This window comes from Mycobacterium sp. IDUB_19 (assembly GCF_055419445.1).
In genome coordinates this window covers 1-57,051 of sequence record NZ_JBVAXR010000019.1, presented here as the reverse complement: position 1 = coordinate 57,051, position 57,051 = coordinate 1, and the positions used below count along the sequence as shown (strand labels likewise).

Sequence of the window (57,051 nt, the reverse complement as noted above, 5' to 3'; positions counted from 1 at the left end):
ACAGCCTGGCCAACGAGCTGATCCTGCGGCGGCTGCGGGCCGAGCGCCCGGACGATGCGGTGCTCAGCGAGGAAGCCTACGACGACCTGGCGCGGCTCAAGCACGACCGGGTGTGGATCATCGACCCGGTGGACGGCACCCGCGAGTTCTCGACGCCGGGGCGTGACGACTGGGCGGTTCACATCGCGCTGTGGCAGCGTCCCGCCGATGGCGAGCGTGAAATCACCGATGCGGCAGTATCTTTGCCCGCTCGGAACAACATCGTGTACCGCAGTGACACCGTGACGGACGGTCAGGCGCGGGTCGGTATTCCGCAGACATTGCGGATCGCCGTCAGTGCCACCCGGCCGCCGGCCGTGTTGCACCGGATACGGCAGACGCTGGCGATCCAGCCGGTGGGAATCGGCTCGGCGGGCGCCAAGGCGATGGCCATCATCGACGGCGACGTCGACGCGTATCTGCATGCCGGCGGCCAATGGGAATGGGATTCGGCGGCGCCGGCCGGAGTGGTGATGGCCGCGGGCATGCACGCGTCGCGGCTGGACGGTTCGCCGATGCGCTACAACCAGCCCGACCCGTACCTGCCCGACTTTGTGATGTGTCGTGCCGAGGTCGCGCCGATCCTGCTCGGCGCCATCCGCGACGCGTGGCGCTAACCGGCCCAGCCTAAAGTCGACAGCATGCAGTCGTGGTCATCCGCACAGGTTCCGGTGGTGTCCGGACGCGGCCCGGACCTACGGCTCTACGACACCTCTGATCGCCAGGTCCGCCCGGTGGCGCCGTCGTCGACCGCCACCATGTACGTCTGCGGGATCACTCCGTACGACGCCACTCATTTGGGCCACGCGGCTACCTATCTGGCGTTCGACCTGATTCACCGGCTGTGGCTGGATCTGGGGTACGACGTGCATTACGTGCAGAACGTCACCGACGTCGACGACCCGCTGTTCGAGCGAGCCGCGCGCGACGGTATCGATTGGCGTGAGCTCGGCGATCGCGAGGTCGCCCTGTTCCGCGAGGACATGACCGCACTGCGGGTATTGCCGCCGCGTGAGTATGTCGGGGCGACCGAGGCCATTGCCGAGGTGATCGAGCTCGTCGAAAAGATGCTGGCGTCGGGGGCGGCCTACGTCGTCGATGACGAATACCCGGACGTCTACTACCGCGCGGATGCCACGCTGCAGTTCGGCTACGAATCGGGTTATGACCGGGAGACCATGCTGCGCTTGTTCGCCGAGCGCGGCGGCGACCCGGACCGCCCGGGCAAGACCGACGAACTCGACGCGCTATTGTGGCGGGCCTCGCGGCCCGGGGAGCCCAGCTGGCCTTCACCGTTCGGCGCCGGCCGTCCCGGCTGGCACGTCGAATGCGCAGCGATCGCGCTCAGCCGCATCGGCAGCGGCCTCGACATTCAGGGTGGGGGACGCGACCTCATCTTCCCGCATCACGAGTTCACCGCCGCGCACGCCGAATGTGTAAGGGGCGAAAGGCGATTCGCCCGACACTACGTGCACGCCGGGATGATCGGCTGGGAGGGGCACAAGATGTCGAAGAGCCGTGGCAACCTGGTGCTGGTGTCGGGGCTGCGCGCGCAAGGCACCCCGCCAGCGGCCATTCGGCTTGGTCTGCTGGCCGGGCACTACCGCGCGGACCGGTCCTGGAGCCAGCAGCTGCTCGACGAGTCGACCGCGCGGCTGCAGCGCTGGCGCACCGCGACGGCGCTGCCCGCCGGCCCGGATGCGGCCGACGTCATCGCGCGGGTGCGCAAGTATCTGGCCGACGATCTCGACACTCCTAAAGCGATTGCCGCACTTGATGGTTGGACCACCGACGCGCTCGAGTACGGCGGACACGACCCGGACGCGCCACGGTTGGTGGCAACCGCGATCGATGCGCTGCTCGGGGTGAACCTGTAGTCGCTGCTCTCACCGAATGCACGGGTGTCGCAGCCATTAAGTCACCAAATGGCAACTGCTGGGTATCGATAGGCTCAACAATCTGGGTTGACGGCGTGTCATAGGTCACCATCGACGGAGCAACGCGTGCCGCGCGTTAATCACAGAGGTGAATTGCCCGATGTCGAGTCGTTTTCGCCGCGTTAGCTGCGCGTTGGGCGCTGCCGCCATGCTCGTGATCTCGATGAACACCGTGACCGCATCGGCCGCGTCCGTGATGAGTCCGAACTTGCTGGTCAACCCGGGCGCCGAGCTCGGTGACCCGTCATTGACGGGATATAGCTCGGTGTCCGTCCCCGGCTGGACCGTGACCGGGACACCGACCGTGGTCAAATACGGCACCATCGCCCGCGCGCCGACGCCGTTATCGTTTCCGTCTCCGGTGCTTCCACCGGTTTGGCAGTTTCCAGTGCCGGGCGCCGGGCCCCCGGACGGTGAAGCGCAGTTCTTCGGCGGTGGAAACGTAGCCACTACCACCCTGACCCAAACTGTGGATCTCAGTGCCGCGGCACCCCAAATCGACACCGGCACGGTGCCTTACACGCTGAGCGGATGGCTTGGCGGCTTCCAAGCAGACCCGTCCGCGGCGTCGGTCACCGTCGACTTCCTGGCGGCCGACCGCTCGCGCCTGGGCAGCGGAAAGATCGGCCCGGTCAGTGTGTTTGACCGCTGGTTCAAGACCGTGCTGCTCAAACGTGAGACCTTTGGGACGATTCCGGCGCGCACCCGCTTCGCGGTTGTGGTGGCGACCTTCAAGGATTGCAACCCGGCGCCCAGCAACTACAACAACGCCTACGCCGACAACTTCTCGTTCACGGTGGGCGCCGCCCTGCCCGCTCCACCGCCACCAACCCCGCCGGTGTCGAAGGTCGGTCCCCTCGATCACGTGTTCATGGTCTATTTGGAGAACCACGGTGTCAAAGACATTGTCGGCAGCCCCAACGCGAAATACATCAACGCCCTGATCAGGAGTTATGGATATGGATCGAATTACTTTGCCCTGACCCACCCCAGCCTGCCGAACTACTACCCGATCCTCGGCGGGTCCAACTTCAACGTGGACTGGAACTGCCCAGCGGACTGCTTCGACCAACCGAACCTGGCCGACAACATCGAACGGGCGGGCAAGACGTGGGGCGCCTACGAACAGTCCATGCCCACCCCATGTGCAACCCAGGCCCAGGGCGCCTACAGCCCCGGCGACCTCCCGTTTCTGGCGTTCCACGACATAATCTCCAATACCGCCCGCTGTCAGGCGCATGTGCTGCCGCTGACCCGGTTGGCCACCGATCTCGCCTCGACCGCCACCACCCCGAACTTTGTGTGGTTCTCCGCGGATGAATGCCACAACCAGGAAGGGTGCAACGACTTCCGATTCGTTGTCAGTCAATTCACGTTCCACCAGTACAACATCCGGGCCGGCGACCAGTTCCTGGCCGACACGCTGCCCACGATCGTGAACTCACCCGCGTTTCAAACGCAGCGCAGCGCCATCTTCATCACGTGGGACGAGGACTACAACAACCTGTATCTCGGCAACGGTAACGAGGGAAATCACATCCCCATGATCGTTATCCCGTCACCGAACTCCGGGATGCGGCAAGGCCACTTCGTTGCGGTTGACTTCAACAACCACTACAGCCTGCTGCGCACCATCGAAGACGCCCTCGCACTTCCCCGGCTCACCAACAATGACCGATTTGCCCAACCCATGAACGAATACTGGCCGTAGTTCTTTGTGGTTGCCCCCCAAGGGAACCCGGGCTCGCTCGGCCTGACCGACGACCTTGATAGACCCAAAGCCATTGCGGCACTAGCAGCCAGGGCCTACGCGCTACTCGGGGTGGACCCGCAACCGGCGGGGCGGTACGTTGTCGGCCATGGCATCACTGCAAGGCAAAGTCGTTTTCATCACGGGGGGCGCGCGAGGAATCGGTGCGGAGGTTGCCCGGCGGCTGCACAAGAAAGGCGCCAAGCTCGTCCTGACCGACCTCGACAAAGCCGCGCTGGACACCATGGTCGCCGAACTCGGCGGCGACGAGCAGGTGCTGACCGCGGTCGCCGACGTGCGCGATCTGCCCGCCATGCAGGCCGTCGCCGACCAGGCCGTCGAACGCTTCGGCGGCATCGATGTCGCCGTGGCCAACGCCGGAATCGCCAGTTACGGATCGGTGCTGCAGGTCGACCCCGAGGCGTTCAAGCGGGTGCTGGACGTCAACCTGCTCGGCGTTTTTCACACCGCGCGGGCCACGTTGCCCGCGCTGATCGACCGGCGTGGCTACCTGCTGATCGTGTCGTCGCTGGCGGCGTTCGCGGCGGCTCCGGGGATGGCGTCCTACGACACGTCGAAGGCCGGCAACGAGCATCTGGCCAACGCGCTGCGCCTCGAGGTGGGGCACCGCGGCGTCGGCATCGGCGTGGCGCACATGTCCTGGATCGACACCGCCCTGGTTCGTGACACCAAGTCCGACCTGCCCTCGTTTGGTGACTTGCTGAAGAGGCTGCCGTGGCCGTTGAACAAGACCACCTCGGTGGACGCGTGCGCCACGGCTTTCGTCAAGGGCATCGAGGGCCGCAAGGACCGCGTCTACTGCCCGAGCTGGGTGGTCGCGCTCCGCTGGCTCAAGCCGGTGCTGTCCACGCGCGTCGGTGAATTTCCGGTCCGCAGAACCACTTCGGAGTTGCTGCCCAAGATGGACGCCGAGGTCGCCGCGCTCGGCCGTTCCACCAGCACCTACAACCAGGAGTTGGGTAAGGCCTAGCGTCGCGCCCAAGCAGTCACCAACGCGCGGCGGTCGCTACCCGGTTGCGAACCACGAACCAACCTACGAACAGCGCCGGCACGATCACGACCAATGAGCCGACGGTCCAGATGCCGACCGGTCGATCGAAAGCCATCAGCACCACAACGCCGACCAGGAACACCAAGGTCACGTAGCCGCTGTACGGAGCGAACGGCATCCGGAAGCGGGGGCGTTGCAGCGTCCCCGCTTTGGTGAGTTTGTGGAACCGGAGCTGACACAGCACGATCATGGCCCAGGACGCGATGATGCCCAGCGCGGCGCTGTGGAGCACGATTTCGAAGGCTTCACCGGGATTAAAGGCGTTGAGCACGATGCCGAAAAGACAAATGACGGCGGTCATCGCGATTCCGCCGAAGGGCACGCCGCGACTCGTCATCCGCCTTGCGAACTTGGGGCCGCTGCCGCTGACCGCCAGTGAATGCATGATGCGGCCGGTCGAATAGAGCCCCGCGTTCAGGCTCGACAGCGCCGCGGTGAGGACCACGATGTTCATCACGTCGCCCGCGCCGTGGAAGCCGATCTTGGAGAAGAACGTGACAAACGGGCTCTCGCCGGCCTTGAACGAGGTGTAGGGCAACATCACCGCCAGCAGGGCGACCGAACCGACGTAAAACACCGCGACGCGCGCGATCACCGAGTTGATCGCGCGCGGCATGATCTTTTCCGGCTCGGCAGTCTCGCCGGCCGCAATGCCCACCAATTCGACTGCGGCATAAGCGAATATCACGCCAGAGGTGGTCAGGAGCAGCGGTATCACGCCAGTCGGGAACAGCCCGCCGTTGTCGGCCCATATGCCGGGTCCGGTGTCGTGTCCCTGGATATGAAATCGCCCGGCCAGGAACACAATTGCGACGATCAGAAAGGCGACGAGTGCGAACACCTTGATCAGCGCCGCCCAAAACTCGAGCTCGCCGAACCACTCGACGGAAATCAGGTTCATCGACAGCACGGCCACCAAGGCGATCAGGGCCAGCAGCCACTGGGGGATCGCTCCGAATGTCGTCCAGTGGCGCAAATACGTTGCGATCGCGGTGGTGTCGACGATCGACGTCATGGCCCAGTTGAGGAAGTACATCCAGCCCACGACATAGGCGGCCTTCTCGCCGAAGAATTCGCGCGCGTACGACACGAACGAGCCTGACGTCGGGCGGTGCAGCACCAACTCGCCCAACGCCCGCAGCATCAGAAAGACGAAGATGCCACACACGGCGTACACCAGGAAAAGCCCCGGTCCGGCCTTCACCAGGCGGCCGCTGGAACCGAGGAACAGACCGGTTCCGATCGCCCCACCGATCGCGATCATTTGAAGCTGCCGGGGTTTGAGGCTCTTGTGGTAGCCGGCGTCCTCGTTGACAGCTTCCGACGGACGTGCCTCGGGGTTGGGCGTATCAGGCAGGGCGGTCATGGGTGTCCAATCGTCGTCGTTGCCCAACCCGCACGGGTTTGCCAGCGATCTTTTCGTAGTCGGACGGGGACGGCAACAGGAGGAGCCGACCGGTCACCGCCCGAATCCCGGGCGGCGGCGGCGCAGATACCGTTCGAACTCGGCGGCCAGCGCATCGCCGTCGATCTTGCCCAGGGCCTCGTTCACGTCGACCTCGGCGTCGCCACGTTGCTCCAGCGACACCACGTATTCGGCCAGGTCCTCGTCCTCGGTGGCCATCTCGGTGACCGCCTGCTCCCACTCCTCGGCCTGGGCGGGCAGATCGGCCAGCGGAACCTCGATATCGAGCACGTCTTCGACGCGGCGCAGCAGCGCCACCGTTGCTTTCGGGTTCGGCGGGTGCGACACGTAGTGCGGAACCGCGGCCCAGAACGTCACCGCGGGGATCCCGGCGGCCACGCAGGCGTCCTGGAATACTCCGGCGATACCGGTCGGCCCTTCGTAACGGGTCTCCTGCAAGCCAAAACGTTGCGCCGACTCGGGGGAGTAGGCCGCGCCGGACACCGGCACCGGCCGCGTGTGCGGTGTGTCGGCCAGCAGTGCACCGAGGATCACGACCGTGTCGACGTTGAGCTTGTCGGCGATCGCCAGCAGCTCGGCACAAAACGTGCGCCAGCGCATATTGGGTTCCACGCCGTGCATCAACACGATGTCGCGGTCGCTACCGGGCGGCCGGCAGTGGCTGATCCGCATCGCCGGCCACACCAGTTCACGGGTAACCCCGTCGACCTGACGGATGACCGGGCGGTTCACCTGGTAGTCGTAGTAGGCCTCGTCGTCGATCTCCACGATCGGATGGGCCTCCCAGATGGCATCCAGGTGCTCCAGCGCATCGCTGGCAGCGTCACCGGCGTCATTCCAGCCCTCAAACGCCGCCACGACGATCGTGTTGCGCAGTTCGGGCAGCGCAGAGGCTTCCGGCCCACGATCTGGCAGAGTCACGGATTCAGCCTAAGGCCTGCCCGCTCGGCGACGGCCCCCAGCCGCGCGGGCAGCCGCCACACCAGGGCATTTGCATAGGCCGACTATTCTTGTCGCGTGACTGTTGCGAGCGAACACGACTACGACTCGGACATCCTGGACACTTTGGCGAAGAGTGTGGTGGTCGGTGACGGCGCGATGGGCACCCAATTGCAGGCCGCGGACCTCGTCGAGACGAAATACGCTCGGCTGCAATCTGGTTAACCTTGCTGACTAGACATTGCCGACAAGATCCGCGAGCTGGCGCTCAAGGGCACCGCGATCGCCAAGCGGGTCGGGTCGAGCTGGGCGTCCAGGCGTCGGGTGACGACGTAGACTTTTCTGGTCGAGAGGCGTTGCAACGGTTCCGGATCCTTGCCGGTATCCGCCACGCTCGGCAGAGTCAAGGACGCCTTCCGCTACGGAAGGATTGCATGTGAACGCCCCTGAGCCGAATGTCTTGGAGCCGAACATCCGGCCCGACTGCACCGTCGAACTGACGGCAGCGCTGCGTCAGCGGATCATGGTGATCGACGGCGCGATGGGCACGGCGATCCAGCGGGACCGGCCGGACGAGGACGGTTACCGCGGCGACCGGTTCAGGGAGTGGCCGACCGCTCTTCAGGGCAACAACGACCTGCTCACCCTGACGCAGCCGCAGATCATCGAGGGCATCCACCGCGAGTACCTCGAGGCGGGCGCCGACATCCTGGAGACCAACACGTTCAACTCGAACGCGGTCTCGCTCTCCGACTACGACATGCACGAGCTGGCCTACGAGCTGAACTACGCTGGCGCGGCCCTGGCCCGCAAGGCCGCCGACGAGTTCAGCACCCCGGAGAAGCCTCGCTACGTCGCCGGCGCCATCGGGCCGACGACGCGCACCGCGTCGATATCGCCAGACGTCAACGACCCCGGAGCCCGCAACGTCTCCTACGACCAGCTGGTCGCCGCCTACCTCGAAGCCGCCAACGGCCTGGTTGACGGTGGTGCCGACCTTCTCATCGTCGAGACGATCTTCGACTCGCTGAACGCCAAGGCGGCGGTGTTCGCCGTCGAGACGCTGTTCGAGGAGCGCGGACGCCGCTGGCCGCTGATCATCTCGGGCACCATCACCGATGCGTCCGGGCGGACGTTGTCCGGTCAGGTCACCGAAGCATTCTGGAACGCGATCAGGCACGCGAAGCCGATCGCCGTGGGCCTCAACTGCGCACTGGGTGCGCCGGAGATGAGGCCCTACATCGCCGAGGTGGCGCGGATCGCGGACACCTTCGTCTCCTGCTATCCGAACGCCGGCCTGCCCAACGCCTTCGGCGAGTACGACGAGTCCCCGGAGCGTCAGGCCGGTTACATCGCCGAGTTCGCCGAGGCCGGGCTGGTCAACCTGGTCGGTGGTTGCTGCGGAACGGCGCCGCCGCACATCGCCGAGATCGCCAAGGTCGTCGAGGGCAAGCCGCCGCGCGAGTTGCCGGAGATCGCGCAGGCCACCCGGCTCTCGGGCCTGGAGCCGCTCAACATCACCGAGGACTCCCTCTTCGTGAACATCGGTGAGCGCACCAACATCACCGGCTCCGCCCGGTTCCGCAACCTGATCAAGGCCGAGGACTACGACACCGCGCTGTCGGTCGCCCTGCAGCAGGTCGAGGTCGGTGCGCAGGTCATCGACATCAACATGGACGAGGGCATGATCGACGGCATCGCCGCGATGGACCGGTTCACCAAGCTGATCGCGGCCGAGCCGGACATCAGCCGCGTCCCGGTGATGATCGACTCCTCCAAGTGGGAGGTCATCGAGGCGGGCCTGAAGAACGTGCAGGGCAAGCCGATCGTCAACTCGATCTCCATGAAGGAGGGCGAGGAGAAGTTCATCCGGGAGGCACGGCTGTGCCGCAAGTACGGCGCCGCCGTAGTCGTGATGGCCTTCGACGAGCAGGGTCAGGCCGACAACCTGGAGCGCCGCAAGGAGATCTGCGGGCGCGCCTACCGGATCCTGACCGAAGAGGTCGGCTTCCCGGCCGAGGACATCATCTTCGACCCGAACTGCTTCGCGCTGGCGACCGGCATCGAGGAGCACGCGACCTACGGGATCGACTTCATCGAGGCCTGCGCCTGGATCAAGGAGAACCTGCCCGGGGTGCACATCTCGGGCGGTATCTCGAACGTGTCGTTCTCGTTCCGGGGCAACAACCCCGTCCGCGAGGCGATCCACGCGGTGTTCCTGTTCCACGCCATCAAGGCCGGCCTGGACATGGGCATCGTCAACGCGGGTGCGCTGGTGCCCTACGACTCGATCGACCCCGAGCTGCGGGACCGGATCGAGGACGTCGTCCTGAACCGTCGCGAGGATGCGGCCGAACGGCTCCTGGAGATCGCTGAACGGTTCAACAGCTCGGAGAAGGCCGAAGATCCGGTGGCCGCCGAGTGGCGCAGCCTCCCGGTCCGGGAGCGGATCACGCACGCCCTGGTCAAGGGCATCGACGCCCACGTCGATGCCGACACCGAGGAATTGCGGGCCGAGATCGCGGGTGACGGTGGCCGCCCGATCGAGGTGATCGAGGGCCCGCTGATGGACGGCATGAACGTCGTCGGTGATCTCTTCGGTTCGGGCAAGATGTTCCTGCCCCAGGTGGTGAAGTCGGCCCGGGTGATGAAGAAGGCCGTGGCTTACCTGCTGCCGTACATCGAGGCGGAGAAGGAGCAGAACGGCACCGCCGCGAGTAAGGACACCAACGGCACGATCATCATGGCGACGGTCAAGGGCGACGTCCACGACATCGGTAAGAACATCGTCGGGGTTGTCCTGCAGTGCAACAACTACGAAGTGATCGACCTCGGTGTGATGGTGCCCGCCCAGAAGATCCTGGACGCGGCGAAGGAGCACGACGCCGACATCATCGGGCTGTCCGGCCTGATCACCCCGTCCCTGGACGAGATGGTCAACTTCGCCGTCGAGATGGAGCGTCAGGGGCTGGAGATCCCGCTGCTGATCGGTGGCGCGACCACCTCGCGCGCCCACACGGCAGTGAAGGTGTCGCCGCGTCGTACCGGCCCGGTGGTCTGGGTCAAGGACGCGTCCCGCTCGGTGCCGGTCGCGGCAGCGCTCCTCGACGACAAGCAGCGGCCGGCCCTGCTGGAGGCCACCGAGACCGACTACGCAGCCCTGCGCGAACGGCACGCCCAGAAGAACGAGCGGCCGATGCTGACGCTGGAGAAGGCCCGTGCGAACCGGACGCCGATCGAGTGGGACGGCTACACGCCGCCGGTGCCCGCCCAGGGCCTCGGCGTCCGGGAGTTCCTGAACTACGACCTCGCCGAGCTGCGCGAATACATCGACTGGCAGCCGTTCTTCAACGCCTGGGAGATGAAGGGCAGGTTCCCCGACATCCTCAACAACCCGGTCTCGGGCGAGACTGCCCGCAAGCTGTACGACGAAGCCCAGGAGATGCTCGACACCCTGATCAAGGAGAAGTGGCTGACCGCCAACGGGGTGATCGGGTTCTTCCCGGCAAACGCGGTCGGCTCGGGTATTGAAGACATCGAGGTGTACACCGACGACACCCGTACCCAGGTGCTGACCACGTTGCACAACCTGCGCCAGCAGGGCCAGCACCGCGACGGCATCCCGAACCGTTCGCTGGGCGACTACATCGCGCCCAAGGACACCGGTCTGGCTGACTACGTCGGCGCCTTCGCCGTCACCGCCGGTCTCGGCAGCCAGGACAAGATCGCGGAGTTCAAGGCAGCCAACGACGACTACAACGCGATCCTGCTGGAGTCGATCGCCGACCGGTTGGCCGAGGCTTTCGCCGAACGGATGCACCAGCGGGTCCGCAAGGAGTTCTGGGGATTCCAGCCGGACGAGCAGCTGGACAACGAAGCACTCATCGGTGAGAAGTACCGGGGAATCCGCCCCGCCCCCGGGTACCCGGCCTGCCCGGAGCACACCGAGAAGGCGACGCTCTGGAAGTTGATGGACGTGCGGGAGCGGACCGGCATCGAGCTGACCGAGTCGATGGCGATGTGGCCCGGTGCTGCCGTCAGCGGCTGGTATTTCTCGCACCCGCAGTCGCAGTACTTTGTGGTCGGCCGGATGGCCCAGGACCAGGTCGCCGATTACGCGAAGCGCAAGGGCTGGACCCTGGCCGAAGCCGAGCGCTGGCTCGGCCCCAACCTCGGCTATAACCCGGAGGACTGAGGGATGTTCATGCTCGAGCGAGAGTTGAACCGCATCGCCGACATCGCCGTGGAAGCCGTCAATATCACCGTCCTGCATGTGCGGCGCATCGTGGCAGCGTTATGTACTGCGCTTGGCCGGACGAAGCGGGAAGTCAGCGACTTAGCCTGGGACTACAGCGAACTGGCGGGAAGCGTGCGCCGCCGCAGCGGCACCGCAACCCACCATCGCGGTCAGACGGCGGAAAGCCAGGAGATTGCCGACGTGATCTCCATCGACCTGCGTCGCCGGCAGGCCAACTGAGGCAACCGGCTCAGCCCAGCACTGCCGACAGGTAACCAGAAGCCCCGCCGAACGAGGCCAGCTCGTCCTGCGGCACCTGAAAACCGTTGGCGGAGAAGGCTTCCTCGGTTGTTCGAATGTCGACCCGCCAACCGTGCTCGGTGAGGTAATCGCCGGCGGAGTTGCGATCACCGGTATAGAACAACTCGGCCAGATTGATCTTGGAGCCGATGCGCTGCGCCCTCGCGGTGAGTTTTTCCGCCCAATCTGCCGGAATGCTGCGGAAATCCATGTGCTCGCAGGCGATCCGGCTGCCCGGCGCCGACAGCGCGGCGACGTTGTCGAACAAGCGGTCCTGTGCCTCCGGCGGCAGGTACACCAACAGGCCTTCGGCGCTCCACGCAGTCGGCTTCGACGTGTCGAGCCCGGCCTCGACGAGTGCGGCGGGCCAGTCCTCGCGCAGGTCGATCGCGACCGTGCGTCGTGCTGCGGGCAGCTTTGCACCCAGGTCGGCCAGCGTGCGGGTCTTGAAGTCGATCACGCCGGGCTGGTCGATCTCGTAGACCACCGTGTCCGCCGGCCACGGCAGCCGGTAAGCCCGGGTGTCCAGGCCGGACGCCAGAATCACGGCCTGCCGCACACCGGCGTCGGACGCCTGCAGGAAGAAGTCGTCGAAGAACCGGGTGCGCACGGTGATCTGCTCGAGCACAGCCTTGCGGTTCATGACGGGATCGGCGGTGTCGCCGAGCTTTCCGTCGATCAGCTTGATGAAGGTGTCACTGCCGACCGCGCGCACCAGGGGATCGGCCCACGGGTCGTTGAGCAACCGATGCGGCCCCTGCGAAGCCATCGCGCGCTGTGTCGCGACTGCCGTTGCCGTCGCGCCTACGCTGGATGCCAAATCCCAGGTGTCGTTCTCGGTGCGCGCCATGCCGGCTCCCTTCCGCCCACGTCTCTGCATTAGTTAGGTGACTTAAATACTAATGTCACTGTACGCGGAGACTCCGCGGCGTCGCGGACTAGATGCGCAGAACCGGACTCAGCGCCGAGAGCGGGATATGAGCCTGGACGGTGCCGCCGTCCATGTACCACTGCGGGAGGCCGGGTGAGAAGTTGATCGGGTCGTCGTGGCCGACGGGATAGTCCGGCATGTAGATGATCAACTCGTCGGGGGTCAGCGCCCACGCCTTGTACGCGCCGGAGTAGACCTTGTCGGGAGTCCAGCGGTCGACGACGAACGGGTAGGTCCCCGGGTCGTGCGGCGGCGGCGCCTGATTGAGCGCGGTTTCGATGAAGGGCTGCGCCAGCGGCGGGATGGCGGTCAGCGGATTGCCGTTGGTGATATCCGCCAGTTGCACTCGCCGGCCGCTGGCCATGTCGAACGTGAAGGTGCGGTAGGCGTTGTTGGGCTTGGGTCCGTCGGCGTGGTAGTCCTCGTGGAACACCGCGCTCAGCAGATTGCCGTGCTGGAAGATCTGGTAGTTCTCCTCGCCATAGCTGTCCGCCGCCATGCTCGCGTTGGCGTTGCGCCAGTTGTTGACCAAAGTGTGCAAGTAGTCACGCACCACGCCGCTGGTGGCCGGGTTGTCGATGAGCTCACCCGGCAGCGCGACCTTGATGTCGCGGACGGCGTTGCGTTCCGACGTCACCGAGGTGTGGCAGTACAGGCCGTCCCAGTCGCCACCGAGCTCGCCGCAGAACGACGGGGCGGACGCGCGCGCGTACGTGGCGTTGGGAATCGTTGCGGCGGAGGCTAATACGAGCGCCGCGAGGACTCTTCGGATCACAGCAGCTGAACCTTGCTGGCCCGCCAGCGGCCGTCGACTTTCTCCATGGTCATCTTGATCCGGCTGCGGTCGATCCGCGGATCGGGTGCCTGCGTGTTGGCCACGGTCTGGTCGATAAAGACAAGCACCACAACCTTATTCGTGGATTCGGACTGAATCGCCGAGTCCACCACTGTCCCGTGTGCGCTCGCCTTGTTGTCGATCAACAGCTGGCGAAGTTGCACACTGGACTGGGTGTACATGTCCTTGAACTCCCCGGTCGCCCCGTCGAGCACCTGCCTGAAGTTCTCGTCGACCTTGTTCGCGTCGATGCTCGTCAGCACTTGCGCGTAGGCGATCGCCGCTTGCTGGGCCTGCTGGCCGGCCAGCTTGACCTGATGCTCTTGCCACAACTTCCATCCGAGGAAGCCGGAAACGGCAAGCGAGGCGACCAGTAACAGCGGCACCAGGCTGCGACGCAGATACCGGCCCCAGGGCCGCTCACGGAGCGCGATCTTCTCGCGCTTCGGCTTCTTGGCCTGACGCCCGAACGGAATATCCTCGTCGTCCTCATCCGTGGCTTCGGTGCCGTCGGCTTCGCCGTCTTCGGCTTTGGTTTCCCCGGAGTCGGCGTCAGAGTCGGCGTCCTTGACGTCAACGTCGTTTTCGGCGTCGGGGTCGGTGTCGACGTCTTCGGGTTGGGCTTCTGGGCTTGGCGCTTCGGGCATTTCGGCCTCGGCAACTTTCTCGGATGTGGCGGTCACAATCTTCTCCTAGCTTCGAGCTTAGGTTGGTCGTTAGTGCGGCGGTTCGATCGGTAGCGGGGGGCCGCCATATGGCGTGGGAATCGTGAAGCGGCCCTTCGGCGTCGGATCGGTTCTGCGGCCCAGGTCCGCCCCGGGCGGCGGACCGGCGGTGTCGTCGCCGCCCGGGCGCGGCGCGTTCTTGGCCCCGCGGATAGACACGGCAGGGTCGGTGTCGCGGCAATAGGTGTACATGAACGGCTCGTAGTAGTCCGCGGCCGACGGTGGATGCGCGGGTGTCCCGTAATCGCACACGTAGCGGGGGTAGAGGTCGGCGATCGCCCAGACTCCGTGGTCGTGAAAGGAGCTCGCCACGGCGTCCAGCACCGAGCCGCGGTAGTCGGGGAACAGCGCATTGAGCGCCGGCACCCGCTGATAGAGCAACTGCGACATGGTGGCCATGCTGCCCAGCAACTGCACCATGGTGTCGGAATTGTCGGAGAACAAATTGTCGACCGCCGACAGTGTGCGCGGTGTCTGTGCGGTCAGCCTCCGGTAGCCGGCTTGCATTCGGGCAACCCCGGACAGCGTGCGGTTGAGTTCGGTTGCGGTGGCTGCCAAGCCGGCGTTTTTATCGCGCGCAAGGGTGAGCACCACCCGGCTGGTCTTGATGATGCTGGTCGTTTGGGGCAGCACCGAATCGAGCGTCGACAACAGGAACGTGCCGCCGTCAACGATGGCGGCCAATTTCGCCGGGCCCTCCTTGCTCAGGCTCAGTTCCTTCTTGATCAGCTCGACTTTGCGCGGGTCGACCTGCGCCAGCATGCCGTCGGCGTCACCGAGCAACTGCGCCAGGCTGACCGGGACGCTTGCGTGGGCCAGGGTGATCAGGCTGCCGTCGTGCAGATAGGGCCCGGCATCGGATTCGGCCTCGAAGTTGATGTACTGCTCCCCGGCCGGTGACAACGCCGACACGTGTACGACGCTGTCGGCCGGGATCCGCACCTTAGACGTGATGCTGGCGATTGCGTTGACTCCGCTGTCGGTGATCTGCAACGACTCGACACGGCCAATCCGCACACCGCGCAACGCGACATCTTGGTTGGGCAGCAAGCCACCGGATTCCGGCAACTGCACGGTAACCCGGTACGACGACGCGAACGGTGCTACCCGCAATGCACCAATCAGCAGGTAGGCGGTTCCGACCACCAGGGTGAGCACCAATCCGGCCACCGACAGCCAGATCTGTTGGCGGTGAGCGGCCCGCACCACCCGGACCACGACGTTGGCGACGGCCGCGATCATGGCGGCGGCCCCGGTGGTGGCGGCCCCGGCGCCGGCGCGGGAGGACCGGGAGCGATATCGATTTGTCCCGGGATGTCGGGGTCGGGAATGACCGGAACCTGCGGCGAGTTCGGCCCCCGGCCGACCACGCGTTCCTGCAGACGCCACAGGGTGTACTTCAGGGTGCCGACGAGAAGGTTCACGTTGTAGTGGTGTGGTCCGTGCAACCCGATGTCGCCCGGGTATCCGATGTCAGGAAGCGATCCGAGGATCAGCTTGTCGACGCCCACGTGCACCGAAATCGCGCCTCCCGACGTCGATTTGACCAACGGGGGAATTAGCCGGTTCACCGCGAGGAAGCTGGTATCCGGGCTTACCGCGACGTCATTGGCGGCCCCGGCAATGGTGTTCAGATCGCGGATGATGCTGCGGCCGCTGGTGTCGGTTCCCGCGATCGACGGGAACCTGGCCAGCAACCGGGAGGTGTCACCGACCTGCACGGCCAGGTTGGAAAGCTCGGCGGTGTTGTCGGCCAAGGCCGAGGTGGCGGGCCTGGCCGCGGTCATCAGATCGGTGATGGCGGCGTCTTTGGCGTCGAGTTGGTCGGCCAGACGGGACAATTGGGTCAATGCCGTCGAAATCTGGTCCGACCGCGTGTCGAGCGTGCCGACCAGCTGGTTGGACTTGCTGATCAGTTGTCCGAACGCCTGGCCTTGGTCGCCGGTCGCCTTGCCGAACCCGTTGATGATGTTGGTGAAGTTGCGCACGGCCCCGCCGTTCACCAGGATCGCTGCCGAGCTCAGCACCGACTCGACGGTCGCGGCGGCCGCCGTCGAATCCAGGCCGATGGTGTCGCCGCTGTGCAGCATCGGATCGTCGGCGGGATCATCGGCGGGGGGCTTCAGCGCCACGAATACGTCGCCGAGTGGTGTGGCGGTGCGTAATTCGGCGGTGCTGCCCCGCGGCAGCTGCACGCCGTTTCTGATCCGCAGCGTGGTGACCGCGGTGTAGTTGCGCGCACTCATCGATTCGACTTGACCGACGTCGGCACCGGCGAGTTTCACCTTGGCGTTCATCGGAAGGTTGAGTGCGTTGGAGAACACCGCGGTCAGGGTGTATCCGCCCGAACCCAGCCCAGGAGCCGGAAGGGGAAGGCTGGCAAGGCCATTCGTGGCACATCCCGCGGTGATCAGTGCGGCGGCCACCATCGCGGTCCCAGCTCGCGCGGCCGTCATTTCTGCCCCATCGCAGCCATGCCGTCGAGCACGTAGGTCAACCCGAAATCCGGCCCGAAGTCCTGGATCGTCCCGGTGCTGCAGCCGAGTTGGCGAAGGCCCATCAAGTTGCAGATCTCTTTCGTGTACTGGCTGTCGAAGAGCAATCGGTCCGTGAGGAAGCGGGCGCGCACGGCACCGTTGGCCCGGTCGATCATGTTGTAGGCGTTGTCGGCCAGCATCGGCGCCACATCGAGGAGTTCGGCGAGATCTCGCCGCTTGTCGGTGACCATCTGCAACGTGGAGTTGCCGTTGACCAGAGCCCGCTTGATGGTGTCGCGGTTGGCGTCGAGGAGGTCGCCGGCCCGTTGGACCAGCTGATCGAATCTTTTTCCGGTGGTACCGGTGCCGATGTCTTCGTCGGCCATGATCTGGCTGACTTGGTGGATGGTGGAGGCGAATTCGCGCAGCTTGCCGTCATTGGCCGCCACCGCATCGAACAGCGTGCTGATGTTCTTGACGATCGTGGTGATCTGCTCGCGAGTCTGGGCGCCGCCGTCGCTGGACAGGCGCAGTGCCCGGGACAGCTCGTCGAGCGCCGATTTGATCTGCCCGCCGTTGCCCTCGACAACCTTGGTCCCGTTGTTGAGCACGTCGGCAATCGGTCCGCCGCCGTGGCCGTCTCCCTCGAGCGACTTGGTGACCTTGTCCAGCACGCTGAGCACACGGCTGAATTCGACGGGCGTCTTGGTCCGGGTCAAGCCGATGGTGTCGTGGTTTTCCAGGACCGGACCGCCACGGTAGGGCGGCGTGAGCTCGATCTGCCGATCAGTGAGGATCGAGGTGGACACGGTAACGGCTTGCGCGGCCGCGGGAACCTTGACGTGGCGGTCGACGGTGAACTCGACTTCGACGTAGGGGCCCTTGGCGTTGATCTTGGTGATCTTGCCCACCGGCATTCCCAACACCGCGACCACATTGCCCTCGTAAAGACCCGAGGCGCTGTCGAATTGGGCCGTCACCGAGATGGCGTCCTGGTCGGAACCCAGGTACCACCAACCGACACCGACCGCCGCGGCGAGCACCACCACGACGGCGCTGATGGCCAGCGCTGTGGACCGGATCTTCGACGCCATCACTTGCAGTCCTTGAAGTACTCGATCATGCCGAACTGCTTGGCACGCCCGCTGATTGCGCACATCCACGAGTCGATGAGCGGGACATTGTTCGCGTTGAAGTTCACCGCGTTGCCCTCGCCGGTGAGGTTGGCCGCCTCACGGAAGAAGATCGGACTGATTTGCAGCATGTTGCCCAGCAGGTCATCGTGTTGAGCCATCATGCCGGTGAAGTCCCGAATGTCGTTGATGAGCGAGTCCAGCCCGGACCGGTCATTCACCACGATCTGGCTCATGGTGTCAACGAGACTGGTCAGCGATTGCATCATGGCGTGGAAAACGGCTCGCCGCGCGACGAATTGACCGAGCAGGTCCTGTCCCTGGTTGATGAGGTTGCCGATGCCGGCTTGCTGGCGCCGCAAAGTGTTGGTCACCCGTTCGGTGTTTCCCAGCAGCTGGCCCAGTTGGTCGCGTCGCACCGCGATGATGGACGACAGCGAGTGGACGTTCTTCATCGCCTGCGGCACCACCGCGGGCAGGCCCTCGAGCTGCTTGCCCAATATCGCAAGCGACTGCGCGAACCGGTCGGAATCGACCTGCTCGAACGTCGTGGTGGCGTCCTGCAACGCGGATTGTAGGTCGTAGGGGACCTCGGTGTGCGACAGGTCGAACGTGTTGTGTGGCAGCGCCGCCGAGCCGTTGGGTTCCAATGCCAGATAGCGCGAGCCCAGGATGGTGGTGACCTTGATCTTGGCGCGAGAATCCTTGCCCAGCACGATGTTGTCGCGAATCTTCAGGCCCGCCTCGACGTGATCGCCGACGAGTTTCATGCTGGTCACCTCGCCCACCGGGATACCCGCGACCGCGATCGGGTTCCCGGGCCGCAGCGAAGCCGCCTGCAGAAACTCCGCGGTGTAGTGCCGGTATCCGGCACCGAGCGCGTGCACCGTCAGCATGGCGCCGATCACCACCGCGACCACCGCGACGGCCACAAACCCAAGCCACGTTTTGTTGTAGCTCTCTAGCGGACGCTTCGTGAAGCGCCGCCAAACGGACGAGTCAGCCACCGGCGGTACTCCTGCATCGCGGTGTATGCCAAGTCTTGTTTCCCGGGGTGGCAGCGGCGACGATGATCGGCACGACGTCATTGAGGCCGGGGAAGAACCCCATGAAGTTGACGTCGCACACGTAGGCGTTGCCGTAGGCGCCCTGGTTGCCCACTCGGACAAGCCCTTTCAGCAGCAGCGGGATGTTGTCGCCGAAGAACGCCACCTGCGGCTCGACATCCATCAGGTGTCTGGCCACACCGGGTTTGCGGTCGATGAATTCGCGCAGTGCCGGGTACACGTCGGTGGCTGAGGTGGACAGCCGGCCCATCACACGGGACAGTGAACCGACCGAGGAGACCAGCTCCGGACGCCGCCGGTCGAGTTGGTCGACCACCTCGCGGGTCTGGGTGATGACCCCGTCGAGATTGTCATTCTGCTGAGCAAGGTTGCCGACCACCTTGTTGAGGTTGGTGATCACGTTGCCGAGGGCCTGGTCTCGTCCGGCGAATGTCTCTGTGAGCGTCGATGTTTGGCTGACCAGCGTGCTCAGTGACGACGTGTCACCCTGCAACGAGGCGATGATGCCTTTGGTGAGATTGTCGGCGTCGCGTGGGTTCAGCAGACTGAACAGCGGTTCGTAGCCGTTGAGTAGCGCGGTGACATCAAAGGATGGTTCGGTGCGTTCCAACGGCAGCACACTGCCTGGCGGGAGCAGGCCCTGATTGCCCTCCGGCCCCAACGAGAGCCCGAGGTAGCGTTGCCCGACGATGTTTTGGTACGTCACGGAGGCGACGGTGTTGCCGTAGACGTGCTGATCGGTTTGCACCACGAACGCGACTCTGGCGCGTTTCCCGTCGAGCTCGACGCTTTCCACCCGGCCCACCCGCACCCCGGCCATCCGGACGTCGTCGCCTTCGCGCAGCCCGTAGACATCGGTGAACAGTGCCGAATACTTGGCCGTGTCACCGGCCACGTCACGTCGCAGGCTTACGTACACAAGCCAGGTGAGGGTCAATGCGACGACCATGAACAGGGTGAGGCCGATCAACGGGGCCCGGAATCTCATTTCGTCCCTCCGGGAGGAGATTTCGTTCCCTGTTTCAAAGAGACGGTGGTGCCACGGGCCACCGGACCCAGCAGCAACTCGGTGGCCGGCGTGGTGGGCTGGCCGGTGATGACGCTGAGTATGTTTCGCTCGTATTGGCTGCCGACGGGTCCCACGTTGCCTCCGAAGGACGATTGCGGTATCCACGGAGCCTTCGGTGCCACCGGCGCGACCCACGGTGCGTTCGGCGAAGGAGACGCGGGAGCACCGGGCGATGGGTTGTCGGGGTTGGCACTGCCCGGCACCGGCGCCGACGGCGTTATCCCTGCTGGTAGTGGGGGATTGGGATCAGCCAAATTGGGGTTCGGGTTGATCAGCGGCGGACCGACGGCGACGAGGTTTCCGTCGGGGCCGATGACGGTTCCCGGCGGCGGCGCCAAATCCTTGGGCGGCTGATAGTTCTGCGGCAGCAGCACTTCCGGCAGGTCAGGCCGCACCGGGATCAGCGGAGCGGTGAAACAGCTGGGCCCCTTGAGGTCTCCGTAATGCGGACAGTCCGCGCGGGTGTAGGTGGACGAGGGGGTAAAGGTCAGCATCGCGCGCATATTGCCGACGTCGCTTCCCGGCACCCAGACCTCGTCCATGAACCGGCTGGCCAAGTTGTCCAATTTGGTGACCGCGGGCACGAAGTTATTGGACTTCATCGCAAGGATGCCCAGCACCGGCGTGAAGTCGCTGGTGATCCTGATGAGTTGGTCGAGGTGGTGGTCGAAGGACTCATGCACCGTACCGACGGTGTTCTCGGCGCCGGAGAGCAGCGAGACCAGCTGCCCGCGCGTCTCGGCGAAGGTCTGCATTGGCTCGACAGCCTGGTGCAAGGCGTCGAGGAGATCGGGTGCCGTCTGTGAAAGTCCACGGGCCGCGTCGACGAGCGCGGACACGGTCGAGGGCCCGGTGTCAGTGCCGACAATCGAATTGAGTTGGTCGAGAAGGCGATTCAATTGCGCTCCGGCCGTCAGCAAGGGGACGCGGCGGTGTTCGGTGGCGGCGCCCAGCGCCGCCAGGATCCCTACGGACCGGTCGTCGCGACCGCGGCCGGCGGCGGCCAGTAGGTTGCGCAACTTACTGACGGTGGTCTGAAAGAGCACGGTCGGAAGCCGGGTGTCTTCCGGAATGTGGGCGCCCTGCCCGATCGTGGCGCCCGGGCCGTTACCTACCAGCTGAACTGACGACACGGCGAAAACGTTGCTGGGCACCACACGAGCGGTCACGGCGGCCGGAATCGACTTGGCGAATTCGGGTTTGAGGTCGATGTGGACGTAGTTGGGCTTGCCGTTGGCGGCGGGAATGACATCGTCGACCGTCCCGACGAGTACGCCGTGATACTTGACGTCGGACTTCTGCGGCAGCCCGTCGCCGACGTTGACCAGATCGGCGACCACCCGAACGTAGTTGTTGAGCCGGCCGGTGGACTTGAGCAACATCGCGACGGTGAGCAAGGCCGCGACCACCACGACCGCAACCCCGGTGGCCAGCAGCTGCCGGTCCGATGGGCCCCGCCCGTCCAGCTCAAAGGAATTCGGCATCAACCACCGAACCTTGCACCGGCGTCCACGCCCCACAATGCCATGGTGAGCAGCATGTTCACGATGATCACGACGGTGATACTGGCTCGCATGCCATGCCCGGCGGCCACCCCGACACCCTCGGGCCCGCCGGTCGCGTAGTACCCGTAGTAGCACTGAATCGTGGATGCGATCCACACGAAGATGACGGCCTTGATCAACGAGTAGACGATGTCCTGGCCGGCCAGCATCAGCGTGAAGTAATGCAGGTAGGAGCCGGTCGAGCCGCCGCTGCTGATCCCCACCACGACCTGCGTGGTCAGATAGCCGATCGCCAGGCACGCCACATACAGCGGGATGATCGCCGCCACCGAGGCGATCAGCCGGGTCGTCACCAGATACGGAATCGGGCGGATCGCAATCGATTCCAGCGCGTCGATTTCTTCCGCGATCCGCATCGACCCCAGCTGTGCGGTGAACCGGCAGCCGCCTTGCATGGCGAACGCCAGCGACGCCATCAGCGGTGCCAGCTCGCGGGTGTTGACCAACGACGAGACGAAGCCGGTGGCGGGCCCGAGACCGAGCAGGTCCAGGAAGTTGTAACCCTCGATGCCGACCAATGCGCCCACGGTCATCCCGAGAACAACGGCCACGCCGGCGGTGCCGCCACCCACCACGATCGAGCCATTGCCCCAGGTGATGTTCGACAGCAGCCGCAGGAACTCGCCGCGGTACTGGCGCAACGCGAGTGGCACCGCGACCAGCGCCCGGATGAAAAAGACCAGCATGTGGCCAAGCCGAATGATCGGCACCATGCCCCTGCGATACAGCCGTATAACCGGGACGGTGATCGGCGCAAATGGTCGGTAGGCAGAAACCGTCATGTCACAGCCCCGTCCTGGGCACCAACATGATGTAAAGCTGGCTGATCGCGACGTTGACGATCATCAGCAGCAGGATCGCCTCGACGACGGCGGCGTTGACCGAGTTCGCCACACCCGTCGGGCCACCTACCGTGGACAGGCCCTTCTGTGCCGACACCACGGCGACGATGGCGCCGAAGATGACCGCCTTCACCAACGCCAAAATCATGTCATCGGTCGTCGCGAACGACGCGAACGTCGAGACGAAGCTGCCGGGCGCCCCGTTCTGGAAATACACGTTGAACATGTAGCTCGCGAAAAATCCGACGAAGCACACGACACCGGTGAGCCCGACGCCGATCATGATCGCCGCAGCGAAACGCGGAACCACGAGTCGACGGATCACCGAGACGCCCATCACCTCCATCGCGTCGGTTTCTTCGCGCATGGTTCGCGAACCCAGATCGGCGGTGATCGCCGAGCCGACGGCCGAGGCCATCAGAACGGCGGCGACCAACGACGCTCCCTGACGAATGACCGCGAGTCCGCTTGCCGCGCCGGCCAGCGAGGTCGCACCCACTTGCCCGGCCAGCAGGGCGAACTGAATGGACAGCGTGACGCTGATCGGCAGTGACACCAGAATCGTCGGCAGGACGGCGGTGCCGGCCATGAATGCGCCCTGGCGAACAAACTCCTGCCATTGAAATCGGCCGGTCATCAGGTCGAAAAAGAAGTACTGAACGGTTCGCACGCCAAGGACGAACTGTTCGCCGACCGTCGTCAGCGAGGCAATCGGATGACGTCTGACGTATCCGACAGACCAGTCCTGGATGGCGACGACGCCGTCTTGTCGGGTCGTCATCGAAGCGGAACCGGCAGTCCGTCTAGCAAATCGTGGCTACCGATCATCGCGCACCAGCTACCGCCTTCATTGGCGTTCCCCCCACCAATAAGTGCTTGAGTCCAGGGCCGGAGGAGTCGGATGCCGTGTAGCGCATCTTCAGAAAGATAATGTCATCCGGATCCGTGAGCTGCAGTTCTCGATGTGTGCTGAGTCACACTAGCCTAGTTGATAGGCACTTTCAATAGTGTAGAGTCACTCACCTGAGACGTCACTGGACGGCATCGGTGGGGTTGTAACGTCGGATTGACGAAGGTAATGGCATGCCCTCAGCAAACACCGGATCGCTACGGGACCGGCGTCGCGCCGAGTTACTCTCCCAGATCCAGCACACCGCGTACCAGCTTTTCGCCGAGCGCGGATTCGATGCCGTGACGACCGAGGACATTGCCGCCGCTGCCGGAATTTCCATCAGTACCTATTTCCGGCATGCGCCGACAAAAGAAGGTCTCCTGGTCGACCCCGTCCGCGAGGCGGTCAACGAAATCGTCAGTTCGTACAGCGCGAGACCGCCGGACGAATCACCGGTCGAAGCGTTGATTCAGCTATTTGTCACGCACGCCCGGGTCGCCGACGAGACCGACAACCTCGATACTTGGCAGCACGCGGTCGCAAGTGCCCCCCACCTGCTGAGCAAATCGATGTTGGTCAGCGAGATCGATCACCACAAGTTCATCGAGCAAGTGGCAGCGCGCATGGGCGTCGACGCGCCGGACGACATCCGGCCCGCCCTGTTGGTCCACACCAGTTTGGCCACAGTCAAATTCGTTCTCGATCGCTGGCTGAGCCCGGACGTCGAGATGAGCGAGCTGTTCCACGTCCAGCTGGAAGAGGCGCTGCGGGTCACGCTCGGCGGCTTCGACCGCCAGGGCTAAACCGAGGTGACTTTGCTCGCTGCCTCGTGAAACAATCGCTGGCCGTGAAGACATTCGAGGATCTGTTCGCCGAACTCGGCGATCGTGCCCGCACCCGACCGGCCGGCAGTGCCACGGTCGCCGCGCTCGACGGCGGGATTCATGGGCTGGGCAAGAAGATCCTGGAGGAGGCCGGAGAGGTGTGGCTGGCCGCCGAACACGAATCCAACGACGCATTGGCCGAGGAGATCAGTCAGTTGCTGTACTGGGCGCAGGTGCTGATGATCGCGCGCGGGCTGTCGCTCGACGACGTCTATCGGAAGTTGTGACCATGTTGCGAGTCGCGGTTCCCAACAAAGGCACGCTGAGCGAGCCGGCCAGCGAGATCCTCTCGGAGGCGGGCTATCGGCGGCGCACCGATACCAAAGACCTCACCGTCATCGACCGCGCCAACCACGTCGAGTTCTTCTTTCTGAGGCCCAAAGACATTGCCATCTATGTCGGTTCGGGGCAGCTCGATTTCGGCATCACCGGGCGAGACCTGGTACTCGACTCGGATGCGCCGGTGCGTGAATGCCTGGCGCTGGGTTTCGGTTCGTCCAGCTTCCGTTATGCGGGGCCCGCCGGGCTCGACTGGACGGCGGCCGATCTAGCCGGCAAGCGGATCGCTACCGCCTACCCGAACCTGGTGCGAAAAGATCTGGCGGACAGGGGAATCGAGGCCACCGTTATCCGGCTCGATGGTGCGGTGGAGATCTCGGTGCAACTCGGGGTGGCCGACGCGATCGCTGACGTGGTGGGATCGGGCCGCACCCTGAGCCTGCACGATCTGGTGGCTTTCGGTGAGCCGCTGTGTGATTCGGAGGCGGTGCTGATCGAGCGTGCCAACCCGGATGGCGGGGACGCGGCGAGGGCGGCGCGCGATCAGCTGGTCGCGCGGATTCAGGGTGTGGTGTTCGGGCAGCAGTACCTGATGCTCGACTACGACTGCCCGCGCTCGGTACTGGATCAGGCCACCTCGATCACGCCGGGGCTGGAGTCGCCGACCATCGCTCCACTTGCGGACCCGGACTGGGTTGCGATCCGGGCGCTGGTGCCGCGCCGGGGCGTCAACGAGATCATGGATGAGCTCGCGGCCATCGGAGCCAAAGCGATTCTGGCTTCCGATATCAGGTTCTGCCGATTCTGATCACGCCAGCCCGGTCCCGGCTGTGTTAGCGTCCGGCTAGGGGAGGGGGCCCGCCGGGCCGTCCCCCTCTTATGGTTGCCGCGCTGTCATTCCCAGGAGGGTCGCCGTGACACATGTCCTTGTTCTCTTGCTGGCTTTGCTGATTGGTGTTGTCGCCGGGTTGCGTTCGTTGACGGCGCCCGCCGTCGTCGCGTGGGCCGCGTATCTGGGTTGGATCGACCTGCACGGCACGTGGGCATCCTGGATGGCCAACATCATCACCGTCGTCGTCTTCACCGTTCTCGCGGTCGGCGAAGTGGTCAACGACAAGCTGCCCAAGACTCCGCCCCGCACGGCGCCACCGGTGTTCGCCGCCCGGCTCATCATGGGCGGGTTTGCGGGCGCGGTGCTCGGCGCATGGCCGCATTGGACGTTCAGCGCGCTCGGGGCGGGCGTCATCGGCGCGGTGCTTGGCACCCTCGGCGGCTATCAGGCGCGCAAGCGACTGGTCGCGGTCAGCGGCGGGCGAGACCTGCCGATCGCGCTGCTCGAGGATGCCGTCGCGATCTTGGGCGGGTTCGCCATCGTGGCGGTGACGAGCCAGGTGCTGACGCACTACCTGATCACAGCGGTTAAGTGACCGCGCATTTCGATGCGATCATCGTCGGTGCCGGCCAGGCGGGGCCTTCGCTTGCGGGGCGGTTGACAGCCGCCGGGCAGCGGGTCGCGATCGTCGAGCGCAAACTGATCGGCGGCACCTGCGTCAACAACGGGTGCATCCCGACCAAGACGCTGGTCGCCAGTGCGCATGTCGCTCATCTGGCCTATCGCAGCGGCGAATTCGGTGTCGCGACCGGATCGATCAGCGTGGACATGGCCAAGGTCAAGGCACGCAAAGACGGCATCATGCTCGCCGACCGCAAGGGCGTGGAGGACTGGCTGGAGGGCATGGACGGCTGCACCGTATTTCGCGGACACGCCCGCTTCACCGATCCGCATACCCTGCGTGTCGACGGCGATGAGCTTCGCGCCGACCGGATCTTCCTCAACGTCGGTGGCCGCGCGGTGGTACCAGACATCCCGGGCCTCGACGATGTCGAATACCTCACCAACGTGTCGATCCTCGAACTCGACACGTTGCCGCACCGTCTGGTCATCGTCGGCGGCAGCTACATCGCATTGGAGTTCGCTCAGATGTACCGGCGGTTCGGCGCCAGCGTCACCGTTGTCGAGCGGGGTCCGCGGCTGGCCTCCCGCGAAGACGAGAACGTCTCGGCCACCATCAAGGAGATCCTGGAGTCTGAAGGCATCGACGTCGAGCTCGGTGCCGATGATGTGCGAATTCGCAAGAACGACAACGGATTCGAACTCACACCTCGCGCCGGCGCCGACCCCATCCCGGGCAGCCATCTGCTATTGGCGGTGGGCCGCCGGCCCAACACCGACGACCTGGGGCTCGAGGCCGCCGGGGTGCAGACCGACAACCGCGGCTACATCGTGGTCGACGATCAGCTCAAGACCAGCGCCGATCACATCTGGGCGATGGGCGATTGCAACGGCAAGGGCGCGTTCACCCATACCTCGTACAACGATTTCGAGATAGTCGCCGCCAACCTGCTCGACGACGATCCGCGCCGGGTGAGCGACCGCATCACCACCTACGCGCTCTACATCGATCCGCCGCTGGGGCGTGCCGGGATGACGGTCGGTGAGGTCCGCGCGTCGGGCCGCAAGGCGCTGCTCGGCAAGCGGGCGATGACCAGGGTCGGCAGGGCCGTGGAAAAGGGTGAGACGCAAGGCTTTATGCAAGTCGTCGTCGACGCCGACACCCACGAGATCCTCGGAGCCGCCATCCTCGGCGTCGGTGGTGACGAGGCGATTCACGCCATTCTGGACGTCATGTCGGCCAAGGCTCCGTACACCACGCTGTCGCGCACGATGCACATCCATCCCACCGTCAGCGAGCTCATTCCGACGATGCTGCAGGAGATGTCGCCGCTCGACTAGCCGATCACGCCGCCGGTTCGGTCGAATGCGAAACAGCTTGCGCCCGCCGTTGATCCGGCCAGCCGGGGTAGGGCGGTGGTGTGCCGCCGAAAACCGGACAGTGCTCGTGGTGCGGACACCAGTCGCACAACCGCGACTGGCTGGGGCGGAAATCGCCTGTCTCGCCGGCGGATTGGATCGCACGCCAGATCGCCATCAATGTCTTCTCGAAGCGCAGCAGCTCGTCGAGTTCGGGCGAGTAGTCCAGCACCTGGCCGTCGGCGAGGTAGATGAGTCGCAGCCGGGTGGGCGGTACACCGCGGGTGCGCAACAGCGCCACCGCGTAGAACTTCATCTGGAACATCGCCTTGAACTCGGCCAAAGCCCGCGCGGCCGGTGGCGCCTTACCGGTCTTGTAGTCGACCACCCGCACCTCGCCGGTGGCGGCGACGTCGATCCGGTCGATGAAGCCACGCAGCAACGTACCGTCGGCGAGCTCCACCTCCACCCGCTGCTCGCAGCACTGCGGGTCGAATCGGGTCGGATCTTCCAGCCGGTAATAGCCGGACAGCAGCGCCCGGGCTTCCTCCAGCACCTGGGTCCGCTGGACGGAGTCCAGCTCGCCGACCCGGTCGGGCTCCGCGGCGACCACCTGCTCCCACGCCGGCTCCACGAGCGATATCGCATTCTCTAGGCCGCGCGACGCCGCGGGCAGGCCGTAGAGCTGCTCCAGCGCGGCATGCACCACCGAGCCGCGGATCTGCGCCGTCGACGGCGGCTCGGGCAGCCGGTCGATCGCGCGGAACCGGTACAGCAACGGGCACTGCTTGAAATCCGCCGCTCGCGACGGTGACAGGGCCGGTCTGGAAGCCGGCCGCGCCTGGTCCTGCGGCTGGTCGGTCATATTCGCAGCCTAGGACGCGGTGCCGACAACCCCGAGCATCGGTAACGGCGAGTCGGCTGGCACGCTGAACGGCGTGTCCAACACCGGTCCTTTCACCGTCGGCGAGCGGGTGCAGCTCACCGACGCCAAGGGCCGTCACTACACGCTGGCGCTCACCGAAGGCGCTGAGTTCCACACTCACCGCGGCGCGATTGCGCACGACACGATCATCGGGCTGGAACAGGGCAGCGTCGTCAAATCCAGCAACGGCAACCCCTACCTGGTGCTGCGCCCGTTGCTGGTCGACTACATCATGTCGATGCCCCGGGGGCCTCAAGTCATCTATCCGAAGGACGCCGCCCAGATCGTGCACGAGGGCGACATCTTTCCGGGCGCCCGCGTGCTGGAGGCCGGAGCCGGATCCGGTGCGTTGACCTGTTCCCTGTTGCGCGCCGTGGGACCCGAGGGTCGGGTGGTCTCCTACGAAGCGCGCGCGGATCACGCCGAACATGCGCGGCGCAACGTGTCCGTCTTTTTCGGCGGGGCGCCCGCCAACTGGGAGCTGGTCGTCAGCGATGTCGTCGACTCCGGGCTGCCCGACGGCTCCTTCGACCGGGCCGTGCTGGACATGCTGTCCCCGTGGGAGGTGCTGGACACCGTGTCGCGGCTCGTGGTCGCCGGCGGGGTGCTGGTGATCTACGTGGCCACGGTCACCCAGCTGTCGAAGGTGGTGGAGGCGCTGCGGGCCCAGCAGTGCTGGACCGAGCCGCGGTCCTGGGAGACGATCCAGCGCGGATGGCATGTTGTCGGCCTGGCCGTCCGGCCGCAGCACTCGATGCGCGGGCACACCGCGTTCCTGGTGGCGTCGCGTCGGCTGGCGCCGGGCACGATCGCTCCGGTGCCGTTGGGCCGCAAGCGGCCGGGTAGGGACGGCTAGGCGTAGTCCTCGCTGCGGATCAGCGAGCGTTGCACCGACAGCACTTCGAACTCGGGATGCGCGGCGACCAGACGTTCGGCCGCGTCGAGGACATCGACGGCGTGGCTGCGGTCACCCGACACGACCGCCACACCGATGCCCGCTCGCCGATGCAGATCCTGCCAACCGGTCTCGGCGGCCGACACGCTGAACTTGCGGCGCAGCTCGGCGACGACGGGACGGATCACCGATCGCTTCTGCTTGAGCGATCGCACGTCGCCCAGCAACACGTCGAATTCGAGCCAGGCGATCCACATCAGCCAGGCGGAGCTTGCGCAGGGGTGGACTCGGGCGGCGGTGCCGGAGCCGGAGCGGGCGGCGGGGCGGGCGCGGGCGGCGGTGCGGGAGGCGGAGCGGGAGGCTGGACGGGTTCCGGCGGCGGGGGCAGCGGAAGAGTCGGGCTTGGCGGCGGTGGCGTCGGGGCCGGCGAGTTGCCCAGTGCCAACAGCATTTCCGCTGTTCGTCGGGAAAGCTGCCAGCCGCCCTGGAGGGGTGCGAACTCCATCGGGAAGGTGAACGCGCCGTTGCTTCCCTTGGCGGTGTTGACGCTGACGGTGGCCACCACGTTGGACGGATTCTTGTCCGACCACGCGATGTTGTTCGCCACGAAAGTCATCGGCAAGTAGCCGTTGTCACGCAGCGCGTTGACGAATTTATCCAGCGTGGCGGCGCTCTCCGGCGTCGCGCCTTCGACGAGGTTCACCTTGTTGACGCCCGGAATGTTCGGGTCGACAAGCCGGTTCAGCACTTCGACCAGAGCCTCGGGCACCGGCACGGGAGCCGTCGGGGGAGCCGTGACGATCAGCGGAGTGGACGTGGGCGCGGCGGCCGCCGAACTACTCGACGGCAGCACCTTGGGTTCGCTGTGCGAGCATGCCGCCAGCCCGAGGGCCGCCACCGTGGTGGCGGCGCTCAGTGCTACGGACAGGTGTCGGTGCATCCGTCGGGTCGGCCGGGCTATTCGGCCACGCCTGATTCTTGGAGGGGGGTGGTTGCTGCGGTCGGGTCAACTGGTGCAATGGAAGTCACAGTTGGAAACCTTGCGTTGATGACCGCGGCCACGGCAATGCCTGTGGCGAGGGGTTTTGCGGTCACGGGTGTCCTCTCGGTGGTCCCAAATCGACGCCGAGGTTACCAGCGGGAGTAACGACGCGACTTTTGATGGCTTTTGAGTTCACGCATGAACAGCCGATCGCCGGTAGCGTTATAGGGATCCACCGCATCAATTCGGGGCGGGAAAGGAGCGCAACATGGGTGACTCAGAGCGTTCTGAAGCATTCGGTATCAATCGCGAAACTGACATGTCCAGCGGCGATGCTGCCGAATTGGAACAGTTGCGCCGCGAGGCAGCAGTGTTGCGTGAGCAACTCGAGCAGGCAGCCGGATCGCAGGGCGGCACCCGCTCCTCGCGCGACGTGCATCAGCTCGAAGCCCGCATCGACTCGCTTGCCTCCCGTAATTCCAAGTTAATGGAAACTCTTAAAGAAGCCCGGCAGCAGTTGTTGGCGCTGCGGGAAGAAGTCGACCGGCTGGGGCAGCCGCCCAGCGGCTACGGCGTTTTGCTCGGGAGTCACGAGGACGAAACGGTCGACGTGTTCACCTCGGGTCGCAAGATGCGACTGACGTGCTCGCCCAATATCGACGTGCCATCCCTGCGCAAGGGCCAGACGGTTCGGCTCAACGAAGCCCTGACCGTCGTTGAAGCGGGGACGTACGAATCGGTCGGCGAGATCTCGACTTTGCGGGAGGTGCTCAACGACGGGCACCGGGCATTGGTCGTGGGGCACGCCGACGAGGAACGGATCGTGTGGCTCGCGGACCCGCTGGTGGCGGAGGACTTGCCGGACGGCGTTCCGGACGCACTCAACGATGACACCAGGCCGCGCAAGTTGCGGCCTGGCGATTCTCTACTGGTCGACACCAAAGCCGGCTACGCGTTCGAGCGCATTCCCAAGGCCGAGGTCGAGGACCTGGTGCTGGAAGAGGTGCCCGACGTCAGCTACCAGGACATCGGTGGCCTGACTCGCCAGATCGAGCAGATCCGCGATGCCGTGGAGCTGCCGTTCCTGCACAAGGAGCTGTACCGCGAGTACTCGCTGCGGCCGCCCAAGGGGGTGTTGCTCTACGGCCCGCCCGGCTGCGGTAAGACGCTGATCGCCAAGGCGGTCGCCAACTCGTTGGCCAAGAAGATGGCCGAGGTGCGTGGCGACGACGCCCGCGAGGCCAAGTCGTACTTCTTGAACATCAAGGGTCCCGAGCTGCTGAACAAGTTCGTCGGCGAGACCGAGCGGCACATCCGGCTGATCTTCCAGCGGGCCCGCGAGAAGGCGTCCGAGGGAACACCGGTGATCGTGTTCTTCGACGAGATGGACTCGATCTTCCGCACCCGCGGCACCGGCGTCTCGTCGGATGTCGAGACCACGGTGGTCCCGCAGCTGCTCAGCGAGATCGACGGCGTGGAGGGACTCGAGAACGTCATCGTGATCGGCGCGTCGAACCGCGAGGACATGATCGACCCCGCGATCCTGCGGCCGGGGCGTCTCGACGTGAAGATCAAGATCGAGCGGCCCGATGCCGAAGCGGCACAGGACATCTTCTCGAAGTACTTGACCGAGAACCTGCCGGTGCATGCCGACGACATCGCCGAGTTCGACGGTGACCGTTCGGCCTGCATCGCGGCGATGATCGAGAAGGTCGTCGAGCGGATGTACGCCGAGATCGACGACAACCGTTTCCTCGAGGTCACCTACGCCAACGGTGACAAGGAAGTCATGTACTTCAAGGACTTCAACTCCGGGGCCATGATCCAGAACGTCGTCGACCGGGCGAAGAAGAACGCGATCAAGTCGGTGCTGGAGACCGGGCAGCACGGGCTACGCATTCAGCATCTGCTCGACTCGATCGTCGACGAGTTCGCCGAGAACGAGGACCTGCCCAACACGACCAATCCCGATGACTGGGCGCGGATCTCGGGCAAGAAGGGCGAGCGGATCGTGTACATCCGCACCCTGGTCACCGGCAAGTCGTCGAGCGCGTCGCGCGCCATCGACACCGAATCGAACCTCGGCCAGTACCTCTAGGGATCCAATCTCTAGTCGGCTCAGTCGAATTCGAACGAGTAGCTGTTCGTCAGGTCGTCCTGCGTCACGCGGGCGGGGCGAGTCGTCGTGTCCACCCGCAATGTCTCGGTGAGCACGCGCGGCTGATAGCGCCACCCCTCGGGCAGCGTGAGCCGCCCGGCCAGCCCGGCCAGGTCGGCCCGCGACAGGTTGGGGTCGGCGACTTGGCTCCAGGTCTGCATGACCCAGCGCTTGCCGTCGGGATCGATGAGTTCGTATATCTCTTCGCCGGCGTTGAAGACGAAGACCGTATTGCGGGCCACTTCGTTGACGGTGTACGGGGCGGGGTTCATCGACGAGAGCTGCACGGTGGCTTGCTTGATCATCTCGATCCCGCCGAACGTCAAGCGCTCCTGCGGGCCCTCGGCGTGCTTTTCGATGTCGTTCATCAGCCAGTAGCGCGGACCGTTGAGCAGCGCCGCGGCCGCACCGTGTTCCTTCGCGATGGCCTGCGGGTCGAGCGCGGACCACAGCTCGGCCGGACAGTCGTTGAGTCCGAAGCTGTTGTAGACGGTGGCTTGTGGACCGGATTCGCCGACCTCGACGAGAAGCACTTCGCCGTAACGCTTTCCAGACAAGTCAGGCACTTGTTACTCGCTTTCTGTCGTTGTGGCGACGTCGGTGATGGCGCCTCGGTAGCGGTTGCGGGCTGCCAGCGCGACATGCAGGTCGTCGATGAGCGGGTCGAGGAACATGCCCCGGTACTCGGCGTCGTCGACGGCACGGGCGCTGATGTACATGAACGTCAACGCGCCGAGGAACAGGCACATGTGGATCAGCGAATCCGGTACGGGCAGTGTCCATCCCATGACCGTCGCGGTGCTGACGTAGGTGTGGGTCCATTCGTTGAGCAGCTGTGGCGTCAGAATGATCAGCCCGAGAATGAGGTACATCGTTCCGCCGACGAGTGCCACCACCAGGATCTCCACGAGTTGCGAGGCGGCGAGCAGGAAAACCACATTGAGGCGTTCCGCCTTCTTCAAAACTGGGCCCGGCGACGGGTCAAGCATCGCTGCGAAGGGAGTGTCGGCGAGGCGGTCGCTGCCTTCGGGCAGCGACGCCGTCGACTTCAGCAGCGGCCGCACCCGTTCCACGGTCTTGGATACGACGAATGCCCCCGCGATGCCGAGCAGAAAGAATATTGCCAGCGAGATCCGCTTCCCGTTGATGGTGGCCGCCATCAGCCAGACGTAGGTGTTGAAGAACACCAACGCGGTCAGCAGCACAATCGGCAGGGCCCGGATCGCCAGCGTGCCGACCGTGGCAAGGTGCTCGAACGTCATGCGCACCGCCCAGGCGAGCACCGATCCGACGCCCGAGCCGGTCAGCAGCAGCACCAGGACCAGAATCACGGCGTCCCGGGTCAGTTGGAGAGGGCCGCTTTCGACGACCCCGCAGACGACCGCGAAGGCCAGCGCCACGGTCGCGATCGTCGCGCGGACGCTCGCGCGCGAGACCCGCGACACCAGCCAGCCGAGCAGAGCCGCCAGCGGGAGAGCGGCCCCGAGCAACGCCAGGATGACCCATTGCCGGGTTGTCGGTGTCCCCTCAATGAAGACCTCGTGGCCGTCGCTGACGAAATACACGCCCAGCAGACAGGCCTCGAGCCCCGCCCACGCGGCCAGCATCGGAGCGCACCGCGGCCAGAGTCGTCGCCATCGGCCCCGCCGGGTCAGCACGGACGGCAGGCCGCGCTCGAGGAACCACCGTTCCGCCTCGGCGGTCGCCGCCTTCTGGCTGCCCGGCGTGCGGCGCAGAGTTAGGTTCACACCGGGTCACCTTAGTGGCGCAGCAACCGCTGTGTTGGACGTTTTCGCGCAGGTCAGGATTCGTTCGGCGGCGCGCCAGCGCGGCCGTCGCGCCGCACGCGGGTTGAGTCCTGAAGCATCTTTGGCCAGAAGGTATTTCAACGATCTGCGGCGTCCCCGTACCGGCCGCGCGGTTCCCCCCACGCGTGGCGCATCGTCGTCCGGCCTACGCTGAACGGATGCAACGGATTATCGGGACGGAGGTCGAGTACGGCATTTCGTCGCCGTCCGACCCGACTGCCAACCCGATCCTTACCTCGACTCAGGCGGTGTTGGCCTATGCGGCCGCCGCCGGTATTCAACGCGCCAAGCGCACCCGCTGGGATTACGAGGTGGAGTCGCCGCTGCGCGACGCCCGCGGTTTCGACCTGAGTCGCTCGGCCGGGCCGCCGCCGGTGGTCGACGCCGACGAGGTCGGCGCGGCCAACATGATTCTGACCAACGGTGCGCGGCTCTACGTCGACCACGCGCACCCCGAATACTCCGCGCCGGAGTGCACCGACCCGCTGGACGCGGTGATCTGGGACAAGGCCGGTGAGCGGGTGATGGAGGCCGCCGCACGGCACGTCGCCAGCGTGCCCGGGGCGGCCAAGCTGCAGCTCTACAAGAACAACGTCGACGGCAAGGGTGCCTCGTACGGGTCGCACGAGAACTACCTGATGTCGCGACAGACGCCGTTTTCGGCCATTATCGCTGGTCTGACCCCGTTTTTGGTGTCCCGGCAGGTCGTCACCGGTTCTGGCCGGGTCGGTATCGGCCCCTCGGGTGACGACCCCGGCTTCCAGCTGTCCCAGCGCTCCGACTACATCGAGGTCGAGGTCGGGCTGGAGACCACGCTGAAGCGCGGCATCATCAACACCCGTGACGAACCGCACGCCGACGCCGACCGGTATCGCCGGCTGCACGTCATCATCGGCGACGCCAACCTCGCCGAGACGTCGACTTACTTGAAGCTGGGCACCACGGCGCTGGTTCTGGACCTGATCGAAGATGGCCCGCAGCACGGTATCGACCTGAGCGATCTGGCGCTGGCCCGGCCGGTGCACGCGGTCCACGCGATCAGCCGTGACCCGGCGCTGCGCGTCGCGGTGGCCATGGCCGACGGCCGCGAGCTGACCGCCCTTGCGCTGCAACGCATTTACCTCGACCGGGTCGCCAAGCTGATCGACGGCCGCGACCCCGATCCGCGGGCGGCCGACGTCGTTGAAACCTGGGCGCACGTGCTCGACCTGCTGGAGCGGGACCCGATGGAATGCGCGGAGCTGCTGGACTGGCCGGCGAAGCTGCGACTGCTCGAGGGTTTCCGGCAGCGGGAGAACCTGAGCTGGTCGGCGCCGCGGCTGCACCTGGTCGACCTGCAATATTCCGACGTCCGGCTGGACAAGGGTCTATACAACCGGCTGGTCGCGCGCGGCTCGATGAAGCGTCTGGTCAGCGAGCACCAGGTGATCGAGGCGGTGGACAATCCGCCGACGGACACTCGCGCGTATTTCCGCGGCGAATGCCTGCGCAGATTCGGGGCCGACATCGCCGCGGCCAGTTGGGACTCGGTGATTTTCGATCTCGGTGGCGATTCGCTGGTGCGCATCCCGACGCTGGAGCCGCTGCGGGGCAGCAAGGCGCACGTCGGGGCGCTGCTGGACTCCGTGGACAGTGCCGCCGAACTGGTGCAACAACTGACGAGCTGAGGCTTGTTAACCGAAGAACGTCGGCTTTGACCGGTAGGGTAGAGATACCAACGGGCATGTTTAAGCGGCCAGTGAACAGCCCACGAAGCAGGAGGCGGCGATGGCGCAGGAGCAGACCAAGCGTGGCGGAGGCGGCGACGACGACGATGACGTCGTTGGCACCACCGCCGCGGGTCAAGAGCGTCGCGAGAAACTGACCGAGGAAACCGACGATCTGCTCGACGAGATTGACGACGTCCTTGAGGAAAACGCGGAGGACTTCGTTCGTGCGTACGTCCAAAAGGGCGGACAGTGACCTGGCCTTTTCCCGATCGTCTGCCCACTAACTCGTCGCTACCCGGATTCTCCGCCATAAATACGTCCTCATTCGCCGACCTGTTGCGCCGCCAGGCGCCGGAATTGCTACCCGCAGTGCTGGGCGGCGGCGGTGGCCAATCCGGTGGTGACGCCGGGCATCTGCCGCACGGCACCACGATCGTCGCCCTGAAATACCCCGGTGGTGTGGTCATCGCCGGTGACCGGCGCTCCACGCAGGGCAACATGATCGCCGGCCGCGACGTCAAGAAGGTCTACATCACCGACGACTACACCGCGACCGGCATCGCCGGCACGGCCGCGATCGCCGTCGAATTCGCCCGCCTCTACGCCGTGGAGCTCGAGCACTACGAGAAGCTGGAAGGCGTACCGCTCACCTTCGCCGGCAAGGTAAACCGGCTCGCGATCATGGTGCGCGGCAACCTCGCCGCCGCGATGCAGGGGCTGGTGGCGCTGCCGCTGCTGGCGGGCTACGACATCCACGCCGCCGATCCGGAAAGCGCCGGGCGCATTGTGTCTTTCGATGCGGCGGGCGGCTGGAACATCGAGGAAGAGGGCTACCAGTCGGTGGGGTCGGGGTCGATCTTCGCCAAGTCCTCGATCAAGAAGCTGTACGCCCGAGTCACCGACCTCGATTCCGCGCTGCGGGTGGCCGTGGAGGCGCTGTACGACGCCGCCGACGACGACTCCGCTACCGGGGGACCGGATCTGGTTCGCGGCATCTTCCCCACGGCGGTCGCCATCGGGGCCGAAGGAGCTGCCGACGTGCCCGAGAGCCGCATCGCCGAGCTGGCCCGCGAGGTCATCGAAAGCCGCTCGCGCGCCGACACTTTCGGCCCGGATGGCGGTGAGAAGTGAGCTTCCCGTATTTCATCTCGCCTGAGCAGGCGATGCGTGAGCGCAGCGAGCTCGCGCGCAAGGGCATCGCGCGGGGCCGTAGCGTGGTGGCGCTGGCCTACGCCGGCGGCGTGCTGTTCGTCGCCGAGAACCCGTCGCGCTCCCTGCAGAAGATCAGCGAACTCTACGACCGGGTCGGCTTCGCGGCCGCCGGCAAGTTCAACGAATTCGACAATCTGCGTCGCGGTGGCATCCAGTTCGCCGACACCCGCGGCTACGCCTACGACCGCCGCGACGTCACCGGCCGCCAGCTGGCCAACGTCTACGCGCAGACCCTGGGCACCATCTTCACCGAGCAGGCCAAGCCCTACGAGGTCGAGTTATGCGTCGCGGAGGTCGCCCACTACGGCCAGACCAAACCGCCTGAGTTGTACCGGATCACCTACGACGGGTCCATCGCCGACGAGCCGCACTTCGTGGTGATGGGCGGCACCACCGAGCCGATCGCGACCGCGCTCAAGGAGTCGTACGCCGAAAACGCCGACCTGCGCGACGCTTTGGGGATCGCGGTCGACGCGCTGCGGGCCGGCAGTGCCGACTCCCCGAACGGCGACCAGCCGACACTGGACGTGACCAGCCTCGAGGTCGCCATCCTGGACGTCAACCGGCCGCGGCGCGCGTTCCGGCGGATCGGTCGGCACACCCTGGAAAACCTCCTGCAGGAGGTGGATTCGAAGGGCTCGGAATCCAACGGCGACGCCGCGGATCCTGACGACGCGTCTTCGGATTAAACCCGCGGGCGCGGCTTCTTCACCGTCGCGGTTAGACAACCAGTACCCTCGATTGTGTGCAGCGACGAATCATGGGCATCGAGACTGAGTTCGGTGTCACCTGCACGTTCCACGGCCATCGTCGCCTGTCGCCGGACGAGGTAGCCCGCTACCTTTTCCGTCGGGTGGTGTCCTGGGGACGCAGCTCCAACGTCTTCTTGCGCAACGGCGCCCGCCTGTACCTCGACGTCGGCAGCCACCCCGAGTACGCCACCGCCGAGTGCGACAGCCTGGTGCAGCTGGTCACCCACGACCGGGCCGGGGAATGGGTGCTGGAAGACCTGCTGGTAGACGCCGAGCAGCGGCTTGCCGACGAAGGCATCGGCGGCGACATCTACCTGTTCAAGAACAACACCGACTCGGCGGGCAACTCCTACGGCTGCCACGAGAATTATCTGATCGTGCGGGCCGGCGAGTTCTCCCGGATCTCCGATGTGCTGCTGCCGTTCCTGGTCACCCGCCAGCTGATCTGCGGGGCGGGCAAGGTGCTGCAGACACCCAAGGCCGCGACGTTCTGCCTTTCCCAACGCGCCGAGCACATCTGGGAAGGCGTCTCCTCGGCGACCACCCGTAGTCGCCCCATCATCAACACCCGCGACGAGCCGCACGCCGACGCCGAGAAGTACCGGCGACTGCACGTCATCGTCGGCGACTCGAACATGTGCGAGACCTCCACGATGCTCAAGGTGGGCACCGCCGCGCTGGTGCTCGAGATGATCGAATCCGGTGTGCCGTTCCGCGACTTCTCGCTGGACAACCCGATCCGCGCGATCCGCGAGGTCAGCCACGACGTCACCGGCCGCCGCCCGGTGCGCTTGGCCGGCGGGCGTCAGGCCAGCGCGCTGGACATCCAGCGCGAGTACTACAGCCGCGCCGTCGAGCACCTGCAGACCCGGGAGCCCAACGCTCAGATCGAGCAGGTCGTCGACCTGTGGGGCCGGCAGCTGGACGCCGTCGAAAGCCAGGACTTCGCCAAGGTCGACACCGAGATCGACTGGGTGATCAAGCGCAAACTGTTCCAGCGCTATCAGGACCGCTACAACATGGAGCTGTCCGACCCGAAGATCGCCCAGCTCGACCTGGCGTATCACGACATCAAGCGCGGCCGCGGGGTCTTCGACCTGCTGCAGCGCAAGGGTCTGGCCGCTCGCGTCACCACCGACGAGGACATCGCCGAAGCCGTTGACAACCCGCCTCAGACCACCCGCGCTCGGCTGCGTGGCGAGTTCATCAGCGCCGCCCAGGCGGCCGGCCGCGACTTCACCGTCGACTGGGTTCACCTCAAGCTCAACGACCAGGCGCAACGCACCGTGCTGTGCAAAGACCCCTTCCGGGCGGTCGACGAGCGGGTCAAGCGGCTCATCGCCAGCATGTAGCTCGCGGTCACACCAGTCACACTGGCCCCGGCGTGGCGTCCCATGGTTCAACCGCAAAGTCGATAGCGCATGCGATATCAACTTTGAGAAGGGACTGTGCCCGACCAAACGGGGGCTCATGTGGCTGGTGTGGCCAAAGTGACGTTGGCGAGTCGGTGCACGCGCGGGGTGCGGGCCATCTAACCTGGAGCAAATGGCGACCTCGAAAGTCGAACGGCTGGTCAATCTCGTCATCGCCCTGCTGTCCACTCGCGGCTACATCACCGCGGAAAAAATCCGCTCCAGCGTGGCGGGATATTCGGAAAGCCCCAGCCTTGAGGCCTTTTCCCGGATGTTCGAACGCGACAAGAACGAGCTGCGTGACCTCGGCATCCCCCTCGAGGTCGGTCGGGTGTCGGCGCTGGACCCCACCGAGGGCTACCGCATCAACCGGGACGCGTACTCGCTGCCGGCGGTCGAGCTGACCGCGGATGAGGCGGCGGCGGTCGCCGTCGCCACCCAGCTGTGGGAGTCGCCCGAGCTGATCACTGCCACCCAGGGTGCGCTGCTCAAGCTGCGCGCCGCCGGCGTCGACGTGGATCCCGAAGCCCCGGTGGCGATCGCCTCCCCGGAGGGCGTGCCGGGCCTGCGCGGGTCCGAGCAAGTGCTCGGAATCCTGTTGTCCGCCATCGACTCCCGGCAGGCCGTGCAGTTCCCGCATCGGCCGTCACGCGCCGAGCCCTACACCATGCGCACGGTCGAGCCATGGGGCGTGGTCACCGAAAAGGGCCGTTGGTATCTCGTCGGCCACGACCGTGATCGCGACGCCACCCGCACCTTCCGGCTCTCCCGCATCGGCGCCGAGGTTGCGCCAATCGGGCCGGCCGGCGCCGTCACCACCCCCGAGGGGATCGACCTGCGCAGGATCGTCGCCCAGACGGTCGCCGAGACGCCGACCGGCGCGCGGGCCCTGGTGTGGGTCGCCGACGGGCGGGCCACCGCGTTGCGGCGCGCCGGACGGTCCACCGGCGCCCGGCAACTGGGCGGCCGCGACGGCGAAGTGATCGAAATCGACATCAGCTCAACCGACCGGCTGGCCCGCGAAATCGCCGGATACGGAGCCGACGCCGTCGTACTAGAGCCGCAACCGCTGCGCGAGGATGTGCTGGCCCGGCTGCGCGCCCACGCGGAGGAGTTGGCATGACCCGCGTCGACGACGATGCAGAGCGCAGCGATGAGGAGGAGCGGCGCCCATGACCCCCGTGTCCACCCGCCTGGTCCGGCTGCTCAACATGGTGCCGTATTTCCAGGCCAATCCGCGGATCACCCGCGCCGAGGCCGCCGCCAAGCTCGGGGTGTCGGCCAAACAGCTGGAAGAGGACCTCAACCAGCTGTGGATGTGCGGGCTTCCCGGCTACTTCCCGGGTGATCTGATCGACTTCGAGTTCTCCGGCGACACCATCGAGGTCACGTTCTCGGCGGGCATCGACCGGCCGCTCAAGCTCACCTCGCCGGAGGCCACCGGCCTGCTGGTCGCGCTGCGGGCGCTGGCCGACATTCCGGGCGTGGTCGATCCGGAGGCGGCGCGCAGCGCGATCGCCAAGATCGCCGCCGCGGCCGGTGCCGTCGGACATGACGCCACGAGCTCGGTGACGGCTATCGACGAGCCGGCGCCGATCGAGAACCGGGCCGCGGCCACCGTGCGCACGGCCGTGCAGTACAAGCACGCGCTGGCCATCGACTACTACTCCGCCTCACACGACACGCTGACCAGCCGAATCGTCGACCCCATCCGGGTGCTGCTGATCGGCGGTCACAGCTACCTGGAGGCCTGGTCCCGGGAAGCCGAAGGAGTGCGGCTGTTCCGATTCGACCGGATCGTCGAGGCCACCGAGCTGGGCGAGCCGGCCGCCCCACCGGAGCCGGCCCTGCAGGCGCGGCCGGACACGTCGCTGTTCGACGGCGATCCGTCCCTGCCGTCGGCCAGGCTGCGGGTGGCGCTCTCGGCGTCGTGGATGTTCGAGTACTACCCGATGCGCGACGTACGCGAGCTGCCGGACGGATCGTGCGAGGCGGTCATGACTTATGCCTCCGAGGACTGGATGACACGCCTGGTGCTGGGATTCGGGCCGGACGTGCAGGTGGTTGAACCGCCGTCGCTCGCGCAGCGGGTACGGGATGCCGCGGCGGCGGCCTTGGAGTCCTACCAGGCAGTGACGTCCTGACCGCACGGCGCGGGCACACCGGCAGTTGGCTCAGCTGCGGTAGCATCGGGTGGACGTCTGGAGGTAATCAAAGTGGGCAGTCTTAGTCCCTGGCACTGGGCGATCCTCGCGGTCGTCGTAATCCTGCTGTTCGGTGCCAAGAAGCTCCCGGACGCAGCGCGCTCGCTGGGCAAGTCGATGCGCATCTTCAAGTCCGAGCTGCGTGAAATGCAGACGGAAAGCAAGTCCGACGCGCCTTCCATCGAAACCCCTGCCGCGGCCCCCCAGCCGGTGCAGTCGCAGCGGGTCGACCCGTCGGCGACCCCCGAGCAGGGCCACACTGAAGCGCGCCCCGCTTAGCCGGGCATCGGCCGCGGTGCCCGAGCGCCATTGACCGACCGTCGTGAAAACACTCAAGACTTCAGCGCGCACTGCTGCGTTCCTGAAGCACCTCAACCCGCGCAATAGGCGCAGTCGGACCAATCCCGACGCGACGATGTCGCTGGTCGATCACCTCACCGAGCTGCGCACCCGGCTGCTGATCTCGCTGGCCGCGATCCTGGTCACCACGATTCTGGGATTCGTGTGGTACGGGCATCCGCTGTTCGGGCTGGAGAGCCTGGGCGAGTGGCTACGCCATCCCTACTGCTCGCTGCCGCAGTCGGCGCGCGCGAGCATCAGCGCCGACGGGCAGTGCCGATTGCTGGCCACCGCGCCGTTCGACCAGTTCATGCTGCGGCTCAAGGTCGGCATGACGGCCGGGATCGTGCTGGCCTGCCCCGTGTGGTTCTACGAGCTGTGGGCGTTCATCACGCCCGGCCTTTATCAGAAGGAACGCCGCTTCGCGATCGGGTTCGTGATCCCCGCCGCGGTGCTGTTCATCGGCGGCTCGGTGCTGGCCTACTTCGTGCTGTCCAAGGCGCTGAACTTCCTGCTGACCGTCGGCAGCGACGTGCAGGTGACCGCGCTGTCCGGGGACCGCTACTTCGGCTTCCTGATCAATCTGCTGGTGGTATTCGGCGTCAGCTTCGAGTTCCCGCTGCTGATCGTCATGCTCAACATGGCGGGCATTCTCACCTATCAAAAGCTCAAAGCGTGGCGGCGCGGCATGATCTTCGGAATGTTCGTGTTCGCGGCGATATTCACGCCCGGCTCGGACCCGTTTTCGATGACCGCGCTGGGGGTAGCGCTGTCCGTGCTGCAAGAGCTGGCCATCCAAATCGCCCGCATCCACGACAAGCGAAAAGCCAAGCGCGAAGCCCAAACTCAGATCTCGGATGACGAAGCATCGGTCATCGAGCCGGCCCAGCCGATATCCGAGCCGGCACCGGAACCGTCGTTCATCGCCGGGCAACACGACGACGTGACGTAGATGCCGACGGCACCAGACGACGGTGTGGCCGAGTTGACCGAGCTGCCTCGGTTCACCGCGCAACTGCCGTTTGCGCTCGACGACTTCCAGACGCGGGCCTGCGCCGCACTCGAACGGGGTCATGGCGTTCTGGTCTGCGCGCCAACGGGCGCCGGAAAGACGGTGGTCGGCGAATTCGCCGTACACCTGGCGCTGGCGGGTGGCGGTAAGTGCTTCTACACCACCCCGCTCAAGGCACTGAGCAACCAGAAGCACACCGATCTGACGGCGCGCTATGGCCGCGACCGGATCGGGCTGTTGACCGGCGACGTGTCGCTGAACGCCGATGCGCCCGTGGTGGTCATGACCACCGAAGTGCTGCGCAACATGCTCTACGCGGATTCGGCTGCGCTGCAAGGGCTTTCCCATGTAGTGATGGACGAGGTGCATTTCCTGGCCGACCGGATGCGGGGCCCGGTGTGGGAGGAGGTGATCCTGCATCTGCCCGACGAGGTGCGACTGGTCAGCCTGTCGGCAACGGTGAGCAACGCCGAGGAGTTCGGCGGCTGGATCCAGACCGTGCGCGGCGACACGACGGTGGTGGTCGACGAGCACCGGCCGGTGCCGCTGTGGCAACACGTTCTCGTCGGCAAGCGTTTGTTGGACCTGTTCGACTACGAGAACGAGAAACCGGCCGCCGATCGTTCGCCGCGCGTGAATCCCGAACTGCTGCGCCACATCGCGCATCGCCGCGACGCGGACCGGATGAGCGACTGGCAGCCCCGGCACCGCGGTTCCGGACGGCCGGGCCGTCCGCGCTTCTACCGGCCGCCCGCGCGCCCGGACGTGATCGCGACGCTGGACTCCGAAGGGCTGTTGCCGGCGATCACGTTCGTGTTCTCCCGGGCCGGTTGCGACGCCGCGGTTCAGCAGTGCCTGCGCTCGCCGCTGCGGCTCACCAGCGAGGAGGAACGCGCTCAGATCGCCGAGGTGATCGAGCACCGGTGCTCAGACCTCGCGGAAGCCGACCTCGCGGTGCTCGGCTACTACGAGTGGCGGGAAGGACTGCTGCGCGGTTTGGCGGCCCACCACGCCGGCATGCTGCCGGCCTTCCGGCACACGGTCGAGGAGCTGTTCACCGCGGGCCTGGTCAGGGCGGTGTTCGCCACCGAAACCCTGGCGCTCGGCATCAACATGCCCGCCCGCACCGTGGTGCTGGAGCGGCTGGTGAAGTTCAACGGCGAGGCACACGTGCCGCTGACGCCGGGGGAGTACACCCAGTTGACGGGGCGGGCCGGCCGGCGCGGCATCGATGTCGAGGGTCACGCGGTGGTGCTCTGGCATCCCGGCGAGGAGACCTCGGAGCCGTCGGCGGTGGCCGGGCTCGCGTCGACCCGGACCTTCCCGCTGCGCAGCTCGTTCACCCCGTCGTACAACATGACCATCAATCTGGTGCAGCACATGGGCCCGGAGCAGGCGCATCAGCTGCTGGAGCAGTCGTTCGCGCAGTATCAGGCCGACCGCTCCGTCGTCGGATTGGTCCGCGGCATCGACCGGGGTAAGCGGATGGCCGACGAGATCGCTGCCGAGCTCGGCGGGGCCCAGGCGCCGATCCTGGAATACGCCCGGATGCGTGCGCGGATTTCGGAGATGGAGCGCGCGCAGTCAAGGGCGTCGAGGCTGCACCGACGGCAGGCCGCCAACCAGGCGCTGGCCGGGCTGCGCCGCGGCGACATCATCACCATCACCCACGGCCGGCACAGCGGGCTGGCCGTGGTGCTGGAATCGGCGCGCGACGGCGACGACCCGCGGCCGCTGGTGCTCACCGAACACCGTTGGGCGGGCCGGATTTCGTCGGCCGACTACTCGGGTGCTTCCGAGCCGGTCGGATCGATGTCGCTGCCCAAGCGGGTCGAACACCGTCAGCCGAGGGTGCGCCGCGATCTGGCCTCGGCGCTGCGGTCGGCCGCCGCCGGGCTGGACGTTCCGTCTCGCCGTCGCGCCGCGGATGCCGATGGCGGCTTCCACGACCCGGAGCTTGCGTCGTTGCGGGCGGAGTTGCGTCGCCACCCGGCGCACAACAGCCCGGGCGTCGAGGCGGGAGTCCGTGAGGCCGAGCGTTACCTGCGCATCGAACGCGACAACGCGCAGCTGGAAAAGAAGGTCGCCGCGGCGACCAACTCGCTGGCCCGCACGTTCGACCGGATCGTCGGGCTGCTCACGGAGCGCGAATTCATCAAGGGCTCCGCGACTGATCCGCGGGTCACCGACGACGGCCGGTTGTTGGCCCGGATCTACAGCGAGAGCGATCTGCTGGTCGCCGAATGCCTGCGCACCGGCGCGTGGGCCGAACTGAAGCCCGCCGAGTTGGCCGCGGTGGTGTCGTCGGTGCTCTACGAGACGCGCGGTGGCGACGGCCCCGGCGCTCCGTTTGCCGCTGAGGCGCCCACTCCGAAGTTGCGGCAGGCCCTGCAGCAGACAGCGAAGCTGTCGTTCGCGCTGCGCGCCGACGAGCAGACCCACCGCATCGCGCCGAGCCGCGAACCCGACGACGGCTTCGTCACCGTCATCCATCAATGGGCCCGGACCGGCGACCTGGCCGGCTCATTGGCCGCTGCCGACGCGACCGGCAGCGGTTCGCCCTTGTTGGCCGGGGATTTCGTACGGTGGTGTCGTCAGGTGCTCGATCTGTTGGACCAGGTTCGCAATGCCGCGCCGGATGCTGAACTGCGGGCCACGGCAAAGCGCGCCATCAACGATGTTCGGCGCGGCGTCGTCGCTGTTGACGCCGGGTAGGCTGGGCCCGAGCTACCGTTACAGGGCCAGGACACAAGGCGATTGAGGAGAAATGATGAGCGGACCGCACGGATCGGACCCGGGCCAGCAGTGGCAACCGCCCGGCGAGGGTGGCGATCGCTCGCAGGAACCGACTCAGGTGGGTCAGGTGGGCTCACCCTGGCAACAGCAGCAACCGCCGACCCAGGAGGGGACGTGGCAGGCCCCCGCGTACCCGCCGCCCGCCGACTACCCGCAATACCAGCAGCCTGCCGAGCACGCTTACCAGCAGCCCTACCCCCAGCAGCCACAGCCCGGATACGGTCAGCCGGGTCAGTATGGGCAGCCCGGTCAGTCGGGCCAGTACGGTCAGCCCGGCCAGTACGGTCAGTACGCGCAGCCGGGCCAGTACGGTCAGCCCGGCCAGTACGGTCAGCCGGGCCAATACGGTCAGCCGGGTCAATACCCGCAGCAGTACCCGGGCTACGAGCAACCGAAAAAGAAGCGTTCGATGGCGCTGATCGGCGGCGTGGGCGGAGCGATCGCCTTTCTGCTCATCGCGGTCGTGCTGGTGCTCGGCTTCTGGGAGCCCGGCTTCTTCGTCACCACCAAGCTGGACGTCAACAAGGCGCAGACCGGCGTGCAGCAGGTCCTGACTGACGAAACCAACGGCTACGGCGCGAAGAACGTCAAAGACGTCAAGTGCAACAACGGCACCGACCCCACCGTGACGAAGGGCGGCACGTTCGACTGCGCCGTCAGCATCGACGGCGCGCAGAAGCGCGTGACGGTGACCTTCCAGGACGACAAGGGCACCTACGAGGTCGGCCGGCCGCAGTAGCGCGTCACTGCGGCAGCGAGTCGAGCGCTTTCTGCAGACGGGCAATCGAGGACCCCACGCCGAATTCCGTGGCCAGCGCCGCGGTGCGCTGCGGGTCGGCGGCGGCCAGCGGTAGCTGGTCGGTGGGCGTCGACAGCGTGATCGGTGCATCGGTGGCCACCCGCACCACCTGACCGGCGGCCTCGATGTAGTCGGTCGCGGTCAGTAGTTTCGCCCGCAATCCCTTGGCCATCTTGGATTTCGGGTCGTGTGCGGCGGCCAGGATCTGCTCCAGCGAGCCGTGCTGCGCCAACAGCGTGGCGGCCGTCTTCTCGCCGACGCCCGGCACGCCGGGCAGGCCGTCGGACGGGTCACCGCGCAACAGCGCTAGTTCGGCGTAGGCCGGCCCGGCGCGGTCCACCGGCACGGAATAGTGTTCGGCCACCTCGGCGGGCCCGAACAAGGTGGCTTTGGCCAGGCCGCGGCCCAGATAGAGCACCCGAACCGGGACGGGATCGTCGGTGACCACCTGCATCAGGTCGCGGTCCCCGCTGACCACGACGACCGGGTCGTTGCTTTCCTGCGCCGCCAGCGTGCCCAGCACGTCGTCGGCCTCGAAGCCCTCCGCTCCCGCCGTCGTGATACCGAACGCGTCGAGGAGCTGCATGATCATCTCGACCTGCGGTGTCAGGTCGTCGGGCACTTCCTCGACGTCGGGCGTGCCCTGCGGCTCCGGCTCGGCCACCCGATGCGCCTTATACGACGGGATCAGGTCCACCCGGAACTGCGGGCGCCAATCCAGGTCGAGGCAGACCGCCAGCCGACCGGGCCGCTGTTGGGAGATGACGACGGCCATCGAGTCGATGAAACCGCGGACGGCGTTGACCGGCCGGCCGTCGGGAGCGGTGATCGACGACGGCACCCCGAAATACGAGCGGAACCACATGCTGGCGCCGTCGAGCAGCAACAGAGGTGCAGGCATGCGGGCTATCTTTTCACGGCGCCGAACGTCGAGTTGTTGTCGCCCATCCGGCGAAGTCACCACATCATCTCGACGTTCGACGGATGCGGTTAGCCTGGCTGCCATGGATTCTCACCGATTCGACGCCGCGGTCTACGCCCGTCGCCTGGCAGCGGCCGCCGCCGCGACCGGCGACGCCGGACTCGACGGCCTGGTGATCACCCCGGGATACGACCTGCGCTATCTCAGTGGGTCGCGGGCTCAGACGTTCGAGCGGCTGACCGCGCTGGTGGTGCCGGCCGCCGGTGACCCGACAGTGGTGGTGCCGCGGCTCGAGCTGGCCTCACTCAAGGGATCGGCGATTGCGGAGCTGGGTTTGACGGTGCGCGATTGGGTCGACGGCGACGACCCGTATCAGTTGGTGAGTGCGGCACTGGGCGGTGCTCCCGCCGCGACGGCCGTCACCGATTCCATGCCGGCGCTGCACCTATTGCCGTTGGCCGAGTTGCTCGGCCTATCACCGGTATTGGCCACCGACATCCTGCGCACGCTGCGGATGGTCAAGGAGGAGTGCGAGATCGACGCGCTGCGCAAGGCCGGTTCGGCCATCGACCGGGTGCATGCCCGGGTGCCGGAGTTCCTGCTCCCGGGCCGCACCGAGGCCGATGTCGCGGCGGATATCTCGGAAGCCATTGTTGCCGAAGGGCATTCGGAGGTGTCCTTCATCATCGTCGGCTCCGGCCCGCATGGCGCCGACCCGCACCACAGTTATTCGGATCGCGAATTGCAGGCCGGTGACATTGTCGTCGTCGACATCGGGGGAGCCTACGAACCCGGATACCACTCTGACTCAACGCGAACCTACAGCATCGGTGAGCCCAGTCCCGATGTCGCACAGCAGTATTCGCTACTACAGCGAGCCCAGCGGGCGGCGTTCAATGTGGTTCGTCCCGGGGTGACCGCCGAGCAGGTCGACGCCGCCGCCCGCGACGTGCTGGCCGAAGCGGGGCTCGCGGAGTTTTTCGTGCACCGCACCGGCCACGGCATCGGGCTCTCGGTGCACGAGGAGCCCTACATCATCAGCGGCAACGACCTGGCCTTGACTGCGGGTATGGCCTTTTCGATCGAACCGGGCATTTACTTTCCCGGCCATTGGGGCGCCCGCATCGAAGACATCGTCATCGTGACCGAAGACGGCGCCCTGGCCGTCAACAACCGGCCGCACGAGCTCGTCGTGGTGCCGGTGTCCGGGCAGCACTAGGGCTGCTGGATTTCCTTGCTGATATCGACCGGCACGATCGAGCCGTCGGTGCGGTGATCGGTGGTGTCACGGCATTCACCGTCGACATCGACCCGAGCGTGGCTGTTGAGTTCGACCCCGGCGGGTGGTCGCGGCGGCACGGTCAGGATGATGTTGACGTTGTCCTTCTTCAAGGTCGGCGCATGGGATTTGAAATCGGAATCGGTGCTCCACCCGTCGGCCACGAGTCCGTTGATCACCGCCTGGGCGTCGGCGGGTTCGCTGTGCGGGATGCCGGGCAGCCAGAACGACACCTTCGCAACGCCCCGAAATGGCGGCTCGCCCTGGTCGTTACACGATTCATAGCTGAACTTCGCCTCGGTCACCTGGCCGTGCAGGGCATTGACGATGTCGCGGGCGGCGTTGACGGCCTGGGCGCGGGCCTGTTGCGGGGATATCGGATTACGCACGGTCTCAGCGCATCCGGCGAGCACGAGGCCGATGGTTGACGCCGCGACGGCGATCCTGGTTGCGAGAGTCCACACTCGTCACTTCCTTTCTGCGGTTAGCCTGTCGGCGCGCTGTGCGTGTGCCCGGTGGTCGCCGAGCGGAAGGCCTCGGGGTCAAACCAATTCCCCATTCCGTATTCGCCGCGGTGCGGTGCCGTCATGCCGTCGTGCTCCAGCGCGTCACCGTGGCCGGAAACCACGTCGGCGATGCTGAACAACGACTCCGACCCATTATCGAAGTAGTGGGAATGGTCGTAAATCGGGTTGGCGGTATAGCCGGGAACTTCGGCTTTGAACCGGGTCGAGCCGTAGCCGTCGACGGACGGATCGTCGCCGAGTCCGCCCAGCGTCGGACCGAAGCCACCCGGTCCCGTCACATGACCGGGTGACCAGGTCACCGCATCGCCGGAGGCCGCGCCGACGTAGAGATGGCCACCCGGTGAGAGATGGAAATCGGCCGCGGTGTGGGCCAGATCGGTGCCGGGTGAGCCGACGAGTACCACATCGTTGGAATGCATGCCGTAGGCCGCCGCCGCATCCGAAACGACGGTGGATCCGTAAGAGTGGCCGACCACCGTCGTGTGCGTCGGTGCACCCTCGTGAGTGATCGCGAACGCGTTGACATCCGAGGCCAGCAGCTGGCCCCCGGTCCGTGCCATGTTCGGCTCGTACAGGCCGGGGTCGGTCACATCGTTCGGGGCGTCGTAGCCGATCCACATCACCACCGAGGTCGGCTTGCCCCGCGCAGCGCGGGCGGTTTCGTCATAGAGACGCACACCGTCGGGGTTGGCCAGAGTTCCTTCGAACACCCCGCTTCCCAACCCTTTCACCAGGACCGCGGTGTTGGCCGCCGCGTCGGGGTTGCCCATTGCGATGGCCGCGGCGCCCTCTCCGCCGAATGCGTCGGGCTGATACCGAACCAGGAATATGTCCGGATGCCTGTTCCAGGGGTCCACGGCTTCTCCGGATTTGGCCAAGCCCTCCTTGGTGCGACAGGCGTTGTTGTAGCGGGTGACCGCGGTGGGCGACAGCCCGTATTTGCCTGGATCGTTGAGCACGTCGTTGACAGCGATACCGTTCTGCTGGGCGAGGTCCTCGACGCGATGCAGGTCGTCGTTCAGCACGGCCATGTTGACCTGGCTGCGAGCGACGACGGGAACCCCGTTGAGATTTCCCAGATCTGGCGGATGCTGGGCGATCAGCCGGTCCTGCTGCTCTTTGGTCAGCGACTTCCACCACCGGTTGACGTCCTCGGTGCTGGCGCCCGGGGGTGGGAGCGGAATCGAATCCTCAGGTTTGGGAGGCGATTCCGGCGCATCCGCTCCTTGGATGGCCGCCCCGTCGTATCCATCGGTGCGCAGGGTCGTCAGTGACTTCTGCAGGTAGTCGGAGTAACCGCTGCGGATTGACTGAACCTGTGCGAGCGTTGATTTGGTGTCATCGATGGCTTGCTGTTCCAAGAGGCTGATGAGCGCATCCACCGCCGATCTATCCGCGGCGCTGAGGTGAGGGTCTTTCTCCAGTGCGAGTGCTTGGCCGAGTTGGTTGTCGATCTGCTGTAGTTCGTTCTCCAACGTCGCGATCAACGTCGAGCCGGTTCGTTGCGCTTCGGCCAGCGCGGCGGCGATGGTTTCCAGGTCGACGCCAATCTTGGGTAATTGCAGGGACTGTGCTCCCAGCTTCTGGGCGGTGCGTTGCACCTCGGCGGAGTCGTTGATCGGGTTGTCGCCGTTGTCGCGATTCCAGGACGCCTCAAAGCGGCTGCGCGCTTGTTCAAATGCGTTGGCGGACTCCGTCGTGCACCGACCTGCCCTGTGAAACGCCTGCGCCAAATCGGAAATCTGTGCGGGACGGCCACGTTGGAGGCTGTTGTTGATCGCCCAAGGGTCACCGCCGGCTTCGGCGATCAGCTGGGGAATGCTTATATAGCGGAGTTGCATCGCACGGCCCGCAGTTCCGCGGCGTTGTGCTCCTCCATCTCGGTGAACCGTGAGGCGGCCTCGTGGGCCTTGCCGCCGATTGTGGTCAGCGTTTCCCCGTGTGCCTGCAGGCCCTTCACATGCTCACCGTGGGCCGCGCTCACCGCTTCGTGAAACTCCTCCGCGGCGGAGAAGTCACCGAACATTCCCGACATCAGCGGTCCCCGCGACAGGCGATCGGCGGCGTCCTGAGCGTGCCCGCCAGCGCGGTGAGACTGGCTTCCCCCCGAATGCAGTAATCCAGTGTCGACGAACACCGCCACCCCTTCCGAGCTGGACTAAAGATTACTACCGCAGTCTTGGCGGTCAATTCACCTTGTGGCTGGTCGTGCTGCAGGCCTGGAACCAGGCGAGGTGATAGTTGGCTGCCGTCTTGTCGTCTGTTACCAGTGCCTCGATGGCGGCCAGCAGCTGCCAGTTGCCGACGTCGTGCGCGTCGACGTTCTCGGGGTAGCTGTCCAGAACGCGGGTGCTGATCTCGCGCAGATGCGTTTGCAGGAGATCGACCTCTTTGTCCAGCACTCCCGTGCCGCTGGTGGCGGCTTTGGCCAGCGTGTGGGCGAGTCGGGGTAGGCCATCGCGCCACTGGGTCGCCTGGTTGAGCTCCCAACCGAGCTCGTCGACGTCGGGCAGGCGGCGGGGGCGCGACGATGTGGGGACAGGTTCGTGTTCCTGGGGAACGTGATGGATTGGCGTGTAGCCGGCGGCAACGGTGACTTCGCCGAGCAGGGTTTCCAGGTCGCCGCGGCGTCGTTCGGGCGAGAGCAGCGTGACCGCTGCCGGGAGCTCGATGCCCGGCGGGATCCAGCCGCTGGCGAGATCGGTTGTGAGCACAGTGGTTTCGTCAGGGCGGTCTCCGGCCGCCCAGGCTAGGCGGGGTTGTTGGCGGGCGACCGCGGCCACCAGTCGCTCCAGCCGCGCCCGCGCGGTCGCGCTGGCCGACGCGGCGCCGGCGACCGCTCCGGTGGCGGTGGCTGCGACGGCCTCGGTTCCCAGACTCGACGGCGATGCTGGTGGCGCTGGCGGGGGGGTGGGACGCACGACGGTGGGGCCCGCGGGGCTGCTTTGTCCCGCTGAGGGATGCACCGGTGCAGAGCTTGCGATCGCCGACGGCGGGGGGCTCGATGGAAGGACGGGGGCGGAGGCCGTGGGGATCGTCGGCCGGATGTCCGAGGCGTAAGCGGGCAGCGGGCCCGAGGGTGCGGGCGCGGCAACGGCTGGACTGGCTGATCCCGCGACGACCTGCGGTGGCGCGGTTGCGTCGGGGGCTGCCGCGTGTGCGACGGCCGGTGCCTCATATGCCGGTGCGTTGACGGGGACGCTGCCCGCACCCGCGGTCGGAGTAGTCGGTAGGGCCTGCGGGTCCGGCGGTGGCATCTGCGGTGGCGGCACCGCACCCGCTGTTGCTGTGCCTGCCTGCATTCCCTTGTCGAAACTGTGCATCAAGTCGGCTGGTGTAACCGGCTGCACCGGACCTGTTGGCGCGACTGGTGCGCCGGTTAAGGGTGTTGCTCCGATCGTGGGCAGACCCGGACTCGGTGCGCTTACCGAGGCCGCGCCCGGGATGGAGGTGGCGCCGTGCACGGGTGCGGGTGCAGACGGCATGGGGCCCGCAGCCGGTGGTGGCGCGGCTCGAGGTGGAGTCTGTGGAAACGCCGCTGCCGCATTAATATTCATCGGTGAGCCCGGCACAGCCGAGGCTTGATGTGGGCCAACTGCTGGCTCCGCGTACTGTCCTCCGCCAGTAATATTCATCGCTGAACCAGGTGCACTGGCCGCAGGCACTTGAGGAGGTGGAGTGGTGGAGCCTGCCGGGTGGGTCAAGCCCATATTTGAGCCCGGGGGGTTCAGCATGCCCTGGACCTGTTTCTCCAAATTTGTCTGCTCGCCGGGACCACGGAACATCTGATCGAGATCGACGCCGTGGGCTTGAGCGAACTGACGCGCTGACTGCCCGGGTCCCTCGCCGTCGAGAATCCGCTGCATTGCATCGAGTACGTTGCCGCTATATTTCGCCGCTGCGAGATTGGACAGCGCTTGATACTGATGTATCGCAGCGACGATCTGCGGCACTTTGGCTTCCACGGGCTCCTTGGAGTTTTGAATTTCGTCTATCTGCTTGTTTCCCTCTTCGGCCAGATTAGTCAGATCGTGCTGGAGACTTGCCATGCTGTCATAGGTTGTTCCGTATGCGCTTTCCTTGGTGCCGTTTTTTTCGGCAACCTGGCGCGCCTGGTTCTCACCTTGACTGAAGGCGTTGCGAAGATCGTCGACTGTATAACCCTGCTGTTCGGCGAGTGGGCCGGTGCGAGCATTACGAAGCATTTCGGCAAAATGAATGAAGCCCGCTTTGATCTGTCCGCGGTTGATCCTCCCATGCGACAACGCCATCAAGTCTTGATCATCAGGCCACTGATGGCCCACGAGTAGAAATGACCATTTGCCTGGAGGAAAGGGGCTCATTTGCAGAGGCTTACGATCGTAGAAGTAGTATCATCGCCGGCGCGCAGCGACGATTCCATTTCCGCATTTGTGCGTCCATTTAGATAATCAACCGTATATTCTTGAAACAGACCTGCAAGCTTCCGAATTGCTGATGCCAGGTCCGGCGCGGTAGCAGGCTCCTCAGAAAGAGTGGTAGTCAGGTATTCGCTTCCGGCAAGTAGGGATTGTCGCGCGCCTGTCGCCACCGTCAGTTGCGATGTTGGGTCGCTCCCGAGGTCGCGACCCATACTGACGCCGATCGCACCGTGCACTTTCTCGTAAGCCGCGCACACCTTGGTCTTGGCATCTGCGACTTGTTGGGCGGTGTAAGTCGGAGGTGGTGGTGGTTTAGCGGGCAATGGCCGGAACCAGCCGATGATCGCGACACCGAGCGTCACTAGCAGGGCGATGACGAGGAACGCGAACACCGGCCACTGCCGCCTGCGTGGGGACGGCATTGGTGCTGGCCAAGGCGGTGGGACAGGCGATGCAGCAGGGGGTGGTCCGAAGTCCGACACGTTCTCAATCGTATCGTCCTGTTGCGATACCGGTAGTCACCTACGATGTCACAAAGGCAGTGCACCGGCGCATCAACTTCAAGCTTCCCAGGACATACCCGAGCCAAATTTTGCCCTGGTGACGCGTTTCGCTAGTCGTTGATCGTGTAGCTCCGCCGCCCAGCGCTCGGTCATTGCACAATTTGTCGCAAAATGATCAGACGGTGGTTTGATCCTCAGTTGCTCTGGAAATCAGAGTCATGAGTGCCGGAATTCAGGAGATTTGTCGCGCACATGGATCGATCATTTACACACCCCATCAATTCTTGATGTTGATTGGTCAACATTTTGAAATAAGGGATTTATTTCCGAATCGCTAGCATCGGCGAGATAGCCAACAGTAATCTGCAGGTACAAGTCGGCCAGTTGCCGAATTGCCGCAGCGAGGTCAGGATTTGTCGCCGGTTGCTCCGCAAGCTTGGTTAGCAAGTACCGGCTGCCGACATCTAGTGCCTGCCGCGAAGCTGTAGCGACGGCGAGCGTGGCAGTTGGGTCGCTAACGCCAGTCCGAGCACCGGCTACATCGAGTGCGCGGCGCACCTGCCGATAGGCGCCGCATATATCGGTCTTCGCGACAGCGACCTGCTGGTCGGTATAGACCGGCTTAGGTGGCGGAGCGGTGGAGTTGTTGCCGGGAACAGGGCGGAACCAGGACCCGACGGCAACGCCCAGTGCGAGCAGCGCGAACGCCAACGAAGTTATTGCAAGCCTTCCGGCAGAACGCTTAGGCGCGGTCGGCCCAATTGGCGCCGATTGCGGCACGGGGGGCTGCGCAAACGGCGGCTGAGGAGGCAGAGTCGACACGGTTTCGATCGTATCTTCGGCGCCCCCTAGCGGTTCGCGTCCTTATCGTCGTCATCGCGCTGTCGATCGGGCAAGATGATGCGCCGACTCGCGACCGGTTTACCCTCAACACGTTTGACGACTTCGGGCGTCGGCGGCGGGGTGGTGATACGGCCCTGGACTGGAGCGCCATTCTTCACTGACGGCGCGACAATGCGTTTGGTGTCGGGCTTCTCGTCTTTGCCTCCGCCACCCGCTCCGTGCATCGCACCTGGCGGCATCATTGGCATCGCGCCCATCGGCCCCCTCGACGCGCTCGTCGGTGCCGACGCACTCGGTGGCGGGCCAGAGGTGGTGCGCGACGACGCAGGCTCGGTACCGGCTGACGGGGCGGGAAGCGGATTGAGGCTCCCCGTTGGTGTGGTGGCGCCGAGCCCGCCCACACCGCCACCGCCTGCACCCGCACCACTCGTGGACCCCGTCAGTTCACCGGGAACGGCCGCGCCAGCTGCCGCCGCTCCTTCGGCGCCGTGCTGCATTGCGCCCATGCCGGCTTGCATCATCTGTTGTCCGATCTGGGCAGCCTGCTGCGGAAGCTGGCTCAACGGTTGGAGCAGACCTTGCATGGCACCCGAGATCCCGCCAGCTACGCCAGAGATCATCTGCGGAATCTGCTGCGCCATCTCAGCGGGACTGCCGACCTTCGCGGCTGACTCTGCTTCGTTCGCAGGAAACTTGCCCATAGCGTCAGCGGTTTTCGCGCCACGTTCGGCATGTCCGGTTTGAGCGTCGCCCATGTCGCTCGGATCGCCGCTGTTGGCGGCAAGGCCGAGCGCTCTAAGCAGCTGACTCAAAGGGACAGCCCCCGTAGCCAGCTGGTCGGGAGTGATCCCTGGCGGCGGCGGAAACCCGTCCAACTTGGCCAGGTGCTCGAGAATGATTCGGATTTCGTCGTCGCCACTCATGGCATCCTCCCGAGCACCGTTGAGTGGAACGATGCGAAGCTGTGGTTCCTCGCAGCACAACTGGCTCGCCTCAGTAGCGAACCAATGCCGATCAACATCTTCACCCCTGACCATTCGTGCCCCCCGGCCTTGGTAGCGAGGCTAATCACGGTATCGGTGCCGGTCAATTCACTGCTGGGTTCTAGAGCGCGTGCTCATCGAAAACCTGCAGATGACGGAGCCGTCGATTCAATTGTTAACGACAATATTACAGTCAAGATTGCGAATAACCCCACGAAAGCAATAACTCCCGTAAACGCTGCTAACGCACCCACAGAGAATGCTCTTGCCCGGCGGAACTTCATCGTGATTCCGCACAGTATCAAGGGCAGTGCGGGTGCAAAGAACCACAAGAATCCGAATGTAAAAAGTGTCGACATTACACCGGCAAACAGGCCGGCTAAGAGCTGAAGCGGGTGGTTCTGGGCGTACTCGAACGAATTGGTGCGCTCCGAAGGTCCCACGTCAGACCGTCCCCTGTGACGGCAGCACCACGGCCACAGTAGCGAATAATATGACTGACCACCCGGTCAGCGGCGCCAAGATAATACCTATCGCCGTACTGCGCCAGATTGACGTAGTAGCGTGCAAGTAGAGAATGATCCCGATTATGAGAATGAAAATAGAGACCGCCGAAAAGAATATGTAAAGCGTTTGCGTATAGATGTGCCCATCGGCAACTACTGACAACATTGCGACCATAATCGCCCAGAGGAGGCCCCCAGAGATCGCTCCAAAAAATACCGCGCGGATCCAGTCGATCGGCTCCTTCAGTTGACTCACTGCGCTCTCCCTATTTGGCTGGTGGCGGCGGCAGCATGACAACAGGATCATGCACGCCGATTTGTGGCGGATGCTCGACGGGCCCAAGGGGATACGTACCCGGTGGGCTCGCGACGAGCGGCGGGCCGATTGGGGCTACGGGGGGGATGTGGCCTGTATGCGGAAGGGCGGGGATCCTAGGACCTGGATACTGGTCGTTGAAGGACAGCTCAAGTGCCGGGTCACCAATCGGCTTGTGCCACCAAAGACCTGCCGCGGGGCCTCGGGCATCGTCCACGAAAAGAGGCCATGACTGGGCGAGCCGCAAGGTACTTCCGTCTGGCGCATCGCTATAAATCTCGATCGCTGGAAAATTGGTCACGTTGCCCCCGACGCGGGGCCCTCCGGATGTCGGTTCAATCGCTACGGTGCCATTCACGTCGAATGACATTGCCTTAGCGAGATCTTGTCCTCCTGGCGAGAATGGGTCGGCGGCGCTGTACTTGATCAATACTGCGCCGTTGCTCTGTTGGACAGCCGAGATGCTCGGTGTTCCAACCCGAATCTGGCCGGTCTTCTCGTCGACTGATGGGTTTTGGCGGGCAACGATGATGCCGTTCTCGTAGTCGACATAAATCG

54 protein-coding genes and 2 pseudogenes (1 of these 56 only partly in view) are annotated in these 57,051 nt (G+C 65.5%); 28 read left to right on the top strand and 28 right to left on the bottom strand.

The annotated features are described in order from the left end of the window. From ACZY0B_RS16435 to ACZY0B_RS16420, 4 genes are all read left to right on the top strand, one after another. Nucleotides 1–656 carry the 3' portion of a 3'(2'),5'-bisphosphate nucleotidase CysQ gene (locus ACZY0B_RS16435; protein WP_463765232.1) on the top strand. 112 nt of this gene lie to the left of the window's left edge, so 656 of the gene's 768 nt are visible here — the last part of the coding sequence; its start codon lies off the left edge, out of view; its stop codon occupies nucleotides 654–656. A 24-nt stretch (nucleotides 657–680) separates the two neighbouring features. Next, nucleotides 681–1,916 (top strand): cysteine--1-D-myo-inosityl 2-amino-2-deoxy-alpha-D-glucopyranoside ligase, encoded by a 1,236-nt coding sequence (gene mshC / locus ACZY0B_RS16430; protein ID WP_463765194.1) that lies wholly within the window; start codon nucleotides 681–683, stop codon nucleotides 1,914–1,916. 160 nt (nucleotides 1,917–2,076) lie between these two features. Beyond that, the gene (locus ACZY0B_RS16425; RefSeq protein WP_463765193.1) at nucleotides 2,077–3,687 is read left to right on the top strand and encodes an alkaline phosphatase family protein; all 1,611 of its coding nucleotides are present in this window, start codon (nucleotides 2,077–2,079) and stop codon (nucleotides 3,685–3,687) included. 148 nt (nucleotides 3,688–3,835) lie between these two features. Further along, nucleotides 3,836–4,717 (top strand): SDR family oxidoreductase, encoded by an 882-nt coding sequence (locus ACZY0B_RS16420; RefSeq protein WP_463765192.1) that lies wholly within the window; start codon nucleotides 3,836–3,838, stop codon nucleotides 4,715–4,717. 16 nt (nucleotides 4,718–4,733) lie between these two features. Here ACZY0B_RS16420 and ACZY0B_RS16415 read toward each other — a convergent pair whose 3' ends face one another. Both ACZY0B_RS16415 and ACZY0B_RS16410 read right to left on the bottom strand, forming a co-directional pair. Next, entirely contained in the window at nucleotides 4,734–6,164 is a 1,431-nt protein-coding gene (locus ACZY0B_RS16415) for an amino acid permease (protein ID WP_463765191.1), read from the bottom strand. A gap of 93 nt (nucleotides 6,165–6,257) precedes the next feature. Beyond that, nucleotides 6,258–7,145, bottom strand: coding sequence for a PAC2 family protein (locus tag ACZY0B_RS16410; protein WP_463765190.1), 888 nt, complete (start codon nucleotides 7,143–7,145; stop codon nucleotides 6,258–6,260). A gap of 96 nt (nucleotides 7,146–7,241) precedes the next feature. Here ACZY0B_RS16410 and ACZY0B_RS16405 point away from each other — a divergent pair. From ACZY0B_RS16405 to ACZY0B_RS16395, 3 genes and pseudogenes are all read left to right on the top strand, one after another. Then, nucleotides 7,242–7,487: pseudogene (locus ACZY0B_RS16405) on the top strand (hypothetical protein); the annotation flags it as partial. Nucleotides 7,488–7,686: 199 nt separating this feature from the next. Further along, complete coding sequence (metH, locus tag ACZY0B_RS16400; RefSeq protein WP_463765231.1) at nucleotides 7,687–11,358, top strand: methionine synthase; 3,672 nt, start codon at nucleotides 7,687–7,689, stop codon at nucleotides 11,356–11,358. Between the two features lie 3 nt (nucleotides 11,359–11,361). Then, on the top strand, nucleotides 11,362–11,640 hold the full coding sequence (locus ACZY0B_RS16395) for a hypothetical protein (RefSeq protein ID WP_463765189.1): 279 nt from the start codon (nucleotides 11,362–11,364) through the stop codon (nucleotides 11,638–11,640). Between the two features lie 10 nt (nucleotides 11,641–11,650). Here the strand turns inward: ACZY0B_RS16395 and ACZY0B_RS16390 are convergent, their stop codons facing one another. The 11 genes from ACZY0B_RS16390 to ACZY0B_RS16340 all read right to left on the bottom strand — a co-directional run bounded on the left by ACZY0B_RS16390 (nucleotide 11,651) and on the right by ACZY0B_RS16340 (nucleotide 23,125). Further along, complete coding sequence (locus ACZY0B_RS16390) at nucleotides 11,651–12,550, bottom strand: class I SAM-dependent methyltransferase (protein WP_463765188.1); 900 nt, start codon at nucleotides 12,548–12,550, stop codon at nucleotides 11,651–11,653. 88 nt (nucleotides 12,551–12,638) lie between these two features. Then, nucleotides 12,639–13,406, bottom strand: a complete 768-nt coding sequence (locus ACZY0B_RS16385) for a mannan-binding family protein (RefSeq protein ID WP_463765187.1) — start codon at nucleotides 13,404–13,406, stop codon at nucleotides 12,639–12,641. Then, nucleotides 13,403–14,149 (bottom strand): tetratricopeptide repeat protein, encoded by a 747-nt coding sequence (locus ACZY0B_RS16380; protein WP_463765186.1) that lies wholly within the window; start codon nucleotides 14,147–14,149, stop codon nucleotides 13,403–13,405. The genes ACZY0B_RS16385 and ACZY0B_RS16380 overlap by 4 nt, the downstream gene beginning before the upstream one ends. A gap of 33 nt (nucleotides 14,150–14,182) precedes the next feature. Continuing rightward, entirely contained in the window at nucleotides 14,183–15,433 is a 1,251-nt protein-coding gene (locus ACZY0B_RS16375) for an MlaD family protein (RefSeq protein ID WP_463765185.1), read from the bottom strand. Continuing rightward, nucleotides 15,430–16,647, bottom strand: a complete 1,218-nt coding sequence (locus tag ACZY0B_RS16370) for an MCE family protein (RefSeq protein WP_463765184.1) — start codon at nucleotides 16,645–16,647, stop codon at nucleotides 15,430–15,432. Before ACZY0B_RS16370 ends, ACZY0B_RS16375 begins: the two co-directional genes overlap by 4 nt. Continuing rightward, nucleotides 16,644–17,762 (bottom strand): MCE family protein, encoded by a 1,119-nt coding sequence (locus ACZY0B_RS16365; RefSeq protein ID WP_463765183.1) that lies wholly within the window; start codon nucleotides 17,760–17,762, stop codon nucleotides 16,644–16,646. The genes ACZY0B_RS16370 and ACZY0B_RS16365 overlap by 4 nt, the downstream gene beginning before the upstream one ends. Further along, the gene (locus ACZY0B_RS16360; protein WP_463765182.1) at nucleotides 17,762–18,808 is read right to left on the bottom strand and encodes an MCE family protein; all 1,047 of its coding nucleotides are present in this window, start codon (nucleotides 18,806–18,808) and stop codon (nucleotides 17,762–17,764) included. Before ACZY0B_RS16360 ends, ACZY0B_RS16365 begins: the two co-directional genes overlap by 1 nt. Further along, nucleotides 18,801–19,856, bottom strand: a complete 1,056-nt coding sequence (locus tag ACZY0B_RS16355) for an MlaD family protein (RefSeq protein ID WP_463765181.1) — start codon at nucleotides 19,854–19,856, stop codon at nucleotides 18,801–18,803. The genes ACZY0B_RS16360 and ACZY0B_RS16355 overlap by 8 nt, the downstream gene beginning before the upstream one ends. After that, a complete protein-coding gene (locus ACZY0B_RS16350; protein ID WP_463765180.1) occupies nucleotides 19,853–21,421 on the bottom strand; it encodes an MlaD family protein in 1,569 nt (522 codons plus the stop codon). Before ACZY0B_RS16350 ends, ACZY0B_RS16355 begins: the two co-directional genes overlap by 4 nt. Continuing rightward, a complete protein-coding gene (locus ACZY0B_RS16345; RefSeq protein WP_463765179.1) occupies nucleotides 21,421–22,284 on the bottom strand; it encodes an MlaE family ABC transporter permease in 864 nt (287 codons plus the stop codon). Before ACZY0B_RS16345 ends, ACZY0B_RS16350 begins: the two co-directional genes overlap by 1 nt. Before the next feature lies 1 nt (nucleotide 22,285). Next, nucleotides 22,286–23,125: an MlaE family ABC transporter permease gene (locus tag ACZY0B_RS16340; RefSeq protein WP_463765178.1), complete on the bottom strand. Its 840-nt coding sequence runs from the start codon at nucleotides 23,123–23,125 to the stop codon at nucleotides 22,286–22,288. Between the two features lie 302 nt (nucleotides 23,126–23,427). Between ACZY0B_RS16340 and ACZY0B_RS16335 the strand changes: the two genes are divergently transcribed. From ACZY0B_RS16335 to ACZY0B_RS16315, 5 genes are all read left to right on the top strand, one after another. Then, complete coding sequence (locus ACZY0B_RS16335; RefSeq protein ID WP_463765177.1) at nucleotides 23,428–24,039, top strand: TetR/AcrR family transcriptional regulator; 612 nt, start codon at nucleotides 23,428–23,430, stop codon at nucleotides 24,037–24,039. A gap of 26 nt (nucleotides 24,040–24,065) precedes the next feature. Then, nucleotides 24,066–24,347, top strand: a complete 282-nt coding sequence (locus ACZY0B_RS16330) for a phosphoribosyl-ATP diphosphatase (protein ID WP_090603224.1) — start codon at nucleotides 24,066–24,068, stop codon at nucleotides 24,345–24,347. Nucleotides 24,348–24,349: 2 nt separating this feature from the next. Further along, complete coding sequence (gene hisG, locus ACZY0B_RS16325) at nucleotides 24,350–25,207, top strand: ATP phosphoribosyltransferase (protein ID WP_463765175.1); 858 nt, start codon at nucleotides 24,350–24,352, stop codon at nucleotides 25,205–25,207. Between the two features lie 106 nt (nucleotides 25,208–25,313). After that, nucleotides 25,314–25,826 carry a DUF4126 domain-containing protein gene (locus ACZY0B_RS16320; protein ID WP_463765174.1) on the top strand — a complete coding sequence of 171 codons (513 nt, stop codon included), beginning with the start codon at nucleotides 25,314–25,316 and terminating at the stop codon, nucleotides 25,824–25,826. Further along, nucleotides 25,823–27,193, top strand: a complete 1,371-nt coding sequence (locus ACZY0B_RS16315; protein ID WP_463765173.1) for an FAD-containing oxidoreductase — start codon at nucleotides 25,823–25,825, stop codon at nucleotides 27,191–27,193. The genes ACZY0B_RS16320 and ACZY0B_RS16315 overlap by 4 nt, the downstream gene beginning before the upstream one ends. A gap of 4 nt (nucleotides 27,194–27,197) precedes the next feature. On the opposite strand, the gene ACZY0B_RS16310 is transcribed toward ACZY0B_RS16315, so the two are convergent. Continuing rightward, nucleotides 27,198–28,076, bottom strand: a complete 879-nt coding sequence (locus tag ACZY0B_RS16310) for a RecB family exonuclease (RefSeq protein WP_463765172.1) — start codon at nucleotides 28,074–28,076, stop codon at nucleotides 27,198–27,200. Nucleotides 28,077–28,149: 73 nt separating this feature from the next. Between ACZY0B_RS16310 and trmI the strand changes: the two genes are divergently transcribed. Next, nucleotides 28,150–28,992, top strand: a complete 843-nt coding sequence (gene trmI, locus ACZY0B_RS16305; RefSeq protein ID WP_463765230.1) for a tRNA (adenine(58)-N(1))-methyltransferase TrmI — start codon at nucleotides 28,150–28,152, stop codon at nucleotides 28,990–28,992. Here trmI and ACZY0B_RS16300 read toward each other — a convergent pair. Both ACZY0B_RS16300 and lppK read right to left on the bottom strand, forming a co-directional pair. Further along, entirely contained in the window at nucleotides 28,989–29,288 is a 300-nt protein-coding gene (locus ACZY0B_RS16300; RefSeq protein WP_463765171.1) for a DUF503 domain-containing protein, read from the bottom strand. The genes trmI and ACZY0B_RS16300 overlap by 4 nt on opposite strands. Further along, nucleotides 29,288–29,971, bottom strand: coding sequence for a lipoprotein LppK (gene lppK / locus ACZY0B_RS16295; RefSeq protein WP_463765170.1), 684 nt, complete (start codon nucleotides 29,969–29,971; stop codon nucleotides 29,288–29,290). The genes ACZY0B_RS16300 and lppK overlap by 1 nt, the downstream gene beginning before the upstream one ends. A gap of 310 nt (nucleotides 29,972–30,281) precedes the next feature. Here lppK and arc point away from each other — a divergent pair, with 310 nt between their 5' ends. Continuing rightward, nucleotides 30,282–32,111, top strand: a complete 1,830-nt coding sequence (gene arc / locus ACZY0B_RS16290) for a proteasome ATPase (RefSeq protein ID WP_463765169.1) — start codon at nucleotides 30,282–30,284, stop codon at nucleotides 32,109–32,111. Between the two features lie 20 nt (nucleotides 32,112–32,131). Here arc and ACZY0B_RS16285 read toward each other — a convergent pair whose 3' ends face one another. Both ACZY0B_RS16285 and ACZY0B_RS16280 read right to left on the bottom strand, forming a co-directional pair. Beyond that, nucleotides 32,132–32,737, bottom strand: a complete 606-nt coding sequence (locus ACZY0B_RS16285; protein ID WP_463765168.1) for a hypothetical protein — start codon at nucleotides 32,735–32,737, stop codon at nucleotides 32,132–32,134. A gap of 3 nt (nucleotides 32,738–32,740) precedes the next feature. Further along, entirely contained in the window at nucleotides 32,741–33,919 is a 1,179-nt protein-coding gene (locus tag ACZY0B_RS16280; RefSeq protein WP_463765167.1) for a hypothetical protein, read from the bottom strand. Nucleotides 33,920–34,137: 218 nt separating this feature from the next. Between ACZY0B_RS16280 and dop the strand changes: the two genes are divergently transcribed. The 11 genes from dop to ACZY0B_RS16225 all read left to right on the top strand — a co-directional run bounded on the left by dop (nucleotide 34,138) and on the right by ACZY0B_RS16225 (nucleotide 46,154). Next, nucleotides 34,138–35,646: a pup deamidase/depupylase gene (gene dop / locus ACZY0B_RS16275; RefSeq protein WP_463765166.1), complete on the top strand. Its 1,509-nt coding sequence runs from the start codon at nucleotides 34,138–34,140 to the stop codon at nucleotides 35,644–35,646. Between the two features lie 100 nt (nucleotides 35,647–35,746). Then, complete coding sequence (locus ACZY0B_RS16270) at nucleotides 35,747–35,941, top strand: ubiquitin-like protein Pup (RefSeq protein ID WP_144206034.1); 195 nt, start codon at nucleotides 35,747–35,749, stop codon at nucleotides 35,939–35,941. Next, complete coding sequence (prcB, locus tag ACZY0B_RS16265) at nucleotides 35,938–36,819, top strand: proteasome subunit beta (RefSeq protein WP_463765165.1); 882 nt, start codon at nucleotides 35,938–35,940, stop codon at nucleotides 36,817–36,819. Before ACZY0B_RS16270 ends, prcB begins: the two co-directional genes overlap by 4 nt. Continuing rightward, nucleotides 36,816–37,589, top strand: a complete 774-nt coding sequence (gene prcA / locus ACZY0B_RS16260) for a proteasome subunit alpha (RefSeq protein WP_463765164.1) — start codon at nucleotides 36,816–36,818, stop codon at nucleotides 37,587–37,589. The genes prcB and prcA overlap by 4 nt, the downstream gene beginning before the upstream one ends. A 56-nt stretch (nucleotides 37,590–37,645) precedes the next feature. Further along, a complete protein-coding gene (pafA, locus tag ACZY0B_RS16255; RefSeq protein ID WP_463765163.1) occupies nucleotides 37,646–39,004 on the top strand; it encodes a Pup--protein ligase in 1,359 nt (452 codons plus the stop codon). Between the two features lie 193 nt (nucleotides 39,005–39,197). Next, nucleotides 39,198–40,187 carry a helix-turn-helix transcriptional regulator gene (locus ACZY0B_RS16250; RefSeq protein WP_463765162.1) on the top strand — a complete coding sequence of 330 codons (990 nt, stop codon included), beginning with the start codon at nucleotides 39,198–39,200 and terminating at the stop codon, nucleotides 40,185–40,187. Nucleotides 40,188–40,236: 49 nt separating this feature from the next. After that, entirely contained in the window at nucleotides 40,237–41,208 is a 972-nt protein-coding gene (locus tag ACZY0B_RS16245; RefSeq protein ID WP_463765161.1) for a helix-turn-helix transcriptional regulator, read from the top strand. 72 nt (nucleotides 41,209–41,280) lie between these two features. Continuing rightward, nucleotides 41,281–41,547, top strand: coding sequence for a Sec-independent protein translocase subunit TatA (tatA, locus tag ACZY0B_RS16240; RefSeq protein WP_463765160.1), 267 nt, complete (start codon nucleotides 41,281–41,283; stop codon nucleotides 41,545–41,547). A 43-nt stretch (nucleotides 41,548–41,590) separates the two neighbouring features. Continuing rightward, entirely contained in the window at nucleotides 41,591–42,559 is a 969-nt protein-coding gene (tatC, locus tag ACZY0B_RS16235) for a twin-arginine translocase subunit TatC (RefSeq protein WP_463765159.1), read from the top strand. A gap of 24 nt (nucleotides 42,560–42,583) precedes the next feature. Then, nucleotides 42,584–45,334 (top strand): DEAD/DEAH box helicase, encoded by a 2,751-nt coding sequence (locus tag ACZY0B_RS16230; RefSeq protein ID WP_463765229.1) that lies wholly within the window; start codon nucleotides 42,584–42,586, stop codon nucleotides 45,332–45,334. Between the two features lie 55 nt (nucleotides 45,335–45,389). Next, nucleotides 45,390–46,154, top strand: a complete 765-nt coding sequence (locus ACZY0B_RS16225) for a DUF4333 domain-containing protein (protein ID WP_463765158.1) — start codon at nucleotides 45,390–45,392, stop codon at nucleotides 46,152–46,154. A 4-nt stretch (nucleotides 46,155–46,158) separates the two neighbouring features. Here the strand turns inward: ACZY0B_RS16225 and ACZY0B_RS16220 are convergent, their stop codons facing one another. Further along, a complete protein-coding gene (locus ACZY0B_RS16220; protein ID WP_463765157.1) occupies nucleotides 46,159–47,115 on the bottom strand; it encodes a 5'-3' exonuclease in 957 nt (318 codons plus the stop codon). 103 nt (nucleotides 47,116–47,218) lie between these two features. Between ACZY0B_RS16220 and ACZY0B_RS16215 the strand changes: the two genes are divergently transcribed. Further along, nucleotides 47,219–48,355: a M24 family metallopeptidase gene (locus tag ACZY0B_RS16215; RefSeq protein WP_463765156.1), complete on the top strand. Its 1,137-nt coding sequence runs from the start codon at nucleotides 47,219–47,221 to the stop codon at nucleotides 48,353–48,355. On the opposite strand, the gene ACZY0B_RS16210 is transcribed toward ACZY0B_RS16215, so the two are convergent. From ACZY0B_RS16210 to ACZY0B_RS16195, 4 genes are read right to left on the bottom strand one after another with little or no spacing between them, the layout of a single operon-like run. Beyond that, complete coding sequence (locus ACZY0B_RS16210; protein WP_463765155.1) at nucleotides 48,352–48,879, bottom strand: hypothetical protein; 528 nt, start codon at nucleotides 48,877–48,879, stop codon at nucleotides 48,352–48,354. The two genes, ACZY0B_RS16215 and ACZY0B_RS16210, sit on opposite strands and share 4 nt — an antisense overlap. 20 nt (nucleotides 48,880–48,899) lie before the next feature. After that, nucleotides 48,900–50,783: a putative alpha/beta hydrolase gene (locus ACZY0B_RS16205; RefSeq protein WP_463765154.1), complete on the bottom strand. Its 1,884-nt coding sequence runs from the start codon at nucleotides 50,781–50,783 to the stop codon at nucleotides 48,900–48,902. Continuing rightward, nucleotides 50,765–51,079: a DUF2563 family protein gene (locus ACZY0B_RS16200; RefSeq protein ID WP_463765153.1), complete on the bottom strand. Its 315-nt coding sequence runs from the start codon at nucleotides 51,077–51,079 to the stop codon at nucleotides 50,765–50,767. The genes ACZY0B_RS16205 and ACZY0B_RS16200 overlap by 19 nt, the downstream gene beginning before the upstream one ends. 49 nt (nucleotides 51,080–51,128) lie before the next feature. Further along, nucleotides 51,129–52,265, bottom strand: a complete 1,137-nt coding sequence (locus tag ACZY0B_RS16195; RefSeq protein ID WP_463765151.1) for a DUF5631 domain-containing protein — start codon at nucleotides 52,263–52,265, stop codon at nucleotides 51,129–51,131. 603 nt (nucleotides 52,266–52,868) lie between these two features. On the opposite strand from ACZY0B_RS16195, the gene ACZY0B_RS16190 reads away from it, so the two are divergent. Continuing rightward, on the top strand, nucleotides 52,869–53,252 hold the full coding sequence (locus ACZY0B_RS16190) for a hypothetical protein (RefSeq protein WP_463765150.1): 384 nt from the start codon (nucleotides 52,869–52,871) through the stop codon (nucleotides 53,250–53,252). Nucleotides 53,253–53,281: 29 nt separating this feature from the next. Here the strand turns inward: ACZY0B_RS16190 and ACZY0B_RS16185 are convergent, their stop codons facing one another. From ACZY0B_RS16185 to ACZY0B_RS16175, 3 genes are all read right to left on the bottom strand, one after another. Next, nucleotides 53,282–53,734 carry a hypothetical protein gene (locus tag ACZY0B_RS16185; protein ID WP_463765149.1) on the bottom strand — a complete coding sequence of 151 codons (453 nt, stop codon included), beginning with the start codon at nucleotides 53,732–53,734 and terminating at the stop codon, nucleotides 53,282–53,284. Nucleotides 53,735–54,106: 372 nt separating this feature from the next. Further along, nucleotides 54,107–54,556, bottom strand: a complete 450-nt coding sequence (locus ACZY0B_RS16180; RefSeq protein ID WP_463765148.1) for a hypothetical protein — start codon at nucleotides 54,554–54,556, stop codon at nucleotides 54,107–54,109. Between the two features lie 137 nt (nucleotides 54,557–54,693). Next, nucleotides 54,694–55,611: a hypothetical protein gene (locus ACZY0B_RS16175; RefSeq protein WP_463765147.1), complete on the bottom strand. Its 918-nt coding sequence runs from the start codon at nucleotides 55,609–55,611 to the stop codon at nucleotides 54,694–54,696. Here ACZY0B_RS16175 and ACZY0B_RS16170 point away from each other — a divergent pair. Continuing rightward, on the top strand, nucleotides 55,573–56,061 hold the full coding sequence (locus ACZY0B_RS16170; RefSeq protein ID WP_463765146.1) for a hypothetical protein: 489 nt from the start codon (nucleotides 55,573–55,575) through the stop codon (nucleotides 56,059–56,061). The two genes, ACZY0B_RS16175 and ACZY0B_RS16170, sit on opposite strands and share 39 nt — an antisense overlap. A 54-nt stretch (nucleotides 56,062–56,115) precedes the next feature. Here ACZY0B_RS16170 and ACZY0B_RS16165 read toward each other — a convergent pair whose 3' ends face one another. After that, nucleotides 56,116–56,433, bottom strand: a complete 318-nt coding sequence (locus tag ACZY0B_RS16165; protein ID WP_463765145.1) for a hypothetical protein — start codon at nucleotides 56,431–56,433, stop codon at nucleotides 56,116–56,118. A 10-nt stretch (nucleotides 56,434–56,443) separates the two neighbouring features. Next, nucleotides 56,444–57,051, bottom strand: a pseudogene (locus ACZY0B_RS16160) (EspA/EspE family type VII secretion system effector); the annotation flags it as partial.

What these genes read in the sequence shown, in the direction of transcription:
- hisG (WP_463765175.1), top strand. Translation starts at nt 24,350, where the DNA reads ATGTTGCGAGTCGCGGTTCCCAACAAAGGCACGCTGAGCGAGCCGGCC.
- metH (WP_463765231.1), top strand. Translation starts at nt 7,687, where the DNA reads ATGGTGATCGACGGCGCGATGGGCACGGCGATCCAGCGGGACCGGCCG.
- ACZY0B_RS16205 (WP_463765154.1), bottom strand. Translation starts at nt 50,783, where the DNA reads ATGCAACTCCGCTATATAAGCATTCCCCAGCTGATCGCCGAAGCCGGC.
- ACZY0B_RS16270 (WP_144206034.1), top strand. Translation starts at nt 35,747, where the DNA reads ATGGCGCAGGAGCAGACCAAGCGTGGCGGAGGCGGCGACGACGACGAT.
- ACZY0B_RS16395 (WP_463765189.1), top strand. Translation starts at nt 11,362, where the DNA reads ATGTTCATGCTCGAGCGAGAGTTGAACCGCATCGCCGACATCGCCGTG.
- ACZY0B_RS16300 (WP_463765171.1), bottom strand. Translation starts at nt 29,288, where the DNA reads ATGTGGATCGCCTGGCTCGAATTCGACGTGTTGCTGGGCGACGTGCGA.
- ACZY0B_RS16335 (WP_463765177.1), top strand. Translation starts at nt 23,428, where the DNA reads ATGCCCTCAGCAAACACCGGATCGCTACGGGACCGGCGTCGCGCCGAG.
- ACZY0B_RS16370 (WP_463765184.1), bottom strand. Translation starts at nt 16,647, where the DNA reads ATGACGGCCGCGCGAGCTGGGACCGCGATGGTGGCCGCCGCACTGATC.
- ACZY0B_RS16310 (WP_463765172.1), bottom strand. Translation starts at nt 28,076, where the DNA reads ATGACCGACCAGCCGCAGGACCAGGCGCGGCCGGCTTCCAGACCGGCC.
- ACZY0B_RS16215 (WP_463765156.1), top strand. Translation starts at nt 47,219, where the DNA reads ATGGATTCTCACCGATTCGACGCCGCGGTCTACGCCCGTCGCCTGGCA.
- ACZY0B_RS16220 (WP_463765157.1), bottom strand. Translation starts at nt 47,115, where the DNA reads ATGCCTGCACCTCTGTTGCTGCTCGACGGCGCCAGCATGTGGTTCCGC.
- ACZY0B_RS16225 (WP_463765158.1), top strand. Translation starts at nt 45,390, where the DNA reads ATGAGCGGACCGCACGGATCGGACCCGGGCCAGCAGTGGCAACCGCCC.
- ACZY0B_RS16190 (WP_463765150.1), top strand. Translation starts at nt 52,869, where the DNA reads ATGTATCGCAGCGACGATCTGCGGCACTTTGGCTTCCACGGGCTCCTT.
- ACZY0B_RS16390 (WP_463765188.1), bottom strand. Translation starts at nt 12,550, where the DNA reads ATGGCGCGCACCGAGAACGACACCTGGGATTTGGCATCCAGCGTAGGC.
- ACZY0B_RS16420 (WP_463765192.1), top strand. Translation starts at nt 3,836, where the DNA reads ATGGCATCACTGCAAGGCAAAGTCGTTTTCATCACGGGGGGCGCGCGA.
- ACZY0B_RS16365 (WP_463765183.1), bottom strand. Translation starts at nt 17,762, where the DNA reads ATGGCGTCGAAGATCCGGTCCACAGCGCTGGCCATCAGCGCCGTCGTG.
- ACZY0B_RS16345 (WP_463765179.1), bottom strand. Translation starts at nt 22,284, where the DNA reads ATGACGGTTTCTGCCTACCGACCATTTGCGCCGATCACCGTCCCGGTT.
- ACZY0B_RS16355 (WP_463765181.1), bottom strand. Translation starts at nt 19,856, where the DNA reads ATGAGATTCCGGGCCCCGTTGATCGGCCTCACCCTGTTCATGGTCGTC.
- ACZY0B_RS16375 (WP_463765185.1), bottom strand. Translation starts at nt 15,433, where the DNA reads ATGATCGCGGCCGTCGCCAACGTCGTGGTCCGGGTGGTGCGGGCCGCT.
- ACZY0B_RS16425 (WP_463765193.1), top strand. Translation starts at nt 2,077, where the DNA reads ATGTCGAGTCGTTTTCGCCGCGTTAGCTGCGCGTTGGGCGCTGCCGCC.
- ACZY0B_RS16175 (WP_463765147.1), bottom strand. Translation starts at nt 55,611, where the DNA reads ATGAGTGGCGACGACGAAATCCGAATCATTCTCGAGCACCTGGCCAAG.
- dop (WP_463765166.1), top strand. Translation starts at nt 34,138, where the DNA reads ATGCAACGGATTATCGGGACGGAGGTCGAGTACGGCATTTCGTCGCCG.
- lppK (WP_463765170.1), bottom strand. Translation starts at nt 29,971, where the DNA reads ATGCACCGACACCTGTCCGTAGCACTGAGCGCCGCCACCACGGTGGCG.
- arc (WP_463765169.1), top strand. Translation starts at nt 30,282, where the DNA reads ATGGGTGACTCAGAGCGTTCTGAAGCATTCGGTATCAATCGCGAAACT.
- ACZY0B_RS16245 (WP_463765161.1), top strand. Translation starts at nt 40,237, where the DNA reads ATGACCCCCGTGTCCACCCGCCTGGTCCGGCTGCTCAACATGGTGCCG.
- ACZY0B_RS16350 (WP_463765180.1), bottom strand. Translation starts at nt 21,421, where the DNA reads ATGCCGAATTCCTTTGAGCTGGACGGGCGGGGCCCATCGGACCGGCAG.
- ACZY0B_RS16195 (WP_463765151.1), bottom strand. Translation starts at nt 52,265, where the DNA reads ATGCACAGTTTCGACAAGGGAATGCAGGCAGGCACAGCAACAGCGGGT.
- ACZY0B_RS16415 (WP_463765191.1), bottom strand. Translation starts at nt 6,164, where the DNA reads ATGACCGCCCTGCCTGATACGCCCAACCCCGAGGCACGTCCGTCGGAA.
- ACZY0B_RS16340 (WP_463765178.1), bottom strand. Translation starts at nt 23,125, where the DNA reads ATGACGACCCGACAAGACGGCGTCGTCGCCATCCAGGACTGGTCTGTC.
- mshC (WP_463765194.1), top strand. Translation starts at nt 681, where the DNA reads ATGCAGTCGTGGTCATCCGCACAGGTTCCGGTGGTGTCCGGACGCGGC.
- ACZY0B_RS16250 (WP_463765162.1), top strand. Translation starts at nt 39,198, where the DNA reads ATGGCGACCTCGAAAGTCGAACGGCTGGTCAATCTCGTCATCGCCCTG.